48 protein-coding genes (2 of these 48 only partly in view) are annotated in these 57,671 nt (G+C 55.7%); 41 read left to right on the plus strand and 7 right to left on the minus strand.

Going from position 1 to position 57,671, the window contains the following annotated elements; genetic code table 11:
- From bamA to tilS, 10 genes are all read left to right on the plus strand, one after another.
- Nucleotides 1-2,190, plus strand: the 3' portion of a protein-coding gene (bamA, locus tag B6S08_RS10445) for an outer membrane protein assembly factor BamA (RefSeq protein ID WP_094200750.1). It extends 216 nt beyond the left edge of the window; 2,190 of the gene's 2,406 nt are visible here — the last part of the coding sequence; its start codon lies beyond the left edge, outside the window; the stop codon is at nt 2,188-2,190.
- An 85-nt stretch (nt 2,191-2,275) separates the two neighbouring features.
- Nucleotides 2,276-2,776 carry an OmpH/Skp family outer membrane protein gene (locus B6S08_RS10450; protein WP_094200751.1) on the plus strand — a complete coding sequence of 167 codons (501 nt, stop codon included), beginning with the start codon at nt 2,276-2,278 and terminating at the stop codon, nt 2,774-2,776.
- A gap of 16 nt (nt 2,777-2,792) precedes the next feature.
- Nucleotides 2,793-3,815 (plus strand): UDP-3-O-(3-hydroxymyristoyl)glucosamine N-acyltransferase, encoded by a 1,023-nt coding sequence (lpxD, locus tag B6S08_RS10455; RefSeq protein WP_094200752.1) that lies wholly within the window; start codon nt 2,793-2,795, stop codon nt 3,813-3,815.
- A gap of 22 nt (nt 3,816-3,837) precedes the next feature.
- A complete protein-coding gene (gene fabZ / locus B6S08_RS10460) occupies nt 3,838-4,299 on the plus strand; it encodes a 3-hydroxyacyl-ACP dehydratase FabZ (protein WP_014293049.1) in 462 nt (153 codons plus the stop codon).
- 2 nt (nt 4,300-4,301) lie between these two features.
- The gene (lpxA, locus tag B6S08_RS10465) at nt 4,302-5,093 is read left to right on the plus strand and encodes an acyl-ACP--UDP-N-acetylglucosamine O-acyltransferase (protein ID WP_211284217.1); all 792 of its coding nucleotides are present in this window, start codon (nt 4,302-4,304) and stop codon (nt 5,091-5,093) included.
- Entirely contained in the window at nt 5,086-6,234 is a 1,149-nt protein-coding gene (lpxB, locus tag B6S08_RS10470; RefSeq protein WP_094200754.1) for a lipid-A-disaccharide synthase, read from the plus strand. The genes lpxA and lpxB overlap by 8 nt, the downstream gene beginning before the upstream one ends.
- Nucleotides 6,231-6,824 (plus strand): ribonuclease HII, encoded by a 594-nt coding sequence (gene rnhB / locus B6S08_RS10475; RefSeq protein WP_094200755.1) that lies wholly within the window; start codon nt 6,231-6,233, stop codon nt 6,822-6,824. Before lpxB ends, rnhB begins: the two co-directional genes overlap by 4 nt.
- On the plus strand, nt 6,821-10,294 hold the full coding sequence (gene dnaE / locus B6S08_RS10480) for a DNA polymerase III subunit alpha (protein ID WP_094200756.1): 3,474 nt from the start codon (nt 6,821-6,823) through the stop codon (nt 10,292-10,294). Before rnhB ends, dnaE begins: the two co-directional genes overlap by 4 nt.
- A gap of 9 nt (nt 10,295-10,303) precedes the next feature.
- Entirely contained in the window at nt 10,304-11,260 is a 957-nt protein-coding gene (accA, locus tag B6S08_RS10485) for an acetyl-CoA carboxylase carboxyl transferase subunit alpha (protein WP_094200757.1), read from the plus strand.
- 149 nt (nt 11,261-11,409) lie between these two features.
- Nucleotides 11,410-12,720 (plus strand): tRNA lysidine(34) synthetase TilS, encoded by a 1,311-nt coding sequence (gene tilS, locus B6S08_RS10490; RefSeq protein ID WP_094200758.1) that lies wholly within the window; start codon nt 11,410-11,412, stop codon nt 12,718-12,720.
- Nucleotides 12,721-12,773: 53 nt separating this feature from the next.
- Here the strand turns inward: tilS and B6S08_RS10495 are convergent, their stop codons facing one another.
- The 4 genes from B6S08_RS10495 to rcsF form a co-directional block, all read right to left on the minus strand.
- A complete protein-coding gene (locus B6S08_RS10495) occupies nt 12,774-13,928 on the minus strand; it encodes a patatin-like phospholipase family protein (RefSeq protein ID WP_094200759.1) in 1,155 nt (384 codons plus the stop codon).
- Between the two features lie 341 nt (nt 13,929-14,269).
- A complete protein-coding gene (locus B6S08_RS10500; protein ID WP_094200760.1) occupies nt 14,270-15,982 on the minus strand; it encodes a proline--tRNA ligase in 1,713 nt (570 codons plus the stop codon).
- A 155-nt stretch (nt 15,983-16,137) separates the two neighbouring features.
- Nucleotides 16,138-16,839 carry a tRNA (N6-threonylcarbamoyladenosine(37)-N6)-methyltransferase TrmO gene (gene tsaA / locus B6S08_RS10505; RefSeq protein WP_094200837.1) on the minus strand — a complete coding sequence of 234 codons (702 nt, stop codon included), beginning with the start codon at nt 16,837-16,839 and terminating at the stop codon, nt 16,138-16,140.
- Between the two features lie 91 nt (nt 16,840-16,930).
- Nucleotides 16,931-17,299: an Rcs stress response system protein RcsF gene (rcsF, locus tag B6S08_RS10510; RefSeq protein ID WP_094200761.1), complete on the minus strand. Its 369-nt coding sequence runs from the start codon at nt 17,297-17,299 to the stop codon at nt 16,931-16,933.
- Between the two features lie 419 nt (nt 17,300-17,718).
- On the opposite strand from rcsF, the gene B6S08_RS10515 reads away from it, so the two are divergent.
- The 30 genes from B6S08_RS10515 to ung all read left to right on the plus strand — a co-directional run bounded on the left by B6S08_RS10515 (nt 17,719) and on the right by ung (nt 54,675).
- Nucleotides 17,719-18,945 carry a nucleotide sugar dehydrogenase gene (locus B6S08_RS10515; protein ID WP_094200762.1) on the plus strand — a complete coding sequence of 409 codons (1,227 nt, stop codon included), beginning with the start codon at nt 17,719-17,721 and terminating at the stop codon, nt 18,943-18,945.
- A 3-nt stretch (nt 18,946-18,948) separates the two neighbouring features.
- Complete coding sequence (gene rfbB, locus B6S08_RS10520) at nt 18,949-20,025, plus strand: dTDP-glucose 4,6-dehydratase (RefSeq protein ID WP_094200763.1); 1,077 nt, start codon at nt 18,949-18,951, stop codon at nt 20,023-20,025.
- Complete coding sequence (gene rfbA, locus B6S08_RS10525; protein ID WP_094200764.1) at nt 20,022-20,894, plus strand: glucose-1-phosphate thymidylyltransferase RfbA; 873 nt, start codon at nt 20,022-20,024, stop codon at nt 20,892-20,894. The genes rfbB and rfbA overlap by 4 nt, the downstream gene beginning before the upstream one ends.
- Entirely contained in the window at nt 20,891-21,997 is a 1,107-nt protein-coding gene (locus B6S08_RS10530) for a DegT/DnrJ/EryC1/StrS family aminotransferase (protein WP_094200765.1), read from the plus strand. Before rfbA ends, B6S08_RS10530 begins: the two co-directional genes overlap by 4 nt.
- Nucleotides 21,998-21,999: 2 nt before the next feature.
- Nucleotides 22,000-22,563 carry an acyltransferase gene (locus tag B6S08_RS10535; RefSeq protein ID WP_094200766.1) on the plus strand — a complete coding sequence of 188 codons (564 nt, stop codon included), beginning with the start codon at nt 22,000-22,002 and terminating at the stop codon, nt 22,561-22,563.
- Nucleotides 22,560-23,750, plus strand: a complete 1,191-nt coding sequence (locus tag B6S08_RS10540) for a TDP-N-acetylfucosamine:lipid II N-acetylfucosaminyltransferase family protein (RefSeq protein ID WP_094200767.1) — start codon at nt 22,560-22,562, stop codon at nt 23,748-23,750. Before B6S08_RS10535 ends, B6S08_RS10540 begins: the two co-directional genes overlap by 4 nt.
- Nucleotides 23,747-25,171: a lipopolysaccharide biosynthesis protein gene (locus tag B6S08_RS10545; protein WP_094200768.1), complete on the plus strand. Its 1,425-nt coding sequence runs from the start codon at nt 23,747-23,749 to the stop codon at nt 25,169-25,171. Before B6S08_RS10540 ends, B6S08_RS10545 begins: the two co-directional genes overlap by 4 nt.
- A gap of 33 nt (nt 25,172-25,204) precedes the next feature.
- Nucleotides 25,205-26,356 (plus strand): glycosyltransferase, encoded by a 1,152-nt coding sequence (locus tag B6S08_RS10550; protein ID WP_094200769.1) that lies wholly within the window; start codon nt 25,205-25,207, stop codon nt 26,354-26,356.
- A gap of 70 nt (nt 26,357-26,426) precedes the next feature.
- Nucleotides 26,427-27,512, plus strand: a complete 1,086-nt coding sequence (locus B6S08_RS18240) for a glycosyltransferase family protein (RefSeq protein ID WP_141202190.1) — start codon at nt 26,427-26,429, stop codon at nt 27,510-27,512.
- Nucleotides 27,513-27,654: 142 nt separating this feature from the next.
- Nucleotides 27,655-28,935 (plus strand): Vi polysaccharide biosynthesis UDP-N-acetylglucosamine C-6 dehydrogenase TviB, encoded by a 1,281-nt coding sequence (tviB, locus tag B6S08_RS10555; RefSeq protein ID WP_094200770.1) that lies wholly within the window; start codon nt 27,655-27,657, stop codon nt 28,933-28,935.
- Nucleotides 28,936-28,997: 62 nt separating this feature from the next.
- Nucleotides 28,998-30,020 carry an NAD-dependent epimerase/dehydratase family protein gene (locus B6S08_RS10560; protein ID WP_094200771.1) on the plus strand — a complete coding sequence of 341 codons (1,023 nt, stop codon included), beginning with the start codon at nt 28,998-29,000 and terminating at the stop codon, nt 30,018-30,020.
- Complete coding sequence (locus B6S08_RS10565) at nt 30,010-31,164, plus strand: glycosyltransferase family 4 protein (protein WP_094200772.1); 1,155 nt, start codon at nt 30,010-30,012, stop codon at nt 31,162-31,164. Before B6S08_RS10560 ends, B6S08_RS10565 begins: the two co-directional genes overlap by 11 nt.
- Complete coding sequence (locus B6S08_RS10570; protein WP_094200773.1) at nt 31,161-32,117, plus strand: UDP-glucose 4-epimerase family protein; 957 nt, start codon at nt 31,161-31,163, stop codon at nt 32,115-32,117. Before B6S08_RS10565 ends, B6S08_RS10570 begins: the two co-directional genes overlap by 4 nt.
- Complete coding sequence (locus tag B6S08_RS10575; RefSeq protein WP_094200774.1) at nt 32,101-32,652, plus strand: sugar transferase; 552 nt, start codon at nt 32,101-32,103, stop codon at nt 32,650-32,652. The genes B6S08_RS10570 and B6S08_RS10575 overlap by 17 nt, the downstream gene beginning before the upstream one ends.
- 29 nt (nt 32,653-32,681) lie before the next feature.
- Complete coding sequence (locus B6S08_RS10580) at nt 32,682-34,634, plus strand: polysaccharide biosynthesis protein (protein ID WP_169716396.1); 1,953 nt, start codon at nt 32,682-32,684, stop codon at nt 34,632-34,634.
- Between the two features lie 533 nt (nt 34,635-35,167).
- On the plus strand, nt 35,168-35,347 hold the full coding sequence (locus tag B6S08_RS18705; protein WP_425435362.1) for a hypothetical protein: 180 nt from the start codon (nt 35,168-35,170) through the stop codon (nt 35,345-35,347).
- Nucleotides 35,348-35,593: 246 nt separating this feature from the next.
- Nucleotides 35,594-37,243 (plus strand): glucose-6-phosphate isomerase, encoded by a 1,650-nt coding sequence (gene pgi / locus B6S08_RS10590; RefSeq protein WP_094200775.1) that lies wholly within the window; start codon nt 35,594-35,596, stop codon nt 37,241-37,243.
- A gap of 147 nt (nt 37,244-37,390) precedes the next feature.
- Nucleotides 37,391-38,632: an O-antigen ligase family protein gene (locus B6S08_RS10595; protein WP_169716397.1), complete on the plus strand. Its 1,242-nt coding sequence runs from the start codon at nt 37,391-37,393 to the stop codon at nt 38,630-38,632.
- Between the two features lie 292 nt (nt 38,633-38,924).
- A complete protein-coding gene (locus B6S08_RS10600) occupies nt 38,925-41,066 on the plus strand; it encodes a type I secretion system permease/ATPase (RefSeq protein WP_094200839.1) in 2,142 nt (713 codons plus the stop codon).
- The gene (locus tag B6S08_RS10605) at nt 41,059-42,444 is read left to right on the plus strand and encodes an HlyD family type I secretion periplasmic adaptor subunit (protein ID WP_094200777.1); all 1,386 of its coding nucleotides are present in this window, start codon (nt 41,059-41,061) and stop codon (nt 42,442-42,444) included. Before B6S08_RS10600 ends, B6S08_RS10605 begins: the two co-directional genes overlap by 8 nt.
- A 21-nt stretch (nt 42,445-42,465) precedes the next feature.
- A complete protein-coding gene (locus tag B6S08_RS10610) occupies nt 42,466-43,779 on the plus strand; it encodes a TolC family outer membrane protein (RefSeq protein WP_094200778.1) in 1,314 nt (437 codons plus the stop codon).
- 15 nt (nt 43,780-43,794) lie between these two features.
- Nucleotides 43,795-44,394, plus strand: a complete 600-nt coding sequence (locus tag B6S08_RS10615; protein WP_094200779.1) for an OmpA family protein — start codon at nt 43,795-43,797, stop codon at nt 44,392-44,394.
- A gap of 53 nt (nt 44,395-44,447) precedes the next feature.
- Nucleotides 44,448-45,083, plus strand: coding sequence for a transglutaminase-like cysteine peptidase (locus B6S08_RS10620; protein WP_240919751.1), 636 nt, complete (start codon nt 44,448-44,450; stop codon nt 45,081-45,083).
- Nucleotides 45,080-46,987, plus strand: a complete 1,908-nt coding sequence (locus B6S08_RS10625; RefSeq protein WP_094200781.1) for a bifunctional diguanylate cyclase/phosphodiesterase — start codon at nt 45,080-45,082, stop codon at nt 46,985-46,987. The genes B6S08_RS10620 and B6S08_RS10625 overlap by 4 nt, the downstream gene beginning before the upstream one ends.
- A 303-nt stretch (nt 46,988-47,290) precedes the next feature.
- On the plus strand, nt 47,291-50,083 hold the full coding sequence (locus B6S08_RS10630; protein ID WP_094200782.1) for a retention module-containing protein: 2,793 nt from the start codon (nt 47,291-47,293) through the stop codon (nt 50,081-50,083).
- Nucleotides 50,084-50,100: 17 nt separating this feature from the next.
- Nucleotides 50,101-50,586 carry a hypothetical protein gene (locus B6S08_RS10635; protein WP_094200783.1) on the plus strand — a complete coding sequence of 162 codons (486 nt, stop codon included), beginning with the start codon at nt 50,101-50,103 and terminating at the stop codon, nt 50,584-50,586.
- Nucleotides 50,587-50,728: 142 nt separating this feature from the next.
- Nucleotides 50,729-51,430 (plus strand): SIMPL domain-containing protein, encoded by a 702-nt coding sequence (locus B6S08_RS10640; RefSeq protein ID WP_094200784.1) that lies wholly within the window; start codon nt 50,729-50,731, stop codon nt 51,428-51,430.
- 194 nt (nt 51,431-51,624) lie between these two features.
- The gene (gene serA / locus B6S08_RS10645; protein WP_094200785.1) at nt 51,625-52,854 is read left to right on the plus strand and encodes a phosphoglycerate dehydrogenase; all 1,230 of its coding nucleotides are present in this window, start codon (nt 51,625-51,627) and stop codon (nt 52,852-52,854) included.
- Nucleotides 52,855-53,020: 166 nt separating this feature from the next.
- Nucleotides 53,021-53,890, plus strand: coding sequence for an acyl-CoA thioesterase II (gene tesB / locus B6S08_RS10650; protein ID WP_094200786.1), 870 nt, complete (start codon nt 53,021-53,023; stop codon nt 53,888-53,890).
- Nucleotides 53,891-53,988: 98 nt separating this feature from the next.
- A complete protein-coding gene (gene ung / locus B6S08_RS10655) occupies nt 53,989-54,675 on the plus strand; it encodes a uracil-DNA glycosylase (protein WP_094200787.1) in 687 nt (228 codons plus the stop codon).
- Nucleotides 54,676-54,690: 15 nt separating this feature from the next.
- Here the strand turns inward: ung and B6S08_RS10660 are convergent, their stop codons facing one another.
- From B6S08_RS10660 to tal, 3 genes are all read right to left on the minus strand, one after another.
- On the minus strand, nt 54,691-54,876 hold the full coding sequence (locus B6S08_RS10660) for a DUF3545 family protein (RefSeq protein ID WP_094200840.1): 186 nt from the start codon (nt 54,874-54,876) through the stop codon (nt 54,691-54,693).
- 201 nt (nt 54,877-55,077) lie between these two features.
- Entirely contained in the window at nt 55,078-55,266 is a 189-nt protein-coding gene (locus B6S08_RS10665) for a DUF3545 family protein (protein WP_094200788.1), read from the minus strand.
- A gap of 247 nt (nt 55,267-55,513) precedes the next feature.
- Nucleotides 55,514-56,467 (minus strand): transaldolase, encoded by a 954-nt coding sequence (gene tal / locus B6S08_RS10670; protein WP_094200789.1) that lies wholly within the window; start codon nt 56,465-56,467, stop codon nt 55,514-55,516.
- Nucleotides 56,468-56,674: 207 nt separating this feature from the next.
- Here tal and B6S08_RS10675 point away from each other — a divergent pair, with 207 nt between their 5' ends.
- On the plus strand, nt 56,675-57,671 hold the 5' portion of the coding sequence (locus B6S08_RS10675) for an alanine/glycine:cation symporter family protein (RefSeq protein WP_094200841.1). The gene runs 428 nt beyond the window's last position; the window shows 997 of its 1,425 coding nt (coding positions 1-997); it begins with the start codon at nt 56,675-56,677; its stop codon lies beyond the right edge, outside the window.

Here is a 57,671-nt window from a genome sequence, read left to right on the forward strand (position 1 = left end):
AGCCTCTATGCCTCCGGCAACTTTGAACAGGTGCAACTGCTGCGGGACGGCGACGTGCTGGTGGTGCAGGTGACCGAGCGTCCCACCATTGCCGGCATCAGCTTCAGCGGCAATAAGGAGATCAAAGAAGAGCAACTGCGGGAAAGCCTGGAAGGTGCCGGCGTGCGAGTGGGTGAGCCCCTGGACCGCACCACCCTGAGCGAGCTGGAAAAAGGCCTGGAAGACTTTTATTACGGCGTGGGCAAATACTCCGCCAACGTCAAGGCGGTGCTGACGCCGCTGCCTCGTAACCGGGTGGACCTCAAGTTTGAATTCGTGGAAGGCGAGGCCGCCGAAATCAAGCAGATCAACATTGTCGGCAACCGCGCCTTCAGCGAAGAGCAACTGCTGGATCAGCTGGAGCTGTCCGATGACGTACCCTGGTGGAACATTCTGGGCGACCAGCGTTACCAGAAACAGAAGCTGGCCGGTGACATAGAAACCCTGCGCTCCTTTTACCGCGACCGGGGTTACCTCAAGGCCGACGTGACATCCACTCAGGTGTCCATGTCACCCGACAAGCAGGGTGTCTACATCACCCTTAACGTCACCGAAGGGGAGCAGTACACCGTCTCCGGCGTCAGCCTGCGCGGCAACATGATCGACCGCCAGCGGGAGCTCAATGAACTGGTGCCCATCGAGAAAGGCGACCTCTACTCCGCCGGCGACGTCGCCCATATGGAAGAGCTGCTGTCGCGGTTTCTCGGCCGCTTTGGCTACGCCTATCCGCGTATCAACACCTTTCCGCAGATCGACGAAGCCGCCAAAAAGGTGGAGCTGGTGGTCAACATCGAGCCGGGCAACCGGGTCTATGTGCGCCGTATTAACTTCAGCGGCAACGAAATCACCAAGGACGAGGTGCTGCGCCGGGAAATGCGTCAGGTGGAAGGCACCTGGTTGTCGAGCGAGAACGTCGAGCAGTCCCGTACCCGTCTGAATCGGCTGGGTTACTTTGAAAACGTCGAGGTGGAAACCCGTCGTATTCCCGGTGAAGACGATCTGGTTGACCTGGACGTCAAGGTCAAGGAGCAGCCCGCCGGCTCCATTAACTTTGGGGTGGGCTTTGGTACCGACTCCGGCTTCAGCATTCAGGCCGGACTGCAGCAGGACAACTTCCTCGGCACCGGCAACCGGGTGGGTATCAACTCCCAGATGAACGATTACTCCAAGAACGTGTCGCTGGACTTTACCGACCCCTACTTCACCGTGGATGGTGTCAGCCTGGGTGGCCGGGTCTACTACCGCTCGTTTGAGCCCGATGACGATTTCGGCTCTATCGATTATGAGAGTACCACCTATGGTGTGCGTGGCCTGACCGGCTTTCCCATCGATGAGGACAACAGCCTTAACTTCAGCCTAGGCTATGAGCACAATACCCTGAGCCAGCCGAGCGATCCTTCGCTGCAGCTGCAGGACTTCTGGGCCGACAATGGCGTGAACGACGATGAAGATGTCGCCTTTGACGACTTTGACATTACCGCCGGTTGGACCCGTAACACCCTTAACCGGGGCATGTTCCCCACCGCCGGCAGTCGCCAGAGCGTCAGCGCCAAGGTCACTGTGCCCGGCTCGGACCTGCAGTATTACAAGCTGAGCTTTGACGACGGCCATTATTTCCCGCTGGATCGCAAGCACAACTGGGTGCTGCACGGCAAGTTCCGCGCCGCCTACGGTAACGGCTACGGCAGTACCGGCCGGCTACCGTTCTTTGAAAACTACTACGCAGGCGGCTTTAGCACCCTGCGCGGCTTCAAGAGCAACTCGGTGGGCCCGCGTGCCGTCTATGACGAAAACGGCACCCTGAGCACCGATGGCAGCGCCATTGGCGGTAACGCCCTGCTGGCCGGTTCTCTCGAGCTGATTGTGCCCACGCCCTTTGCCGGTGAAGACCTGCAACGCTCTTTGCGTACCAGCCTGTTTATGGACGTGGGCACGGTATGGGACACCGAATACGATGCGTCACGGTTCGCCGGTTGCACCTCCGGGTGTTATGACTTCGGCGATCCGGGCGAGTATCGTGCTTCGGCCGGCGTCAGCATGCAGTGGCTGTCGCCGCTTGGCCCGCTGGTGTTCTCCCTGGCCACCCCGATCACCGAGGTGGAAGGGGATGAAACTGAGGTGTTCAACTTCAATATCGGCCGTACGTTTTAAATAAAGACGTGAAGGGTGAGGCTTTGGGCGTGAGGAGAAATCGATATCCTCACCCTTCATCCCTCACCGAACAAGGAGCATGCACATGAACAAACTGTTTAAACTGGCCGGCGCCCTGGCGCTGGTGCTGACTGCCACTCTGGCCCAGGCGCAGGGCAAGATCGCCGTGGTGGATACCGGCGAGGTATTTCAGAAAATGCCCCAACGCGAGGTGGTACGTAACCAGCTGAAAAACGAGTTCGCCTCTCGCGTGAAGGAAGTACAGCAGCTGGAAGAGCAGGGCCGCAGCTTTGTGGAAAAACAGCAAAAAGACATGGCCTTTATGAACGACCAGCAAAAGGCCGAGGCCCAGAAAAAACTTAATGATATGCAGGCCAACTTCGTGCAAAAGGCCCGGGCGCTGGAGCAGGATCGGGCCCGCCGCGAAAACGAAGAACGCCAGAAAATGCTGTCGCGCATCAAGGTCGCGATAGATGACATCACCAAGGCGCAGGGTCTGGACCTGGTACTGGAGCGGGGAGCCGTCATTTACATGGTACCTTCCCTCGACATCACCCAGCAGGTGATCAGCCGCGTCAGCAAGTAATAACAAGAGCAAGCCCATGAGCGTAACACTGCAACAACTGGCCCAGGCACTGGGCGCCGAGCTGCACGGCGATGCGGCTGAGCCCATTCTCAAGGTCAACACCCTGGAAAAGGCCGGCCCCGGCGACATCGCCTTTCTCACCGACGGCAAATACCGCCACCTGCTAAAGAGTACGCAGGCCACGGCCGTTATTCTGCGGGCAGAAGACAAGGGCGAAAGCCCGGTGCCCTGTCTGGTGATGAAGGATCCCTACCTCGGCTTTGCCCTGGCGGCCCAGGCCCTTGACACCACACCGGCTCCGGCGGTGGACATTCATCCCACTGCCGTGGTGGCGGACGACGTCACCCTGGGCGAGGGCGTGGCCATCGGCGCCAATGCGGTGATCGAGTCCGGCGTGGTGCTTGAAAGCGGCGTTATCGTCGGTCCCGGCAGCTTCGTGGGCAAAAATACGCGCCTGGGTGCCCGCACCCGGTTGTGGGCCAACGTCACCATCTACCACGGTGTGACCATGGGGACCGACTGCCTGGTGCAGTCGGGCACGGTGATCGGCGCCGACGGCTTCGGTTATGCCAACAACAAAGGGGAGTGGGTCAAGATTCCGCAGCTCGGCGGCGTGGTCATCGGTAACCGGGTGGAAATCGGCGCCTGTACTACCATAGACAGGGGGGCTCTGGACGACACCCGCATCGCCGACAACGTGATCATCGACAACCAGTGCCAGATCGCCCACAACGTGGAAATCGGCTACGGCACCGCCATGGCGGGAGGCACCATCATGGCCGGTAGTCTCAAGGTCGGTAAATATTGTATTATTGGCGGCGCCTCGGTGTTCAACGGCCACATGGAGATCTGTGACGGCGTCACCATTACCGGCATGGCCATGGTGATGCGACCCATTACCGAGCCCGGCATCTATTCCTCCGGTATTCCGCTGCAACCGAACAAGGAATGGCGCAAAACGGCGGCGCGCGTGATGCGCATCGACGACATGCACAAGCGGCTGAGCCAGCTTGAGAAAAAATTAAACAACAAAGATTAAGCACATTTGGTAGGGTTAAATTTTGAGTAACGAACTGAATCAGTTGGACATCCAGGAAATTCTGGAACTGTTGCCGCACCGCTATCCTTTTCTGATGGTCGACAAGGTGGCCCACTACGAAATCAGCCCTGAGCGCAAGACGCTGCGCGGCATCAAGAACGTGTCGTTCAACGAGCCCATGTTCACCGGCCACTTTCCCAACAAGCCGGTGTTTCCCGGTGTGCTGATCCTGGAAGCCATGGCCCAGGCCACCGGCATTCTGGCATTCAAGATGGTGGGCAAGCCCAAGCCCAATGAGCTGTATTACTTTGCTTCCATCGACAACGCCCGTTTTAAGCGCCCCGTGGTACCGGGAGATCAACTGGTGCTGGACGTGGTTTATCTGAAAGAACGCAGAGGCATTGCCAAGTTTACCGGTGTTGCCAGCGTTGACGGCGAAGTAGTGTGCACCGCCGAGCTGATGTGTGCCAAACGCGAGGGTTGAGTGTGAGTGAACAAGGTGCAGTGATCCATGAAACCGCCATCGTCCACCCCAGCGCCGTTATCGGCAAGGGCGTGGAGATTGGCCCCTGGACCCTGGTTGGTCCCGACGTGGAAATTGGTGACGACTGCTGGATTGGCCCCCATGTGGTGATCAAGGGGCCCACCCGCATCGGCAAGCGCAACCGTATTTTCCAGTTTGCCTCCATCGGTGAAGACTGCCAGGACAAGAAGTACGCCGGCGAGCACACCGTGCTGGAAATTGGCGACGACAACGTTATTCGTGAATCCTGCACCTTTCACCGGGGCACGTCTCAGGATGAAAGCCTCACCACAGTGGGCAGCCGCAACCTGTTTATGGTGAACGTGCATGTGGCCCACGACTGCCGCATTGGCAGCGATTGCATTTTTGCCAACAACGCCACTCTGGCGGGGCATGTGCACATCGGTGACCACGTCATCTTTGGTGGTCATGCCGCCATTCACCAGTTTGGCCGGGTTGGCAGCCACGCCTTTATCGCCGGCTGCGCCGCGCTCAATAAAGATGTGCCGCCCTATGTGATGGCCGCCGGGCTCTACGCCAAGCCCTTTGGCATTAACTCCGAAGGCCTGCGCCGCCGGGGCTTCAGCAAGGAAGCCATCTCCGCCATCAAGCAGGCCTACAAGGAAATCTTCCGCAGCGGCAAGACCGTGGAGGAAGTGCTTCCGGCCCTGCAGGCGCTAAGTGACAAGCAGCCGGAAGTGGCCATCATGGTCGACTTCCTCAAGGCCAACGAGCGCGGGATTATTCGTGCCTGAGGCGCCGCTGCGTATTGGCATCGTCGCCGGTGAAGTCTCCGGCGACACCCTTGGCGCAGGACTCATTCGCGAGCTGCGCCGCCGCCATCCCGATGCCATCATTGAAGGCATAGCCGGCCCGCAGATGCAGGCCGAGGGCTGTAAGGCCCTGTTCGACATGGAAGAGCTGGCGGTAATGGGCGTGGTGGAAGTGCTGGGCCGGCTGCCGCGCATTCTGCAAATTCGCAAGCAGATCATTCGGCATTTCATTGCCAACCCACCCGATGTGTTCGTGGGCATCGATGCCCCCGATTTCAACATCGGTGTGGAGCACAAACTCAAGCAAACGGGCATTGCCACCGTGCACTACGTCAGCCCCTCGGTCTGGGCCTGGCGGCAGAACCGCATTCACAAGGTCAAGGCCGCCACCGATCTGGTGCTGGCCTTTCTGCCCTTTGAAAAGGCGTTTTACGACCGCTTTGATGCCCCCTGTCGTTTTATCGGCCATACCCTGGCGGATAAAATGCCGCTGCTGCCCGACACTCGGGGTGCCCGGGAACGCCTGGGCCTGGATGTGAATGGTCGCTATCTGGCGCTGCTGCCCGGCAGCCGCCACGCCGAGGTGACCCTGCTGGCCCCGGTGTACCTGGAGGCCTGCAAGCAGCTCAAGGTGCGCCACCCCGAGCTTCAATTTGTGGTGCCCCTGGTCAGCGAAAAGCGCCGCCAGGAGTTTCTCGCCATCAAGGAGCGAGTAGCGCCCGGGCTCGATATTACCCTGATTGAAGGGCAAGGTCGCGAGGTGATGACCGCCGCCGATGTGGTGCTGTTGGCATCCGGCACCGCCACCCTGGAAGCCATGCTGGCCAAAAAGCCCATGGTTGTGGGCTATAAACTGAAAGACTTCAGTTACTGGCTGGCCCAGCGGCTGGTGAAAACCGAGCATGTGTCGCTGCCCAACCTGCTGGCGGATCAGACCCTGGTGAGCGAGCTGATTCAGCACGAATGCACCCCCTGCCATATCGTGGACGAAATCGGCAAGCTGCTTGATAACGACACCAGTGAGCTGGTGGCCCACTTTACCCAACTGCACAAACGTATTCGTTGCAATGCCGACGAACAGGCCGCCCTGGCGGTGCTGGAGCTGGCAACCAGAAAACCATGAGCGACATTATTTACCCCAGCGGCGTGCTGGTGGCCGGGGTCGACGAAGTGGGGCGGGGCCCCCTGGTCGGCGACGTGGTCACCGCCGCCGTGATTCTTGACCCGAATCGTCCCATTCCCGGCCTGGCCGACTCCAAGAAAATCAGCGAGAAAAAGCGTGAGCTGCTGGCGCCGCTTATTCGCGAGCATGCCCTGGCCTGGGCCATTGGCCGTTGCAGCGCCGCCGAAATCGACCAGCTCAATATATTGCAGGCCACCATGCTGGCCATGACCCGGGCGGTGGCGCGGCTTGCGGTACAGCCCGGCTTTGTGTTTATCGACGGCAACCGCTGTCCCAGTTTGCCCATGCCCGCCCAGGCGGTGGTCAAGGGCGACAGCCGAGTGGCGGAGATCAGCGCCGCCTCTATTCTCGCTAAGGTGGCGCGGGATCAGGAAATGCTGGCCCTGGATGCCTTGCACCCCGAATACGGCTTTGCCCGCCACAAGGGCTACCCCACCAAAGAGCATCTGGCGGCCCTGGCCGAGCACGGTGCCCTGCCCGAGCACCGCAGAAGCTTTAAACCCGTGGCCCGGGCGCTGGAGGGCGCATGACCCCGAGCTTTATTCACCTGCGCATTCATTCCGACTTCTCCATGGTGGATGGCCTGGCCAAGATCGGCCCCATCACCGGCCGAGTGCAGGAGCTGGGCTATCCGGCGCTGGCGCTGACCGACCAGATGAATATGTGCGGCCTGGTGCGCTTCTACGGCGATGCCCATAAAAAGGGCCTGAAGCCCATTGTCGGCACCGATTTCTGGGTGCAAAGCGAGGAAATGGGCGAGCAGCTGTTTCGCCTTACCCTGCTGGCCATGGACAACACCGGCTACCAGAACATCACCCTGCTGATATCAAAGGCCTACGAGCGCGGTCATATTCAGCACAGGCCGGTGATCGACAAAGACTGGCTGGCAGAGCACAGTGACGGGCTGATTATTCTGTCCGGCGGCCGGGAAGGGGACGTGGGGGTCTATCTGCTCAAGGGCAACCAGACCCTTGCCGAACAATGCCTGCGCTTTTATCAGCAGCATTTTGCCGACCGTTATTACCTTGAGCTGCTGCGTACCGGTCGCCCCGACGAGGAAAGCTACCTGCACATGGCGGTGGCGCTGGCGGCCGAAGCGCAGCTGCCGGTAGTGGCCACCAACGAGGTGGTGTTTCTCGACAAGAGCGACTTTGACGCCCACGAGATTCGCGTGGCCATTCACGATGGCTACACCCTGGACGACAAGCGCCGGCCCAAACGCTACAGCCCCGAGCAATACCTGAAAAGCGCCGAGGAAATGGCCGAGCTCTTTGCCGACATTCCCGAGGCGCTGGAAAACAGCGTGGAGATCGCCAAGCGCTGCAACGTGACCGTGCGCCTGGGCGAGTACTTTTTGCCGGACTTTCCCACCGGCGACATGAGTATTGAAGACTTCCTGGTCAAGTGCTCGGAAGAAGGCCTGGAAGAGCGGCTGGAGTTTCTGTTTCCGGATCCACAGGTGCGCGCCGACAAGCGCGGGGAATACGACGAGCGCCTGAAGATTGAACTCGACGTGATCAACCAGATGGGCTTTCCCGGCTACTTCCTGATCGTGATGGAGTTTATTCAGTGGTCCAAGGACAACGGCATTCCCGTGGGGCCGGGCCGGGGTTCCGGCGCCGGCTCCCTGGTGGCCTACGCCCTGAAGATCACCGATCTGGACCCGCTTGAATTTGACCTGCTGTTTGAACGCTTTCTGAACCCCGAGCGGGTGTCCATGCCCGACTTCGATATCGACTTCTGCATGGACCGCCGGGATGAAGTGATTGATCACGTGGCCGAACTCTACGGCCGGGACGCGGTATCCCAGATCATCACCTTTGGCACCATGGCCGCCAAGGCGGTGGTGCGCGATGTGGGCCGGGTGCTGGGCCACCCCTACGGCTTTGTGGATCGCATTTCCAAGCTGATTCCGCCCGATCCGGGCATGACCCTGGCCAAGGCCTTTGAGGCCGAGCCCAAACTGCCCGAGCTCTACGATCAGGACGAGGAAGTCCGTGCACTGATTGACATGGCTCGCGTGCTGGAAGGGGTGACCCGCAACGCCGGCAAGCACGCCGGTGGCGTGGTGATCGCGCCCACCAAAATCACCGACTTCGCACCGCTTTATTGCGACGCCGAAGGCCGCCACCCGGTGACCCAGTTCGACAAGAACGACGTGGAATCCGCCGGCCTGGTGAAATTCGACTTTCTCGGCCTGCGCACCCTGACCATCATCGACTGGGCGCTGGGCATGATAAACCCGCGCCTGGAGAAGGAAGGCAAGCCAACCGTCGACATTGCCGCCATTCCCATCGACGACAAGCCCTCGTTCCAGCTGCTCAAGCGCTTTGAAACCACGGCGGTGTTCCAGCTGGAATCCCGCGGTATGAAGGATCTGATCAAGCGCCTTCAACCGGACTGCTTTGAAGACATGATCGCCCTGGTGGCGCTGTTCCGTCCGGGCCCGCTGCAGTCGGGCATGGTGGACAACTTTATCGACCGCAAACACGGTCGAGAAGCGGTGTCCTATCCCGATGAGCAGTGGCAGCACGAGTCGCTCAAGCCCATTCTTGAGCCCACCTACGGCATTATTCTGTATCAGGAGCAGGTAATGCAGATAGCCCAGGTGCTGGCAGGCTATTCCCTCGGTGGCGCCGACCTGTTGCGCCGGGCCATGGGTAAAAAGAAACCCGAAGAAATGGCCAAGCAGCGGGCCGGCTTTGAGGCGGGCGCCGTGTCCCAGGGCATTGACGGCGAACTGGCGATGAAGATCTTTGACCTGGTGGAGAAATTCGCCGGGTATGGCTTCAACAAGTCACACTCCGCCGCCTATGCTTTGGTGTCTTACCAGACCCTGTGGCTGAAAACCCACTACCCGGCCGAGTTTATGGCGGCGGTGATGACCGCCGACATGGACAACACCGACAAGGTGGTGACCCTGGTGGACGAATGCCAGCGCATGGGGCTGACCCTCATTCCCCCCGACGTCAATACCGGTCGCTATCGTTTTACCGTGAACGAAGACGGTCATATCGTCTACGGCATCGGCGCCATCAAGGGCGTGGGTGAGGCACCTATTGAATCCATTCTCGAGGCGCGGGAAAAAGACGGTCCGTTCCGGGATCTGTTCGATTTCTGCAACCGAGTGGATCTGAAGCGGCTCAACAAGCGGGTGATGGAAAAACTCATCCTCTCCGGTGCCATGGACCGGCTGGGTCCGCACCGGGCTTCCATTATGGCCTCGCTCGAAGAAGCCATGAAGGCCGCCGATCAGCATGCCAAGGCCGAGGCCCTGGGACAGGGAGACATGTTCGGCGTGCTGGTGGAAGAGGAAAACGTCGAGCATGCCTTTGCCGACGTGCCGCACTGGCCCGACAAAATCTGGCTGGACGGCGAGCGCGATACCCTCGGGCTCTACCTCACCGGCCACCCCATCAACCAGTATGCCAAGGAGCTGCGCCACTACACCAGCGGCCGGCTGAGCGAAGTGCAGCCCGGCGGCCGTGATCGAGTGAGCACGGTGGCGGGGCTGGTGATTGCCGCCCGGGTGATGACCACCAAGCGGGGCAACCGCATGGGCATTCTCACCCTGGACGACAAATCCGGCCGGCTCGACGTGACCCTGTTCTCCGATGCACTGGAACGCTATGAGTCTTTGCTGGAAAAAGATAAAATTCTGGTCATCAGTGGACAGGTCAGCTTTGACGACTTCTCCGGTGGCCTTAAAATGTCGGCCAGGGAAGTACTTGATATCAGCGATGCCCGGGAGCGCTTTGCCCGCGGGCTCGCACTGTACATCGACAAAAGCCGCATCGATCAGGGCTTTTTTACTCAATTGCTGGACATACTCACGCCGGTAAGGGCGGGCGTATGTCCTGTGCGTGTGACCTATAACCGACCCGGCGCAAGAGCCGAGCTCACTCTGGGCACCGAGTGGCGGGTAACCCCCACCGACCAGATGCTGGAATCGCTCAGGGGCTTGCTGGGTTCGGACAAGGTCGAACTGATTTTTGACTAGAGGGCAGCCATGAGCCACCATTTCCTGGATTTTGAACAACCCATCGCCGAGCTTCAGGCCCAGATTGAAGAGCTTCGTCACATGGGCGAAGGCGAAGGCCTCGACATCGACCTGGATGAAGAGATCGGCCGTCTGGAAACCAAGCGTGACGAGCTGACCAAAAAGGTCTTCAACAACCTGGGTCCCTGGCAGATCTCCCAGCTGGCCCGTCACCCTCGTCGTCCCTACACCAAAGACTACCTGGAGCTGATGTTTGGTGAGTTCGACGAGCTGGCCGGCGATCGCGCCTATGCCGACGACAAGGCCATTGTGGGCGGTGTGGCCCGCTTTGACGGTCGTCCGGTGATGGTGATCGGCCACCAGAAGGGCCGTGAGACCAAGGAAAAGATCAAGCGCAACTTCGGCATGCCGCGTCCGGAAGGCTACCGCAAGGCCCTGCGCCTGATGGAAATGGCCGAGCGCTTTAAAATGCCCATTCTCACCTTTATCGACACCCCTGGTGCCTACCCGGGCGTGGGTGCGGAAGAGCGTGGCCAGAGTGAAGCCATTGCCCGTAACCTCAAGGTGATGGCCGGCCTCAAGACTCCCATTATCTGCACCGTGGTGGGTGAAGGCGGCTCCGGCGGCGCCCTGGCCATTGGCGTGGGCGATCGGGTCAACATGCTGCAGTATTCCACCTATTCGGTGATCTCGCCGGAAGGCTGTGCCTCCATTCTGTGGAAGAGCGCCGACAAGGCCTCGGTGGCCGCGGAAGCCATGGGTATCACCGCCGGTCGTATTCACGAGCTGGGCCTGATCGACAACGTGGTGGAAGAGCCCATGGGTGGTGCCCACAGCAACCCGCTGCTGATGGCCGAGCGCCTGAAACAGCGGCTGGTAACTGACTTGGCCGATCTCGACCGGCTCGACACCGACAGCCTGCTGGAACAACGCTACCAGCGCCTGATGAAATACGGCTACTGCTGACCCGGCTTTGCCGGGAGCGGTAAGCCAGAAGCTTGAAGCCATAAGAAAGCCGTAGGTTGGCGATGAGCGTAGCGAATCCCAACATTTGAGCCGAGCGCCTGAATGTTGGGATCTGTTCCAGCCTACCTTCTACTTCCTGTCACAACACCATGTCTCTCTACTCCCACTTTCACCAACGCCTTCACGATCTTTACCCGCAAGGGCCGCTTTATGTTGCCTTCAGCGGCGGGCTCGACTCCACCGTGTTGCTGGTGCTGGCGGCACAATTGGCCGCCGAGCAAGAGCGTGAGCTGGTGACCTTGCACGTGCACCACGGCCTGCAGACGGTGGCAAAGGCCTGGCCACAACACTGTGTGCAGGTAGCAAATGAGTTGGGGGTGGATTGCCGCATTCTGAGCGTAAAGGTGGAAACCGGTCCGCGCGTGAGTGTTGAGGCCGCCGCCCGTGACGCCCGTTATGCCGCCCTGGCCGCCGAGCTGCCACCGGGAGCGGCCCTGCTGACCGGACACCATCTGGATGATCAGGCCGAGACCCTGTTGCTGGCGCTCAAGCGTGGCGCCGGCATCAAGGGGCTGGCCGCCATGCCGGAAAGCAAACCCCTGGGGCGAGGCGTGCAGTTGCGGCCGCTGCTGGAGATGGCTCGTGCCGAGCTTGAATGCTTTGCCACTGAGCAGGGTTTACGCTGGGTAGAAGATCCGTCCAACGCCGACAACCGCTTTGACCGCAACTTTCTGCGCAACGACATTTTGCCCCGGCTGCAGACGCAATGGCCGGCCTTTGCCCGCACCGCCAGCCGCAGCGCGGCCTTGTGTGCCGAACAGCTGGAGCTGGCGCAAGCCCTGGCCGAACAGGATCTGCCGGCGCTGCAAAATGCCGGCGGCGGGCTCAGCATTGCCGGCCTGCAGTCGCTCAGCCCGGCCCGGCGCAACAATGCCCTGCGCCACTGGCTGGGTGAGCGGGGGCTGCATTTAAGCCGCAGCCAGCTGGAGGTAGCCTGGCGGGAGCTGGCGCTGGCCCGTGAGGATGCCGAGCCTCTGCTGGCGATTGGCGGCAACGAGCTGCGCCGGTATCTGGGGCATTTGTATGTGCCGGCACTGCAGGGGGAGCCGGTGGCGCTGTCGGCCCTTCAGCCTGAACAGTGGCATGATCTGGGCGTGGGCCGGTTGCGACTACGCCAAGTGCCGGACGTAGCGAATATTTGCGGTGCCTTGGCACTGAATGAGCTGCATATCGCCTTTGCCGTGCCCGGCCTGCGGGCGCACCCCGCAGGCCGCAGCGGTTCGCGCCCCTTAAAAAAGCTGTGGCAGGAATACGGCGTGCCGCCCTGGCAACGGACACGCATTCCCTTGCTGATGCTGGGCGATCAATTGGTTGCCGCAGTGGGGATGTTTATCTGTGCCGACTATGCCGCCGAGGCAGACCAACCCGGCTGGCAGCTTGAGTGGATAGCTGAAACGTAGGCGGCCCTGCCGCGCTCCGATACGTCTCTCGTCTTACGTCCTTCGTCTCACTGCTAGGTTCCCGTTTTTTGCAGCGAGGCTTCCAGCCCCAGAAAGGCGCACACCTCATCCAGCCGCTGATGGGTGTCGGCATAGCCCAGATCAATCAGCTCTTGAGTATAGGCCTGCTCAAACAGCAAAAAGCTGGCCAGACCGGTGGCATCCCCGGCTTCCACCCCGAACAGCCTGAGCATGGCACGAATGTTCCAGGGCAGGCGATGGAAGTGCTGCAGGGTCATTTCGTCCAGGTTGCGGCTGGGCTTGAGCACCAGGTTGTCGATATGGCGCAGGCTCAGCTGTTCCCGCTTGCGCTCGGGGATCAGCCGAATGGTGCTGTTGATGCGCTGCAACCGCTCAATGTCTGAGGTGAGGGCATCGGTAAACACCGTATCCAGCAGGTGACCGGCAATGTCGGAGCTGCTGGGATCGCTGGGCAGGTGATCCGGATCGGGTTCGTCGCTGGCCAGGGTAATGATCAGGATTCTGCTGGCACCCAGGTGAATGGCCGGACTGAGCGGGTTGAGCTGGTGAATGGAGCCGTCACCGAAGTAGTGGTTCTGCAGCCTGCAGGGCTTGAAGATAAAGGGCAGGGCACTGCTGGCCATCAGGTGCGGCGTGGCGATAATGGACGATCGCCCCGAACGGCCCGCCCGGGCCCAGGGCTGATGATGGGGCCGGCCCTGAAAAAAGGTAGTGGAGTCCCCGGTGTTGTAGTTTGAAGCGGTGACCGCCAGCACCTCCAGTGCACCGTAAAGCAGGTTATTGTCGATGCGCTGGAAGTCGATCAGGGTTTCCAGCAGCCGCTCCAGCGGGCTGTTGTCAAACAGTGGCAGCGCCATTTGCGCAGGCCGGCCCAGCATGCCGCTGGCCAGGCTTTTCACCGAGTGCGCCACAATGCGGCCGAGCTGCAGCCGCAGCACCTTGTGGGTATTGAGGTGGCGCCACACATATTCCAGCTTGCGCACTCCCAGATGAAAACACGAGGCATAGCAGGCCAGCGCCGTGGCGTTGATGGCCCCGGCCGAGGTGCCGCACAAAATGGGAAAGGGAATGGCGTGCCCCCGTGGATAACAATCGGCAATGGCCTTGAGCACGCCCACCTGATACGCGGCCCGCGCACCACCGCCGGTCATCACCAGCGCACAGGTATTGCTGGCTTCTCGTTCCATGATGATCCTCCCTTTTGGTTCAGTATAAATAACCATTTAAAAGGGAAGAGGAAAGATGGCTCAAGTGGAGAGCAGGCCTACAAGCTTGCGCCAGGACCGTAGGTTGTAATGAGCCTCAGCGAATTCCAACATGACGCAGTCGCCAGTGGTTGTTGTGGTTCGCTTCGCTCATCACAACCTACTCGACCACCTGCGCCTGACCGCTGCACAGCACCAGCTAAAGGTTGGCGCTTCGCACCAATATGCGACCAGGCTGGCCGCGACGCCCCGCCCGCGCTCCAAGGCGCTTAAAGAAAGTTGGCGCTACAAAGCAAAAGCGCCCTGGCGGGCGCTTCAAGTAATTACAGCAGGCCTTGCACCTTGGCCACGATATCGGCAATGGCCACTTCCTGCTTGTCGCCGCCACGGCGGTGTTTGTATTCCACCACTTCGTTGTCTAGGCCGCGCTCGCCAATCACAATGCTGTGGGGCACACCCAGCAGCTCCATGTCGGCAAACATGACGCCAGGGCGTTCCTTGCGATCGTCGAACAGCACTTCAATACCGGCGGAGGTCAGCTCGGCGTAGAGCTTTTCGGCCACTTCCTGCACCCGGTGAGACTTGTGCATGTTCATGGGAATGATGGCCACTTGGAAGGGGGCGATGGCGTCGGGCCAGATAATGCCGCGATCGTCGTGGTTCTGTTCAATGGCGGCGGCCACAATACGCGATACGCCGATGCCGTAGCAGCCCATTTCCAGCACGGTGGCCTTGCCGCCTTCGTTCAGCACGGTGGCATTCATCTTCTCGGAGTAGTTGTTGCCCAGCTGGAAGATATGGCCTACTTCAATGCCGCGTTTGATCTGCAGCACGCCCTTGCCGCAGGGGCTGGGGTCGCCTTCGCGCACGTTGCGCAGATCGGCCACGTCGGGCAGCGGCAGGTCGCGGCCCCAGTTAATGCCAAAGTAATGCTTGTCGTCGATATTGGCGCCGGCGCCAAAGTCGCTCATTACCGCCACGGCGCGATCCACAATGACCGGCACCGGCATGTTCAGCGGACCTAGGGAGCCGGGGCCGGCGCCCACGGCGGCGCGTACTTCTTCCTCGGTGGCAAAGGTCAGGGGGCTGGCCACCTGGGGCAGTTTCTCGGCCTTCACTTCGTTGAGTTCGTGATCGCCGCGCACCAGCAGCGCCACCAGGGTGGCGTCTACATCGTCGGCGGCCTTCACCAGCAGGGTCTTCACGGTCTGCTCAATGTGCAGGCCGAAGTTGTCCACCAGGGCGGCAATGGTTTTGGTGTTGGGGGTGTCGACCAGGGTCATTTCCTGGGTTGGTGCATCGGCGCTGTCTTTGGGCGCCAGGGCCTCGGCCATTTCAATATTGGCGGCGTAATCCGACTCGGTTGAGAAGGCAATGTCGTCTTCCCCGCTCTGGGCCAGCACGTGGAACTCGTGCGAGGCACTGCCGCCAATGGCGCCGGTGTCGGCGAGCACGGCGCGGAAGTCCAGTCCCATGCGCTCAAACACCCGGCTATAGGCCTGATACATGTCGTCGTAGGTCTGCTGCAGGCTTTCCTGCGTGGTGTGGAAGGAGTAGGCGTCCTTCATGACAAACTCGCGGGAGCGCATCACCCCAAAGCGCGGGCGCACTTCGTCGCGGAACTTGGTCTGGATCTGATACAGGTTCAGGGGCAGCTGTTTGTAAGATGCCACCTCGTTGCGCACCAGGCTGGTGATCACTTCCTCGTGAGTGGGACCCAGCACAAAGGGGCGGTCGTGGCGGTCTTTAATGCGCAGCAGCTCGGGACCGAACTTGTCCCAGCGACCGGTTTCCTGCCACAGATCGGCGGGCTGCACCACCGGCATCAGCATTTCAATGGCGCCGGCCCGGTTCATTTCTTCGCGCACAATGGCGGCGACCTTGTTCAATACCCGCAGACCGCTGGGCAGCCAGCTGTAGAGGCCTGAAGCCAGCTTGCGGATCATGCCCGCGCGCAGCATCAGCTGATGGCTGATCACCTCGGCGTCGCTCGGGGTTTCTTTGAGGGTGGAAAGCAGGTATTGGCTGGTACGCATGAACGAGAACCTTGTAAGCTTGAAGTCCGTTAAAGCCCGAATTGTAGCAGGGGGGCGGGGCAGGCAGAAGAGTCTTGTGGTTTACAGCCTTACAGGCCCGGCTTCAGCCGGGCTAGGTGTCATGCTGACGATCTCTTGCACCAATAAATTGGGGTCTACAGGCGCTCCAGTTCTAACACCCGAGTCAGCTGCCCAAACACCTCATAGCGCACGTTATAGTCATACAACCGTACGCCATACTGCTGCCATTGCTGTAGCTGCTTCTTGTAGGCCGGGCGCGGATCCTGCACCAGCACCTCGGTAATGAATTCTTTCAGTTCGGGAATAGTCGAGCGGGCGCAGGCCTGCTCGGCTTCGGGGGAGAAAATGACTTCCATGCCCAAATCCGGCGGGGCCGGGGCAAAGCCGCCGTGGGCGTGGGGCACGGCGTCGGCCCAGGGAATATACGGTTTGATATCGACAATGGGGGTGCCGTCTACCAGATCCACGCCACCCAGCTCCAGCCATACCCTGCTGCCGTCTTTGCACATGTCGCGCAGCTCTACCACCGAGAGTCCGATGGGGTTGGGCCTGAAAGTGGAGCGGGTGGAAAACACGCCCACGCGCTCGTTACCGCCCAGGCGAGGCGGGCGCACGGTTGGCTTCCAGCCCTGCTCCATGGTCTGGTGAAACACAAACACCAGCCACAAATGGCTGAATTCGCCCAGCCCGCGAAACGCGCTGGGGTCATTATAGGGAGGCAACATCTCCAGCTGCGCCCGGGCCCGGCTTACCAGCCCCGGCTGGCGCGGCACTGCAAACTTTTCCTTGTAGGGTGAGCGAATCGTGCCGATAGGGTCGAGCTTGATGGTGGTCATATTAATCCAGTAGTAGGCCCGGCTTTGGCCGGGCAATTCATGCATTGGTGGACGGTTGTGATCCCAATGAATTGGGGCCTGCAATCTCACGTCACTCGTTAACCACCAGTGCCTGGCCGCTGCACAGCACCTGCTCAATGCAACCGGGCATGTCTTCAAAGCGAATGCAGCGATCCAGCAAAATGCCATTGGCGCCCATGTCGGCGGCACGGCGACGAATATCGGCGCGTGCGTCGGCGTCCTTGGGCGGCGGCTCGTTGGCCTCAACCTGGCAGGCTTCACCTTCCACCGTGCCCAGACTCACATAGTTCGCAGCCTTGAGCTCCTCGCGACCATAAAGCTTTACATTGCTGCCCTTGTAGTAGTCCTTGATGCCGGCCGGCGACACATTGCTGTCGAACCCCATGTTGGCGCAGCCGGACAGGGTGAGGGTGACCAGGGCAATACCGAGAACACGCATGACAAATCCTTAAGATCAGAGTGAGTTACCTTTATTTTGCACCGGGCGGCGCATTAGGTCGAATGAAATTGGCCTGCAGCATCAACCCTGGCGGGCGGGCTGGCACTGACGTTTCTTCCGGCTTGCCGAGCCAGTGTCTCCTCGGTTTAGGTTCCGCGGACAGTGGAGCAAGCCCTGGCCCCTTGCCGGGCAAGGTTTTATCGGGTGACCAAATCCGCTAAACTTGTGCGCCTTTGTAACGAGCCGCCCATGCCTTGCAGCATGCGATTTTCCGGGCGCCAGCAGTACAGTCAGCGGCCGTGGGGGAATGGCCATCATAACCCTTTGGGCGGTAGCGTGCATTTTAGGCACCAAGCGGCTGCGTACGCCTCCCGGACCCTGTTTTCTCTCTAAACAACTAATCAAAAAAGAACCACATCATGAAAATTGCCATTGTCGGTACTGGCTATGTGGGCTTGTCCAACGCCATGTTGCTTGCCCAGCATAACGAGGTGGTTGCCCTCGACATCGTTCCAGACAAGGTGCAGTTACTTAACGATCGCCAATCTCCCATTGTGGATGCGGAGATCAGCGAATTTCTGCAAAACAAGGTCATTCGTTTTAGTGCGACCCTGGACAAGGAAGAAGCCTACCGGAATGCAGATTTCGTGGTGATCGCCACACCGACCGACTATGACCCCGATACCAATTACTTCAACACCGGCAGCGTAGAGGCGGTGGTCCGGGACGTGCTCGGCATCAATCCCGAGGCGGTGATGGTTATCAAGTCCACCGTGCCGGTGGGCTATACCCAGCGGCTGAAAGAGGTAATGGGCACCGACAACATCCTCTTCTCGCCGGAATTCCTGCGTGAAGGCAAGGCGCTGCACGACAACCTGTATCCTTCCCGCATCATAGTGGGAGAGCAGTCGGAGCGCGCCGAGGTCTTTGCCGGGCTGTTGCTGCAAGGGGCAATAAAGAAGGATGTGCCGGTACTCTACACCAACAGCACCGAGGCCGAGGCGGTCAAGTTGTTTTCCAATACCTACCTGGCCATGCGTGTGGCCTACTTCAATGAGCTGGACAGCTATGCAGAAAGCCACGGCCTGGACAGCCGCCAGATAATCGAAGGTGTGGGGCTGGATCCGCGCATTGGCAACCACTACAACAATCCCAGCTTTGGCTACGGAGGCTACTGTCTGCCGAAAGACACCAAGCAACTGCTGGCCAACTATCAAGACGTGCCCAGCAACATTATTCAGGCCATTGTCGACGCCAACACCACCCGCAAAGACTTTATTGCCAACCAGATAATAGAAAAACTCAACCGCTCCCTTGCAGCCTGTCATTCCGGCCTTGAGCCGGAATCTCCAGCGGCCAGCACAAAGCCTACAGTAGGCATCTACCGTCTGGTAATGAAGGCCGGCTCTGACAACTTCCGTGCCTCAGCGATCCAGGGGGTGATGAAACGGATCAAGGCCAAGGGTATTGAGGTAGTGGTGTATGAGCCGGTGCTAGAGTGTGACGAGTTTTACCACTCTCGGGTGGTGAACAATCTGGAGAAATTCAAGCAATTGGCAGATGTGATAGTCGCCAATCGGCCTTCCGGTGAACTGCATGATGTAGCAGACAAGGTATATACGCGCGATTTATTTGGGAATGACTAACTTATGAAAATTATGGTAACCGGCGGCGCAGGTTTTATCGGTTCGGCCGTTATTCGCCATATCATTAACCACACTCAAGACAGCGTGGTTAACGTAGACAAGCTCACTTATGCCGGCAATCTGGAAAGCCTGGCAGAAGTCTGTGAAAGCAATCGCTATAGCTTTGAACAGGTGGATATTTGTAACCGGGCCGAGCTCGAGCGCGTGTTTGCCGAGCATCAGCCAGATGCCATTATGCACCTGGCAGCAGAAAGCCATGTAGATAGATCCATAGACGGCCCTGCAGAGTTTATTCAGACCAACATAGTCGGCACTTACACCTTGCTGGAAGTGGCTCGTAATTACTGGAATGGACTGAGTGACAAGCATAAACAGGCATTCCGTTATCATCATATTTCAACAGATGAAGTGTACGGCGACCTGCCTCATCCGGATGAAAACGAGAATGCGCATCAGACGCTGTTTACTGAAACAACCGCTTATGCCCCCAGCAGCCCGTACTCTGCGAGCAAGGCCAGCTCCGATCATTTGGTACGAGCTTGGCGGCGTACCTACGGTTTGCCCACGCTGATCACAAATTGCTCCAACAACTACGGCCCCTATCATTTTCCGGAAAAACTCATCCCTCTGGTGATCCTCAACGCCCTGGAAGGCAAGCCGTTACCCATTTATGGCCAAGGTGATCAGATCCGCGACTGGCTTTATGTAGAAGACCACGCTCGCGCGCTTTACAAAGTAGTCACAGAAGGAAAAGTAGGGGAGACCTACAACATCGGCGGCCATAATGAAAAAACCAACCTGGAAGTTGTGAAGACGATCTGTGACATACTGGATGAATTGGTTTCTTCTTCTTTTATACCCTTCACATCATTAATTACCCATGTTACCGACCGCCCTGGTCATGATCGTCGTTACGCTATAGATGCGGGAAAAATTGAACGTGAACTCGGCTGGAAACCAGAAGAAACATTCGAGTCTGGTATCCGAAAAACCGTACAGTGGTATCTGGAAAATCAGTTATGGTGCCAACGCGTGCAAGACGACAGTTACCAACGTGAACGTTTAGGAGTGGTATCATGAAAGGTATTATTCTGGCCGGCGGTTCTGGTACACGTCTTTATCCCATCACATTAGGTACTTCCAAACAGCTGCTACCAATCTACGACAAACCCATGATCTACTATCCACTGTCGGTGCTCATGCTGGCCGGCATTCGCGATATTTTGATCATCACCACGCCGGAAGATCAGGCCGGTTTTATTCGGGTATTGGGTGATGGCAGCCAGTTTGGCATTAACCTCAGTTATGAGATCCAGCCCAGTCCCGATGGTCTGGCACAGGCTTTTATTATTGGTGAAAAATTTATTGGCGACAGCCATGTCTGCCTGGTGCTGGGGGACAATATCTTCTATGGTCACGGCTTTAGCCCCAAGCTGAGGCAAGCGGCAGCACGCACCGAAGGTGCCACCGTATTTGGCTATCAGGTCAAGGATCCCGAGCGTTTTGGCGTGGTGGAGTTCGATCAAAACAAACGCGCCATCTCCATAGAAGAGAAGCCCCTTAAGCCAAAGTCTCATTATGCGGTCACCGGCCTGTATTTTTACGACAACAAAGTCATTGATATTGCCAAACAGGTTAAGCCCAGCCACAGGGGCGAACTTGAAATTACCGATATTAACCGGGTTTACCTGGAGCAGGGCAACCTCAACGTAGAGCTGCTGGGCAGGGGCTTTTCGTGGCTCGATACCGGCACCCACGAAAGCCTGCTTGAAGCCGCTCAGTTTGTGGAAACCATAGAAAAGCGCCAGGGCTACAAAATTGCTTGCCTGGAAGAAATTGCGCTAAATCAGGGCTGGCTGAACCACGAGCAGCTGCTTGCACAGGCCGAATATCTGAAAAAAAATGGTTATGGCCAATATCTATTGGATCTGACCGGAGAGCATGGATGATCCCTGTTACCAAGCCCTATTTTCCCAGCCGGGAAAAGCTGAATAAATATATCGATGGCATTTATGAGCGCCAGTGGCTCACCAACAATGGCGAGCTGGTGCAGCAGCTGACTCAACGACTGGAAAGCTACCTGGGGGTAGAGAACCTGCTGCTGGTTTCCAACGGAACCCTGGCACTGCAAATTGCTTATCGTGCCCTTGGCGTGCAGGGCGGCTCTGAACAGCGTCCGGAAGCCATCACCACGCCCTTCACCTTTATCGCCACCGCCAGCTCGCTGAAGTGGGAAGGTATAGAGCCGGTATTTGCAGACATAGATCCGCACACCTGGTGTCTGGATCCTGCCAATATTGAAGCGGCCATTACCCCCAACACAAGAGCGATTGTGCCCGTGCATGTGTTTGGCAACGCCTGTGAGGTGGAAGCCATCGACGCCATTGCGCAAAAGTATAATCTCAAGGTTATCTACGATGCCTCCCATGCCTTTGGTGTAAATTACAAAGGCGAAAGCCTGCTTAGGCATGGCGATGCTGCCACTCTTAGCTTTCATGCCACCAAGCTGTTCCACACCGGCGAGGGCGGTGCCATTATCTTCAAGCGCAAGGAAGATCTGGAGCGGGCTAGAAAGATGATTAACTTCGGCATTACCGGGCCGGAAACCATTGAAGAGCTGGGCATTAACGCCAAAATGAACGAGCTGCAGGCCGCCATGGGCCTGTGTGTACTGGATGAAATTGAAGAAAACTTGGCTGCTCGAAGCACAGTCTGGGCTCACTATGCAAGAGAACTGGAAAGCCTGGTTAAGCTGCAAAAAAGAAGTGACGATATATCTTATAACTCTGCTTATTTCCCTGTGGTGTTTGAATCTGAGCAAGAAGCTATGCAGGTGGCAGGCCTTCTCAAAGAAAATGGAGTTCTTGCTCGTCGCTATTTTTTTCCTTCACTCGAAACCATAGAGTGTTTATCTTACAGTAGTAAACAGCCGATATCGCACGATATAGCAAGTCGTATTCTTTGTATGCCGATTTATGCCGGCTTACAAGCATTGGAGCAACAGAGAGTTATTGATATTATCCAGCATGCCTTAGATGCCAGGGAGCAGTAACAATGGCTTTTCTTTCCAGAGAACAATTAGAACAAATTGGTTTTGAATCTCTCGGAGTGAATGTTCTTATTTCTGATAAGGCATCTCTCTATAATGTGAGTAAAATATCAATTGGCAGTCACGTTCGCATCGATGATTTCTGTGTGCTTTCAGCTGGCGAAGGTGGCATTAAAATTGGAAACTATACACATATCGCAGTATTTTGCTCTTTAATGGGGAATGGTCATATAGAGCTATCAGATTTTTCAGGACTATCTTCTCGAGTCTCAATCTACACCAGTAACGATGACTATAGTGGGTCTAGTTTAACTAACCCCATGATTCCGGAAGAGTATAAAAATGTACAATCAGCAGATGTTAAACTTCACAAACACGTTATTGTAGGCTCTGGCAGTATCATTTTACCAGGAGTAACCTTAAATGAAGGTGTAGCAGTGGGCGCGCTAAGCCTGGTTACGAAAGACTGTGGAGAGTACAAAATATATTCAGGTGTTCCAGCAAGACCTATTAAAGCTAGAAAAAAAGATCTGAAAACTCTTGAAATGGAGCTTCTTAAAGCACAATGAAAATTCTTCATATTGCAACAGATGATAAGTTTGTTGATCATGCCTATACAGTTTTTGAAAAAGCATTCCCTGAAAAAAATGAAGTTATAATATTTTCTAAATCGGAAAGTCTGAAATTTGTTAAGCTGAAGGATTATTTGCACGTAAAATATACACCTTCACAGATAAGAAGGCCACGAGTAGAAAAAGAGTTGTATGAAAAATATGATTTAGTAATTTTTCATTCATTTGGCGACTTGCTATATCCGGAAATATTCAATATCCCTGAAGATGTGCCGACTGTTTGGTTCGGGTGGGGGTATGATTATTACGATTTAATCGGCAAGCCAAAAGATCTTTTTCTGCCAGCAAGCCAAAATATAGCCTCTCAAAGCTATAAATCGCTACTTCGCAGAACGATTGGAAAGATTCTTAGATTTTCATTCAGGTTAGCTGGTGTTTCAAAATCCCGAAGAAAGGCGATAGAAAAACTTTCTATTTTTTCTCCGGTCTTGCCGAATGAATACGAGATGGTGCTAAATTCTCACAGATGGCAGGACTTCCCAAAGTATGCGTGCTGGAATTATGGCGCCATGGAAGATCACCTTATTAAAGGATTTGAAGATGAGCAGGTGGAAGGCGATTCCATTTTGATCGGCAATAGCGCTTCACTAACATGTAATCATAAAGAAATATTAGACTTTCTACATGAAGCTGGCGTTGAAAATAGATATATTATTTCCCCTCTAAGTTATGGTGATAAAACCTACGGTGAAAAAATAATTACAATTGGAAAGCAATACTTTGGTGAAAAGTTCAACCCATTGAAAGATTTTATGTCTATTCAAAATTATGTGGCTACGATTAGGAAATGTGGTTACGTGATCATGAATCATAAGCGTCAGCAAGCTGTTGGCAATATTGTTATTATGCTGTATCTCGGTGCGCGAGTCTTTCTACGAGAAGAAAATCCAACGTATCCTTTTCTAAAGGAAATGGGTATCGCAGTTTCATCCGTGCAAGAGCTGGAAAAAGATATCTCACTGTTGCAGAAACCGCTATCTAGTGAGGAGAAAGAGAATAATAAAGAGTTGGTTAGTAAATACTGGTCAAGAGAGCAAGGCATTTTCAGAACAAAAAATTTGGTAGAGCAAGCTCTGAGATTGGCAGATAAAAACGGCTGTGAATTAAAGGGTGGTTTAGTTTGACACCAAAAAAAATAGCTGCCTTCGCCATAGGCCCCATTGGTGGTGCACTGCTGGGCCTGATCACGCTGCCTATTATCACCTGGTTCTTTTCACAGGAAGATGTAGGCAGAATGGCAATGCTGCAGGTGACTATCAGCTTCGGCATATTATTGTTTAGTCTGGGGCTGGATCAAGCCTATGTGCGTGAGTTTCATGAAGCAGATGATAAACCAGCACTGTTGAAGTGTGCCCTGTTGCCGGGCCTCACTATACTGCTGGTTACCTTGGCGGTTTTGCTGTCACTCGGTGGTATCCTTGCAGACTGGTTATTTGAACGACCAGATTGGTATTTAAGCTTACTTATATCGACTGCCTTATTGGCTGCGTTCATATCCCGTTTTCTGTCATTGGTACTGCGGATGAACGAGCAGGGGCTGGCATTTTCACTGAGTCAGTTGTTACCCAAGCTGGTATTGCTTGCCATCATTGTCGCTTATATACTGTTGGGGGCAGATAAAAACCTCATAAATCTTGTTTTTGCAAACACCATTGCCTTACTGTTGGTCTGTGTAGTGTTTACGTTTAATACCCGTAAGGAGTGGATAGCCGGGTTAAGTGCATCACTTGATTTCCAGCACCTTAAAAGCATGCTGCGATTTGGAATGCCTTTGATACTGGGAGGAGTCGCATACTGGGGCCTTACTGCCATTGATAAGGTGTTTTTACGCACGCTGGCAAACTTTGAAGAGCTTGGCGTTTATTCAGTGGCTGTGAGCTTTGCCGGGGCGGCGACCATTCTGCAAAGTGTTTTTTCTACCGTATGGGCTCCCACTGTTTATAAATGGGCCAGCAAAGACGAGGGACTTGATAATTTACATAAAGTAAGCCGATACATACTTGGACTTGTTGTATTGATGTTTTGCCTTGCTGGCTTGTTGTCATGGATTGTGACACTGTTCCTGCCAGCAAACTATATGGCAGTGCAATGGATCCTGGTTTCGTGTCTTGGCGCCCCCTTGCTCTACACGCTATCAGAAACCACTGTAGTGGGCATTGGTATCTCACGTCGTAGCAGTTTTGCCATGCTGGCCGCTTTGGTTGCCTTTGTAGTCAATCTTGTGGGGAACTTGCTGATGATCCCGCGCTTCGGTGCAGCAGGTGCAGCTGTTAGTACCTGTATTTCGTTTTGGGTGTTTTTTGTACTGCGTACTGAGTTCTCAATCTATCTGTGGAAACCAATGCCAAGGCTATTGCTTTATGGATATTCAGCGCTGGTAGTGGTGGGGGCCAGCGTCTTTACGCTATATGGCGGGAGCATCTATTCATTCATGTTGGCGTTCTGGTGTCTGCTGTTTGTTACTGCATTATTTAGTTTCAGAAACGAAGTCCGCGAAGCATTGAGGTTTGTAACCATCCAATTGAAGAAAACAGCTCTAGAGTAATACTCTCAGAATACTGCCAACGGCTACTTATAAATGAAAATTATACTCGTTACAGATTTATACCCTACATCTGAAAAACGCAATGGTAATGATCAGACGCAGGCAGTTAAGGATCTTATTCTAAGTGCCCAAGAGTTCGGCCTTGAAGTTTCTGCAGTTATTCGGTTTCAACAATTCCTTAAGAAAAAATTTAAGTTCTGCGATATTTTACCTAGATGTATAGAGGGACAGGTTTATGATGTGCCTCTGCTGGGTATTCGTGGACTTTTTATAAAAATATATACAAAACTTATAGTTAGTCACATTTTAAAAAACAAAGAATATGATTTGATTGTTTTTCATATGTCTCTAAATGCTTACAGATATCTTTCTTTAAATATAAGGGAAGAGGTTCCAAAGGTGCTTGTAGTTCATAAGGGAGACTTCAAACATAATTACCTAAAAAGGTGCATCAATGAGGTTGATGCAGTCTTTTCGAGGTCTCATAGTATATCTGAAGAGCTTGATAAAAAGTTTAATTTAAAAGATGTCCAAGTTTTATATTCTGGTATTCCTAGTTCCTTCTTTTTTCATTCATCTGGGGGGAAGGTTGCTTGTAACAATGAAGAGTTTTTCGATTGCAAGTTAATATATGCTGGTGAGCTAAAGTCGTTAAAAAATATCGATTCCGTCATCTTGTCAATCAAAAGTCTTGTTGATTTCGGTTTTAAATTAAGATTTGATATTTATGGTGTTGGACCAGAAGAAAAAAATCTGAAAGAACTTGCTAAAAATATTAATGTTGATTCAGTTGTTCAGTTTCATGGATGGATAGACCGGGAATGTCTGCCAGAAAAATTTTTTCAGTCTGATCTGTTTGTTATGCCAAGTTGTCCAGAAACTTTTGGTTTGGTTTATCTTGAGGCAATGGCTAACGGTTGTGTGATTCTTGGTCATAAAAATGAAGGGATCGATGGTGTTGTGCAGGATGGTGTCAATGCTTTCATGGTGGAGCATGCGACTCATAATTTAATTACTGATAAAATAAAGTCGTTCATAAACCTCAAGTCTCAAGAGAAATCTTATCTTAGGAAGAATGTAGCTCGTATTGCCAGTGGTTATGATAGCCGCTCCTCTGGATTAAACTATTACCGTGCTATGAAATCTGTGTTAGAAGATTGTAGCAACAAATTTGGCAATGATTAATGCTATCTCATTTATAGCTGCTGGTTGATGAACTAGTGTTAATTTTTAAATAATCTCGGCTTGTTTTTCTATGAAAATAGACTTAAGAATTCTTTATTTGTGTGATTTTGACTTGAAACGGAAGTCAGGTAAAGATAGAGCTACCTACCAAAAGCTAACAGCTCTTTCTAGTAGAGTTAATAGTCTTGAAGTCATCAGTTGCCCATTTAGAAATCCTATTTTACGTTTTCTTTCTGTTTTTCTTCTTGATATTAAATCATTTTTCTATCTTCTTTTCATGCGACCTGATGTTTTTATTAGTAGAGGGCGTTGCGGTTTTTTCACTTTGATGTTGGCTAAGCTTTTTAATATCTCCAGTGTGCGTGAGGTTCATTCTAATGCAGTTGAAGAGTCTACTTTGCTACCATATAAGGGGCTTAAGCTTATATTAGTGAAAATCACGTCCTATATATCTCACAAGTTGGATGTTTGGGCTGATGTCAGAATTTTTAACCATCCAGATCTCTTGTGTTGGTATCAAAGTCATAGCTTGGCAAAAAAGTATGATTTCTTTGTTTATAATGGTTTTTCACCGAGTTCACATTCTACACTTTCTAAAAGTGATGCTAGAATAAGATTCAATATCCCCGAGGAGGAAAAAGTACTTGTTTTTGTCGGATCCGCTTCGCAGTGGCATGGCGTAGAATATGTTGTTAATCTGCAAGAGCAGTTTAACCTTCATGGTGATAACATTAAGATTTATTTTGGTGGAGGCGACATAAGTGCGTTTGATAAATTTGGATTTTGTACTAACTTCACTCCATTAGATGATAAAGGTTGTGCAGACTTGATCAGAGCGGCTGATTTCTGTTTGTTACCGGTAAAGAAAAATAGAATTAGCCCGGGTAGTCCCTTAAAGCTTTATGACTACATTGCTAATGAAAGGTTTGTTATAGCTCAATCCGAGAGTGATGGGTACTCGGATGAGGTCGAGAGGCATGGTGTCGGATTTTCTGTGAACTTCCTTTGTCCTGAAGAAGCCCGTATAAAAATTATTGAAGAACTATCTAAAGAATGGCCAAGTGTCTTTCCAACTTGTAAGGTGACGTGGTCAGACAGAATGGAGGAGTGGATTGATGGAATTTCAAAGCACTTGCAAAGTAAAGGTGTTTTTTAATTTAGGGTGGTTTTTATATTGTTGAATGTGATGGGGTGTTTGATGCCATGTTTTTCAACCTGGTCGCCCTTTTATACGTTGCTATTTCATCTTTTTATCTAACGAAAAAGATAGCATGTTAAATATATAGTGTGTGAATATAATGCTTTCAGAAATCAATAAAAAACATTTAGGAATTATCGGTCTCGGCTATGTAGGTCTTCCCCTAGCCGTAGAATTTGGTAAGAAATATCCCACGCTAGGGTATGATATCAACACTACGCGCCTAGCTGAACTTCAGCAGGGTCACGACAGCACGTTGGAAGTAGACGATCACGAACTGGCAGAGGCCAAGCTTTTATCCTATAGCAGCTCGCTGGATGAGCTGAAAGCCTGCAACGTGTTTATCGTTACCGTGCCTACGCCAATCAATGAGCATAAACAACCAGACTTAACCCCATTGATCAAGGCCAGTGAAACCATCGGTCAGGTGCTTAAACGAGGCGATATTGTTATTTATGAATCTACTGTTTACCCCGGAGCAACCGAAGAAGACTGCGTACCTGTGCTGGAACGTGTATCGGGCCTTAAGTTCAACCTGGACTTTTTCTGCGGCTACAGTCCTGAGCGAATCAACCCGGGAGATAAAGAACACCGCGTGACCAATATTCTCAAGGTTACTTCCGGCTCCACGCCTGAGGTTGCAGAAACAGTGGATCAGCTTTATCGTTCTATCATCACTGCGGGTACCCACAAGGCCAGCTCGATCAAGGTGGCGGAAGCTGCCAAGGTGATCGAGAATACTCAGCGAGATGTGAATATCGGTCTTATTAATGAATTGGCACTGATTTTCAATAAGCTGGGTATTGATACGGAAGAGGTGCTCAAGGCTGCAGGTACCAAGTGGAACTTTTTACCATTCCGTCCGGGGCTGGTGGGAGGTCACTGCATTGGAGTTGATCCTTATTACCTTACTCACAAAGCGCAGTCTGTGGGCTATCACCCCGAGATTATTCTTGCGGGCCGTCGCTTGAATGATGGAATGGGGGCCTATGTCGCCAGCCAGCTGATCAAAGCGATGCTGAAAAAGCGCATCCATGTGGAAGGCTCCAAAGTGCTGGTAATGGGCCTTACCTTCAAGGAAAATTGCCCTGACCTGCGTAATACCAAAGTGGTGGATATTATCAGCGAGCTGCAGGATTACGGTGTGCAGGTAGATTGCTACGATCCTTGGATCAATCCTGTGGAAGCCGAGCATGAATATGCCATCACTCCGATTGAGGCTCCTCAGGCTGGTGAGTACGATGCGGTAGTCATGGCCGTGGCCCATAAGGAGTTTGCCGAAATGGGCGTTGAGCAAATCCGCGATCTGTGCAAGCCGGCGCATGTAGTGTATGACCTCAAGTACATCCTGTCTGCAGATGTTAGCGATCTGCGCCTGTAATTCTACCTTCTACAACCCGATAAGGATGCCCGTTCTCCAACAAAAAGGCGGGCATATGAACTATGACTGCCTATTCACAACTGCTTGAAACTCTCCCTGCCAGTCCTAAAACCTGGCTGATCACTGGTGTGGCCGGTTTTATCGGCTCCAACCTACTGGAACACTTGCTCAAGCTGAATCAGCGTGTCGTGGGGCTGGACAACTTCGCTACTGGCCATCAGCACAATCTGGATGAAGTGCAGCGGCTGGTGACTTTGGAACAGTGGGCTGGGTTTTCCTTTATCGAGGGGGACATCCGAAATCTGGACGATTGCCAGAAAGCCTGTGAAGGTATTGATTATGTACTACATCAGGCGGCGCTTGGCTCGGTTCCGCGCTCCATTAATAATCCCATTGCAACCAATGCGACAAACATTAGTGGCTTTTTGAATATGTTGGTGGCTGCACGTAATGCTAGGGTTAAAAGTTTTACTTACGCTGCTAGCAGTTCAACTTATGGTGATCACCCGGCCTTGCCCAAGGTGGAAGAAAATATTGGTAAGCCATTGTCACCCTACTCAGTAACCAAATATGTCAATGAGTTGTATGCTGATGTATTTGCCCATACCTACGGTTTCAATACCATCGGTCTGCGTTATTTCAATGTGTTCGGCAAACGACAAGATCCTAACGGTACCTATGCTGCGGTTATCCCCAAGTGGACAGCCAGCATGATTCAAGGCGAAGAGGTGTTTATCAACGGCGATGGCGAAACTAGTCGCGATTTTTGCTTTATCGAAAATGCTGTACAGGCTAATTTTCTGGCTGCCACGGCAGATGAAAACGCTAAAAACGAAGTCTATAATGTGGCAGTGGGCGACCGTACCACACTGAATGACCTCTACCGTACCCTGCAGGCGGCTTTGGCTGAAAACGGTAAGTTCAATGAGAACGCGCCAGTGTATCGCGATTTTCGTGCTGGTGATGTGCGTCATTCACAGGCGGATATCAGCAAGGCAGCCAGTAAGCTGGGCTATGCGCCGCAGTACCGTATCAAAGACGGCATAGCCAAGGCGATGTCTTGGTATATTGATAATGTGGGATAAATACAGTTTGGCTAACCAATCCAACGTTATTCTTTTTGTGGTTAATACGCCCGATTTTTTCCTGTCGCATCGATTAGCGCTGGCGGTTGCTGCACAAAGGTCTGGTTATGACGTACATATAGCAACGGCAGATGGTTCTGATGTTGAACTTATTCAAGCTCAGGGCTTCGTCCATCATGTAGTGCCATTCTTGCGAAGTGGTCAGAATCCGCTGAATGAGCTGAGTACACTGCTATGCTTGGTAAAACTATTCCGGCGTGTAAAACCTTCACTGGTACACCTTATTACCATTAAGCCGGTACTTTACGGTGGTATTGCTGCACGTCTGGTTGGTGTGAAGTCTGTGGTGAGTGCAGTTTCTGGTTTAGGGACTGTTTTTCTCGCACATTCCGGAGCTGCTCGTTTACGCCGCTGGTTGGTAACTAAGCTGTATCATTTTGCATTTAAGCAGAAACGTCTGGCTGTTATTTTCCAGAACCCGGATGATCGGGATCTCCTGCTATCACTTGGAGTCTTGATTGCTGATCAGACACGTATGATCCGTGGTTCCGGAGTTGCCTTGTCCGATTATCCATATGTGCCTGAACCTGAAGGTAAACCCGTCGTAGTGATGGCAGCACGCCTGCTCAAGGACAAGGGCGTGTTCGAGTTTGTAGAAGCAGCAAGGCTATTAAAACAACATAATCTTTCAATAGAAATGCGCTTGATCGGCTCTCCCGACCCTGGTAACCCAACCAGTGTCAGTCAGCTGGAGTTGGAACAGTGGGCTGCCGAAGAGCACATTGAGTTGTTAGGCTACCGCAAGGACATTGCACAGCAATACGCAGCCGCTAACATCGTCTGTCTGCCATCTTATCGTGAAGGCTTACCCAAGAGCCTGGTTGAAGCTGCTGCCTGTGGAAGAGCAGTGGTAACCACAGATGTACCGGGCTGCAGAGATGCCATTACTCCAAACGAAACAGGCCTCCTCGTACCGGTAAAAAATGCAGAAGCACTGGCTGATGCAATTGAATTTTTTATTTCGTCTCCCAATTTGCGAAAGCGAATGGGAGAAGCGGGCAGAGCTTTGGCGGAGGAGGCCTTTGCGATTGAAAAAATTATTAAACAGCATATGGATATTTATCAGGAGCTGCTTGAACCATGATACAAAGGACCAATGTGCTGGTAACCGGAGCCACCGGATTTGTTGGGCAAGCTTTGCTTAACCAGGTATTGAAACATGAAAAATTTCATCTTTCAGCGGCATTACGTGCCGATTGTGGCTTTGATATGTGCCGAGCACTGATGGTTGGTAATTTTTCTGAGAATACCAACTGGTCAGCAGCCTTAACCGATCAGCACATCGTTATCCACACCGCCGCCCGTGCCCATATTATGAAGGACGAGGTAGCCGAACCGCTGGCGGAATATCGCAAGGTCAACGTTGAGGGGACGTTGAATCTTGCTCGGCAGGCGGCAGGCGCAGGTGTAAAGCGCTTTATTTTTATCAGCTCTATCAAGGTCAATGGTGAGCAAACTTCTTTGAATAAGCCTTTCACAACGGAAGACGCTCCTGCACCGGAAGATGCCTACGGCATTTCCAAACTGGAGGCTGAACAGGGCTTGCAGCAACTGGCCGCCAAAACCGGTATGGAGCTGGTGATTATTCGCCCGCCACTGGTCTACGGGCCGGGTGTACAAGGCAATTTTGCCAGGATGGTTTGGTTGGCTAAAAAGGGGCTGCCTTTACCCCTGGGCGCCATTCACAACAAACGATCTCTGGTGGCACTGGATAATCTGGTTGATCTCATTATCACCTGCATTGATCATCCCGCTGCGGCCAATCAGGTGTTTCTGGCCGGAGACGGGCAAGATGTATCCACCACCGAGCTGTTGCGCGGTGTGGCCAGGGCCATGGACACACCATGCCGGTTGGTGCCGGTGCCGGTGGGGTTGTTGCAGCTTGGTGCAACCATGTTGGGTAAAAAAGCCATGGCACAGCGTTTGCTGGGCTCGCTACAGGTTGATATTTCCAAGGCACGCAAGGTATTGGGCTGGGAGCCGCCGCTGTCGGTAGAGCAGGGATTAAAGAGGTGTTTTGATGATTCGGTTGTTTGATATTGTATTTTCACTGCTGGGGCTGGTGTGTGGTTTTCCACTGCTGGTGCTGATTGCGGTTATCGGCATGTTCGATACCGGCTCGCCCATTTTTTGTCAGGTGCGGGTCGGCCGGCAGCAAAAAGCCTTTACCCTGGTCAAGTTTCGCACCATGAAGGTAGATACAGCCTCGGTAGCGACTCACCTGGCAAGCAGTGCTTCCATTACGCCATTCGGTGGTTTTTTGCGTAAAACCAAACTCGATGAGTTGCCCCAACTGTGGAATGTACTGAAAGGCGATATGAGCCTGGTAGGGCCAAGGCCAGGTTTGTTTAACCAGCAAGATCTGACCGCTGCCCGGGCTGCCCGTGGCGTTTATGATGTACGGCCCGGCATTACCGGCCTGGCACAGGTGAGCGAAATTGACATGTCTACGCCCGAGCTGCTGGCCGAGACGGATCAAAAAATGATCCAGTCATTCTCGGTAAAGGATTATTTCCGTTACATTCTGCTCACGGTGTCCGGCAAGGGCAGTGGTGATCGGGTAAAAAGCTGAAGTCAGAATAAAAAATGGGATATTCCATAATGCATCAGGCTATTCACTGGCTGTTCCAGCAGTCTCGCTCGGTAAAGCGCATCATTAGCTTGCTGCTGGACACCTTGTTTATTTCGCTGGCGTTCTGGGCGGCGTTTATGCTGCGGCTCGACAGCTCCCTCTTGCTGGACTCCGTTAAGCACTGGCTAGTGTTGGCGGCCATGCTGCCGCTCACCCTGCTGTGCTTTGTACGCTTTGGCCTTTACCGGGCGGTGCTGCGTTATTTGGGGCACCATGCCACCGTGGTGATGATGGGGGGGGTGGCGGTGTCGGCCATTACCATGGTGCTGGCTGCGTATTACTTCAACGCCTTTTTGCCTCGCTCGGTGCCCATTATCTACGCAGCACTGGCGTTGTTGTTGTGTGGTGGAGCCCGTACCATGGCCCGGGCACTGTATAACCAAAGCACCAAAAAACAGAAAACCCCGGTTATTATTTATGGCGCCGGCGCTTCCGGGCGTCAGTTAAATACTTCTCTCACCCATGGCAGTGAATATCGCGCCGTGGCCTTTGTGGATGACAACATTGCGCTGCAAAAGGCGCTGTTGCAGGGGTTAACCGTGTATTCGCCCGCTGCCTTGCCCTGGCTTATTGAGCATTTTGGCGCGCAAAAATTGCTGCTGGCCATGCCCAGCATCAGTCGCCAGCGTCGCCGCGAAATTGTGGATACTCTCGAAAACCTCTCCCTGGATATTCTCACCATTCCCGGCATGGCCGACCTGATCAGTGGCAAGGCGACATTGAGCGAGCTGCACGAGGTGAGTGTGGAAGACTTGCTTGGCCGGGATCCGGTTGAGCCGTTTCCCGAGCTCATTTCCGCCAATATCAAGGGCAAGGTGGTGATGGTCACCGGGGCCGGCGGCTCCATTGGCTCCGAGTTGTGCCGGCAAATTGTGCAGCAGGGCCCAGCCACCCTAGTGTTGTTCGAATGCTCGGAATACGCACTTTACCAGATAGATCAGGAGCTGGCGGGCATGTGCCGGACGGCCCATTATCCGGTACGCATTGTGCCTGTTATGGCCTCGGTACAGCAGCAAAACCGTCTGGAGGCGGTGATGCAGGCTTTTGGTGTACAAAGCGTTTATCACGCCGCCGCCTGCAAGCATGTGCCTATGGTGGAATACAACGTGGTGGAAGGTGTGCGTAATAATGTGTTTGGCACCTGGCGGGCGGCCGAAGCGGCCATTCACTGCGGGGTAGAGACCTTTGTGCTTATCTCTACCGACAAGGCGGTACGCCCTACTAATGTCATGGGCACCAGCAAGCGCTTGGCCGAGCTGGTGTTACAGGGCTTGGCCCTGCGCCAGAACAGCACCCGTTTTTGCATGGTGCGTTTTGGTAATGTGTTGGGTTCGAGTGGATCTGTTGTGCCGCTGTTTAAACAGCAAATCCGTGCCGGTGGGCCCATTACCCTTACCGATGAAAAAATAACTCGTTACTTCATGACCATTCCCGAGGCGGCCCAACTGGTGATTCAGGCCGGCGCCATGGGCAAGGGCGGAGATGTGTTTGTGCTGGATATGGGGGAGCCGGTCAAAATTATCGATCTTGCCCGCAAAATGGTGCGGCTGATGGGGTATGAGGTCAAGGATGAGCGGCAGCCGAATGGTGATATAGAGATTAAGGTGACCGGTCTACGCCCGGGCGAAAAGCTGTATGAAGAGCTGTTGATCGGCGGCAACGAGCAGCCCACGGCGCATCCGCGTATTCGCACCGCCTACGAACTGCACCTGCCCTGGCAGGAAATGCAGGCCCTGCTGCAGGAGCTGAATATCGCCTGTGAGCAATACAACCAGCCTCGCATTCGCGAGTTGCTGCTGCAGGCGCCCACCGCGTTTAATCCGCAGGATGGCATTTGCGATTTGGTGTGGCAGCAAAATCAGGCCGGAGAGGGCTCGTCGGCTGACAGTGACAGGAGCAAGGTGGTCGCACTAGTGCAGTGAGTGTTGCTGCGTCCAATGGCTTGTTGTGCCTGCGCTTCATGTGTGTTTCAACCCGTAATGCCCGTTGTTTGATCGAACAACGGGCATTTTTGTTTTTGGCGGGCTATGTTGCCCGGTGAGACGAAACAATTAAGGAGAGCACATGAACAAGGGAGTGGAGATTGTGCACCACGGAGCGGTGAACGGTGTTACCGGCTCCTACCATGCTGGAAGATGTCCTTTAAATTGGTTTTACCAGAGCTGAAAGCCCATTCGGCGTGTACTGAAGGTGCTGGAATCGTGCCTGTAACTCCTGCCTTATGGTGAGTGGTAGCAGATGGCAGTATATTCACCCCTGGCAGCCAACTTTCCCCGGCTATACCGCAAACTCGAATCGTTTTGGAATGAGGAAGCCCGGGACCGGGTGACCGAAGGGTGGCACCCATTGTCGTTTGAACAGCTTACAGTGGTAAACCGTCACCAAGGAGTTTCTTAATGCCGTCAACTATCTGGCACGTTTACACCAGCTTTGCGTCGTGCTGGCCGGCTCCGGCATGTGCTCAGGCGGTCGGATAATAAATTATATAAATGCGGCTCTGAATGACTCCTTTGATGACGTCTTGTTTGTGGGTTACCAGGCCGAGGGTGTGCTGGGGCGTGATATGGCCCGGAAGGAGGCTGGGTGGATCTGGATGGTGAGTGTTCCACCATTCGTGTCCGGGCGCACCAGATAAGCGGTTATTCGGCCAACGCCGGGCAGCAGGATTTGATAAACTTCTCCACTGGCATGACGCTACCACTACGGCATACGGCAAATTCGTTTGATCCACGGCGAGGCTGAGGCGGTGTTGCAGGCGCGATTGAGAGAGCTGTTGTTAGGAACGGAAGTGTGATATCCCGTGATAAATTAGGCATTTGGAACGCGGGCAGCCTGTAATCTATAGAGTTGAGCGCTAATTTAATAAAAGCAGTGGGATAAAATGAGAGCTTTAATCCGGCAGCCGGCCTTTTTGGCTTTGCAACAATTAAAACAGCAAGAGCAGGGAACCAGCCTGGCACAGCGCTTTGCTGATGATCCTGCCCGTTTTGAGCAGTTCAGCCTGGGATTTGGCGATCATATGCGGGTGGATCTGTCGCGCCAGCACTGGTCTGCCGAGGTGCGGGCGCAGCTGTGCCGACTGGCGAGCGACATGAGCCTCAGGCAGGGCATTGATGCGCTGTTTGGTGACAACGCTTTCAACCACACCGAGGGCCGGGCGGCACTGCACACGGCGCTGCGCATGCCGCCCAAGGCAAAAGCCATGCACAGGGGTGAAAACGTGGTACCCAAGGTGCACGCGGAGTTGGCACGCATTCAGGACTTTTGCCGGCGGGTGCATGGCGGTATCTGGCACGGTTACACCGGCCGACCCATTTCGGATGTAGTGAATATAGGCATTGGCGGCTCCGATCTTGGCCCGGCCATGGTGGCAGAGGCGCTGGCGCCTTGTCGGGACAAGGGCATTCGCACGCATTTTGTTTCGAACATGGACGGAGCCCAGCTCGGCAGCGTGCTGGCGGGGTTGGACCCGGCCACCGCCTTGTTTGTGATCTCGTCAAAAACCTTTACCACAGACGAGACCATGACCAATGCACGCGCCGCACGGTCCTGGCTGATGACGGCTTGCGGCGGTGAGGAACACATTGCCCGACATTTTGTGGCGGTGTCGGTTAATGCCGAGGCGGTCACGGCCTTTGGTATAGATGAAGCCAACATGTTTCGCTTCTGGGACTGGGTGGGGGGGCGCTTTTCGCTGTGGTCGGCCATTGGCCTGCCCATCGCCCTGGCCGTAGGTTTTGAGCGCTTCCAGCAATTGCTGGCGGGGGCCCATGCCATGGACGAGCACTTGCGCCAGGCACCTTTTGAGCAAAACATTCCGGTGTTGCTGGCGCTGCTCAGCATCTGGAACATTAACGTGCTTGGCCTGCAAAGCGAAGGCGTGTTTCCCTATCACCATCACTTAAAGCGCTTTCCTGCCTTTTTACAGCAGCTGAATATGGAGTCTAACGGCAAGGGGGTGAACAACGCCGGCCAGCCGGTGGACCACGCCACCGGCCCCGTGGTATGGGGCGAGGTTGGCACCAATGGCCAGCACGCGTTTTTCCAGTTGCTGCACCAGGGCAGCGTGATGGTGCCGGCGGAATTTATTGGCTTTGCTCGCTCTGCCTACCCTTACCCTGAACATCAGCGCAAGCTGTTGGCCAATATGCTGGCCCAGGCGCAGGCCATGGCATTTGGCAAAGCACGTGAACAGGTAGAAAGCGAGCTGGCAGCAGAAGGCCTGAGTGCCGAGGCCGTTGCCGAACTGGCGCCATACAAGGTCATGCCCGGCAATCGCCCCAGCACGGTAATTTTGTGTGATGAGCTCACTCCCTACAATCTGGGAGCGCTTATTGCCATGTATGAGCACAAAACTTTTGTGCAAGGGTGGCTGTGGAACATTAACAGTTTTGATCAGTGGGGCGTTGAGCTGGGCAAGAAACTGGCCGCCCGTTTAATTGATGATCTTGACCATGGTGTGACGCTAGGGCACGACAGCGCCACCAATGGCCTGTTGGCGCAGATTAAGCTATGGAGTGTCAGTTTCTAACATGTAAACAGGCCTTGAACGACAGCTGCTGGTTATGCTGAACATTTCATCCTTTTTCGTTATGATATGCCCGTTGTGGGGATAGACGCAGTTATTTTACTGTTGTGCTTACGCCGATTATTTTTACAAGTTGTTGGGCCCGGTTTAATGAATGTCTTAAATGTTGTGAATAATAATACCTTTATGTCGCTGATGGTATTTTTATCGTTGGCGTTGTTGCTTTCCACCCCGGGAGGGTCGGTAGCTGTATTTGCTATCTTGCTGCTGCTGGCCTTGGTGTTTTTGTTTCGAGTGAAAGATAAGCCGGCACTGAACCGGGCAGACAAGCTGCTGATGTTCTCTCTGGTGTTCATGTTCCTAACGGTATTACCAGCCTTTGTAAGTGATGGCTTTCGAGGTCGCTATCTCGATCTGACATTGCGCTTTTTACTAGTTGTGCCGGTGTTGTGGCTACTACTTAAAACCCCACCCAAAGCCAGTTGGTTGTTTGCGGGAGCTCTGGTTGGAAGCGCGGGAGCCTTCTTGCTGGCGTTGTATCAGTATTTTTATGCAGGTATGCCAAGGGTTGATGGTTTTTTGTATAGTATAAACTTTGGTTATCTAGCTTGTGCCTTGGCATTTTTGAGCTTTTCCGGCATGATGTTTTTTGAGCGTTCCAGATGGAAGCTGGCGGCCTTTATGGGCTTTATTATGGCCGTTTACGCCATATTGCTTACAGGTACCCGGGGGGCATACATTGCAGTGCCGGCACTGGCTGCAGTGTTGATCATTCTTTACCGGAAAGAGCTGGGCGCCAAGCTGGTTGTGCTGGTTGCGGCAGTCTGCATGTCAATGCCGGCTGCCAGCTATATGGTGGTGCCTCAGGTGCAGCAGCGCTTTGATGTGCTGATTAACGAACTGATTCATTACGAGAGTGGTGACCCCAGCAAGGCATACAGCTCCAGTGGCCTGAGGCTGGAGCTATGGACCGCGGCCATTGAAGCGTTTAAGCAAAATCCGCTATATGGCCTGAACTACAATCAGCGCGAAGCTCTGAATGCGCGGTTGGTGGAAGAAGGTGAGATTATTCCTCAGGTGCTTAACATCTCTCGTGGTCATGCGCACAGTGACTATTTTGAGGTGTTGGCTGGTCGTGGATTGTTGGGTATTATTGCTCTATTGATGCTGTATCTGGTGCCGGGAATAATTTTTCTTCGCAAAGCCATGAATACTGAGGGAAAAGAAAAGGCGCTGGCGGCAGCCGGTGTTACTTTTGTTGCTGGTTTTATGGTGTTTGGCATTAGTGAGGCCCCACTGCAGGCGAATGTACTTTCCGGTTGCTATGCGCTGACCGTAGTAGCCATTTATGCCATGCTAAGACGGCCAGAGAACGCTGGGCTACGAGCTTAAACTTTTTCTTTCCAGTCACAGTGCTGGGGGCAATGGCGCAGAAGCCTCGTTGCACAGCTTTACCGGCTAAAGTATAAGCCCCTTCAACCAGGCAAATCATTCTATAGGCAACCGTAAGCCCCGTTCAAAAGGGCCTTGCGGTTGCAGCGTGATGCCAAATTGCGATTAGGCTGGCAGTGGTACTCAACCCACGCTTCAGCCCCCTCATATTCCAATCGTTCGATTTTTCGCCGCATTTCCATAACTTCACTAGACTTAGATTCAGGTGCCTCCACATGGAGCAGTTATGGGTATGCAGGATGCAAACACACTCAGGGACCCTCTGTTACAGAGCCTGGTGTTTCTCACCCGGTTTTTTGGTCAGCCCCATCAGGGCGAGGCCCTGATCAATGGCTTGCCCCTGGCCGATGGTTTGCTTACCCCGCAGCTGTTCTCCCGCGCCGCCGACCGTGCCGGTTTTTCTTCCCGTCAGGATGTTACCCCCCTTGAGGAAATCTCAGCGCTGCTGCTGCCCTGCATTCTGCTGCTGAAAAACGGTGGCGCCTGTGTGCTGCTTGAGCTGAGTGACGAGCGCGGCTGTCGGGTCTTGCTGCCCGACACCGGCGAGGGCGAGCAGTGGCTGCCCGCCGATCAGCTCACCAAAAGTTACAGTGGTCGGGTCATTTACCTGAAGCCCCGCTTTCGTTTCGATGAGCGCTCACCTCGAGTGTTGGATCACGAGCATGGCCACTGGTTCTGGAGCACCTTGCGCCGCTCTTCCTCCATCTATCGGGACGTGCTCATCGGCTCTTTGCTGATCAACCTGTTCGCTCTGGTCACGCCGCTGTTTACCATGAATGTGTACGACAAAATCGTGCCCAACCTGGCATTCGACTCGCTCTGGGTGCTGGCCACCGGCGCCGCCGTGGTGTTCATTTTCGACTTTGTGATGCGCCTGCTGCGCAGCCACTTTATTGACGTGGCCGGCAAAAAGGCCGATGTGCTGCTGTCGGCCCGCATTTTCGCCAAGGTGATGGGCATGCGTATGGAGGCACGGCCGCCCTCTACCGGTGCCTTTGCTCGCCACCTGCAGGAGTTTGAGGCCATTCGCGAATTTCTTACCTCGGCCACGGTGGCCGCCCTGGTCGACATTCCCTTTGCGTTGCTGTTTTTGTTCATTATCTGGATTTTTGCCGGCCACATGGTGTGGGCGCCTTTTATTGCCATGTTGCTGCTGCTGGCGGTCAGCCTGCTGGTGCAGCGACCGTTGCGCCATAGCATCGAGGAAGGCTCCAGGCTGGCGTCCCAGAAAAACGCCAATCTGGTCGAGGGTATTGCCGGACTCGAGACCATCAAGCTGTTTGGCGCCCAGGGGGCCTTTCAGCATCGCTGGGAGCAGGCGGTGAGTCACATGGCGGGCTGGGGTATGAAAACCCGACGGCTCACCAATGGGGTATCTACCCTGGCCAGCGTGATCCAGCAAATTACCACCGTCAGCCTGATTGTGCTGGGGGTCTACCTGATTGCCGCCGGTGAGCTCTCCATGGGCGGACTCATTGCGGCGGTCATGCTCGGCAGCCGGGCCATCGCGCCCATGGTGCAGTTGTCGGTGCTGTCCACCCGCTACAACCACGCCCGCTCGGCCATGGATATTCTGGAAAAAGTCATGGCCGCTCCCGACGAGCAGGAAGAAGGCCGGCGCTTTGTGCATCATCCCGAATTCAGGGGCGACATCGTCTTTGATCGAGTGAACTTTCGTTACCCCGGCAGCGGACAGGATGTGCTGAGCAATGTCAGTCTGCATATTCGTCCCGGTGAAAAGGTGGCGGTCATCGGCCGCATCGGTTCGGGTAAAACCACCCTGGAACGGCTGGTGGCCGGGCTTTACCAGCCCACCCAGGGTGCCATTCGCATCGATGGCATCGACATGCACCAGCTGCAGCCGGCGGTGCTGAGAAGCAACATGGGTTGTGTGCCTCAGGATGTGACCCTGTTTTACGGCACCATTCGCGACAACATCGTCATTGCCAATCCGCTGGCGGACGAAGCCGCCGTGCTTAGCGCCGCCGAGCGGGCCGGGGTTACCCTGTTCACCAATCAGGATCCTGACGGCCTGGATCGTCAGGTGGGCGAGGGCGGCCGCCTGCTGTCGGGGGGACAACGCCAGGCGGTGGCCATTGCCCGAGCCCTGCTTAACGATCCGGTGATGCTGATACTGGACGAGCCCACCTCCAATATGGACAACCGCTCCGAGCTGCATGTGCGCCAGCAACTGCAACGGCTGGATGCCCACCAGACCCTGCTGCTGGTAACGCACCGCACCTCCATGCTGGAGGTGGTGAACCGTATTATCGTGCTGGAGCAGGGCAGAGTGATGGCCAACGGCCCTCGAGAGCAGGTGCTGGCGCAGCTGCAGGCGGGCAAGGTGACCATGCGGGAGGTGGGCCATGGCTAGCAGGCAACCGTCTCCCGAACTGCTCGACTACACCAGCGACACCGCCGCCGCGGTGCTGCTCAACACTCACAAAGGCGCCCGGGCGTTGCTGTGGTGCATGCTGGCCTTTGTGCTGGCGGCCATTGTCTGGGCCTGTTTTGCCGAGCTGGAAGAAGTCACCACCGGCACCGGCACCGTGATTCCGTCCAGCCAGATCCAGGTGGTGTCCAATCTGGAAGGGGGCATAGTGCGCGAGCTGTATGTGCGTGAAGGTCAGCAGGTGGACAAGAGCCAGCCGCTGTTGCTGATAGACGACACTCGGTTTAAATCGGACTTGCGCGAGCGCGGCCAGGAAATTGCCGCCTTGCAGGGAGACGCCCTGCGGCTGGCGGCTCAGGTGGCCGCCATCAGAGTACAGGAAGACCCCGAACTGGACTGGCGCGAGCAGGTGGAGGTGACTCCGGTGGCGCTCAGCTTTCCTCCCGAGTTTGTGGAGCGCTACCCCCAGCAGCCCGACATTCAACGTTCCCTTTATCAGGAGCGGCTGGATTACGTGAAAAACCAGCTGTCCATTTTCGGCAACCAGATCCGTCAGCGCGAGCAGGAAATCGTGGAAACCAACGCCAAGGTGCGCACCCTCAGCCGGGGCGTGGGGCTGGCCGCCCGGGAAGTGAACATGAGCCGCCCCCTGGCTCGGGAAGGCATAGTACCGCGGGTGGAAATTCTGCGTCTGGAGCGCCAGCTTAACGAATTACAGGGCGAGCTGGAGTCCACCCGGCTGTTGCTGCCCAAGCTGGAAGCCACCTTGCGGGAAACCATTTTCAAGCGCAAGGAGGTGGCCTTGAGCTTTCGCTCCGACTCCCAGCAGGAGTTGAGTGAGCGTCGTGGCCGGCTGGCGCAGCTGAAGGAAGGCGAAGTGGGCCTGCAGGATCGGGTGGCTCGCACGTCTGTGCTGTCGCCGGTCAGGGGCACGGTCAAAACCCTGAGCGTGAACACCGTGGGGGGTGTGGTACAGCCGGGGGTGAGTCTGGTGGAGATAGTGCCGCTGGAAGACACCTTGCTGGTGGAGGCGCGCATCGAGCCTCGCGACATCGGCTTTTTACGGCCCGGGCTGGAGGCCATGGTCAAGTTCACCGCCTACGACTTCACCATTTATGGCGGTCTGGTGGGTGAGGTGGAAAAGCTGAGTGCCGACTCGATTCAGGATGACGAAGGCAACACCTTTTTTCTGGCCACCATTCGTACCAAAGAGAGTTATCTGGGCAGCGAGCAGGCACCGCTGCGCATTATTCCCGGCATGCAGGCGGGGGTAGACATCATCACCGGCAAAAAAACGGTGCTGGATTACCTGCTCAAACCCATTTTAAGAGCAAAGCAGGGCGCTTTGCGCGAGCGTTGAGTCGAAAAAGGGAGAAAAACAATGAGAAAATCGGCGATTGCAGTGCTGGTGGGTGCCGCTATGGTGCTGCCGGCCCACGGGCAAACACTGGAGGAAGCGGTCACCCAGACCCTGCTGACACACCCCAAGGTCAAGGAATCCTTTCACCTCTACCAGTCCCGCCAATACGAACATGATGAGGCCTTTGCCGGCTATCTGCCCACCCTGGATGCCAATGCCGGCATCGGTTATGAATACACCGACAGCCCGGGCGTGCGCGACGGCGATGCCAGAACAGACAAGACCCTGACCCGCAAGGAAGCCGGGCTGTCGCTGCGGCAAATGCTGTTTGACGGCTTTAAGACCCCCAGCAATGTGCACCGTACCCAGGCGGAAGCGGACGCCCAGCGCTATGCGCTGCTGTCGGACGCGGAAAACATCGCCCTGCGGGTGGCCGAAGTGTATCTCGACGTACTGCGCCAGGACGAGATCGTGGAGCTGTCGCGGCGCAATCTGAGCACCCATGAGCAGATCCTGTCGGACATTCAGCGCCGCACCAGCTCGGGGGTGGGCTCCACCGCCGATCTCAACCAGATTAACGGCCGGGTGGCGCGGGCCTATTCCAACATGACGGCGGCGGAAAACAACCTGCGGGACGCCCAGAGCCAGTTTGTCTCCCTGGTAAACGAAATGCCCGGGGATTTGCGCCAGCCCCAGCCCGATGCCAACTATGTGCCACCTACCCTGGAAGACGCCCTGGCCCAGGCCAAGGACAATCACCCCACACTGATGTCGGCTTCCTTTGATGTGGAAGCGGCGCACCAGCAGCACAGAGACGCCAAATCGGGCTTTTACCCCACCGTCAATATCGAGCTGGACAGCAACTGGAATGACGACATTGACGGGGTGCGAGGCCACAACAACGACTTCACCGCCATGGTGCGCATGCGCTACAACCTGTTTAACGGTGGCGCCGATCTGGCCCGCAGCCGCTCTACTTCGGCACTGGAGATGCAGGCCAAAGACATTCACATGAATGCCCACCGCCAGGTGGAGGAAGGCATGCGCCTGGCCTGGGCGGCCTATGAATCGCTGGGTCGGCAGAAGGACTTTCTGCAGCGCCATGTGGAGTCGAGTTATGACACCGTGGATGCCTACAAGAAACAGTTTTCCCTGGGCAGTCGTACCCTGCTGGACGTGCTCAACACCGAAAACGAATTGTTTGAGGCGCGCCGTTCCTACATTAATGCCGAATACGATCAGCTGCTGGCGGAATACCGCATTATGAATGCCTCGGGCCGCCTGTTGGAGGCGCTGCGCTTTACCCAGCCCGAGCAGTGGCAGGAATCAGAATAAATAAGGAGAAGCCTGATGAAACCATGGATTTTACTGGCCCTGATGTTGCCGCTGGCAGGTTGTTCTGTGACTGCCGAGCCGGAGCGGGAAACCATGCCCGAATATGATCTTACCGATATGGACAGGGACGGGGTGATCACCGCCCGGGACAACTGCCTGGAGTCCACCCTGAATGCTTCGGTAGATAACGACGGTTGTCAGGGCAACGAGAACCGTGTGCTGCAGCAAGACATTATCGTGTTGTTCGCCCACGACAAGTCGAATATTACTCCCAAGTACCAAAGTGAAATCAACCAGATGGCCGCCTTTATGGCCGAAAATCCGGATCTCAAACTGCTGCTGGAGGGCCACGCCAGCCGGGTGGGTACGCCGGAATACAATCTGGCGTTGTCCAAGCGGCGGGCCCAGACGGTGCGTCGGGCGCTGATGCAGCAAGGGGTGCCGGGCGAACGGCTGGAGATCATCGGCTACGGCGAAAGCAAGCCGCTGTTGATGGGGGACGACGAGCAGTCGGCCGCCGCCAACCGCCGAGTGGTGGGCGCGCTCACCAATATGCGGGAAGGGGTGAGAATGCGCTGGAACGTATACAGCATGGAGTCGCCCTCTGAGCAATGAGGCCGTTTTATCACCGGCTGTGTGGGCTGGCGCTGCTGGGCGTGTTGTTTGGCATGCCAGCCTGGTCGCTGGAGGAAGAAGACGGCAGTCTGCGCCTGAGTGTGCAGCGGTTTTATGGCGAGGCGGCGGGACGCCGGCTGGGAGAATGGCGCCGGCTGGTGAGAACCGGGCAGGCCGCCGGCTGGAGCGAGCTGGACGCCATTGCGCGAGTGAACGACTTTTTCAACCGCCTGGTGTTTATCGACGATATTGAACTCTGGGCCGAAGAGGATTTTTGGGCCACACCTGCGGAGTTTATTGGTGCGGGAGGGGGGGACTGCGAGGACTTCAGTCTGGCCAAATATTTCTCCCTGCGTGAGCTGGGGTTGCCCGACGACAAGCTCAGGCTGGTCTATGTCAAGGCGCTGGAGCTGAACCAGTTTCATATGGTGGTGGCCTATTACCCCACGCCCTCGGCGGTGCCGCTTATCCTCGACAATTTAAAGCCAGCCATCATGCCGGCTACGGCGCGCACCGATCTGGCGCCCATATACAGTTTTAACGGTCAGCACTTGTGGCTGATGAAGGAAAGAGGCAGGGGCGAGCTGGCCGGAGCGTCTTCGCGTCTGTCGTTATGGAACGAGTTGCGTAGCAGGCTTGAGCACACCCGGCTGCAGCGACCGGCAATCAATCTGGATGATGGATTATGACCCTGTACCGGCAACTACTGCTCACCATGCTGCTGCTCTTTGCGCTGCTGTTTGTATCGGCCTATTCGGTGCAGTTCAGCTCCACCCGCAGTTATCTTGCCCAGCAGCAGGAGTTTATGGTGATCAACACCGTCACCGCCCTGGGGCTGGCGCTGACTCCCTATCTGGAAAGCGACGACGCCGTGGGCGCCGAGTCGGTGGTCAATGCCGTGTTCGACGGCGGTTATTACCGCAAAGTGGAGTTGCGCCTGCTGGCCTCAAACAAAACCATTTCCCGAGAGAACGCCACTCCACCGGGCAGGGTGCCGGCCTGGTTTGCGGACCTGGAATTATTTGAAGGCGGCCGCCACCAGGCGGTGCTTACCTCGGGCTGGCTGCAGCTGGGCCAGCTGTATGTGGAAGGACACACCGGCCATGCCTATTTTCAGCTGTGGCGGGGCATGAGCCGGCTGGCCACCTGGTTTGCACTGAGTTTTGTACTGGTGTGGGTGTTGCTGGTGCTGGCCCTGCGGCATTTGCTCAAGCCCCTGCACAGCATTGAAGAGCAGGCTCATGAAATAGAGCAACATCACTTTGGCAAAAGTATTCCGCTGCCGGCCACCCGGGAGCTGCGCCGAGTGGTGTCGGCCATCAACGGCATGGCCGGCAAGTTGGAGGCTCAGTTTGAGGAGCAGGCTGCCGAGGCCGAGCGCTTGCGGCACCGCGCCTTTGTGGATCATACCTCCGGCCTTGGCAACCGCAGCTATTTTATGGCCCAGAGTCAGAGCTGGCTGGGGGACGATCGCTGTGGGGCCGTGGTGCTGGTGTCGGCGGGAGCGCTGGACCGGCTGTATCGGGAAGAAGGCTTTGAGGCTCGGGATCAGATGATAAGGGTGATCGGCAAAAACCTGCGCCAGTTGTGCCGGGATCATGGCGAGCATGTGCTGGCGCGCATTTCCGCCACCGAATACGCCATGCTGCTCGACGAAACCGAGCCCGCCGGCCTGCGCCAGCTGGGCGAAACCATCAACCGGCAGATTGCCGAACTGGTCAAGGATCCCGATGACGACAGGGACATGCCCCGGGTGGGCATTGCCCTGGTGCAGCCCGGGGATGAAATCGGCCGCCTGCTGACCCGGGCCGATCATGCCCTTAACCGGGCACGCATGGATGAAACCGGCGTGGTGGTGGAAGCGCACAAACAACGGGAGCGGCTGGGCCGGCTGGAATGGAAGCAACTGCTGGAAGAAGCGCTGGAGCACGATGATTTCGAACTGAGCGTACAGGCGGTGATGGACTTTGCCGGCGAGCGCTGCCACGACGAGGTGTTTGTCAGCATTCGCAAGGACGGCATCGCCTTTGGTGCCGACAACTTTTTGCCGGTGGCGGAGCAGTTCGGCTTGGGGGAGCGGCTGGATCTGCATATTGTGACCCGCGCCCTGCGCATGCTGGAGAACCGTCCCGAGCTGAAACTGGCGGTAAACCTGACGCGGCAAAGCTGCCATCAGGACGGATTCTGGCGCAAGCTGGCCCAGGTGCTGGAGCGCTACGAGGCGGTACGGGACCGGCTGTTTCTGGAGCTGCCGGAAAGTGCCTTTGCCTTTGGCTGGGAGCGGCTGATAGCGCCGCTGGCCTCGCTCAAGGCCGCCTGGGGGGTGGACCACTTCGGTCGTCACTTCGACCTGTTGGTGCACCTGGGGCGGTTTCGGCCGCGTTATGTCAAGCTGGATCACGGTTATACCAGCCAGGTGCTGCAGCCCGACTATAACGACGCCTTTCTCGCTGCCGTGTGCCGCGCCGCCCACGGCATGGGCGCCCTCACCATTGCCACTCGCGTGGAAACCGGGCAGCAGGTGGATCGCCTGAGGAGCCTGCATATCGACGCCTACCAGGGCTACGTCAGTCCTCCCGGCCGCCTCTGCTGACTATCAACCTTCGCAAACATTTCTCACTCATGTTCGGTGGCCTCCTCCCTCGAAGACGTCAGCCCATTGCCATGGGTCATGGTTCCTCGCTTTGTGCCGATGAGCAGCACTGACTTCAGGCCGCCGTTCGAATCGGGGGACGAGCCAGGCTCACGGCCCCTTTGGATTCACTTGAATAAACCTTTCAGTTTTTTAGAAAGGATTGGCTGCAATCCGCATTGTGGGTGGCTAAATTTTGCGCAGGAACCCGCCGGGTTTCGCCCCTAGCCTTAATACAAGCAAGGCAGTAACAGGGATGGAACCATGAAAACCACAAAAATCGAAAGTACCGTACAGGTGGTCAGCCTTAAGGGGCAGGCCTTTATCATCTCACAGAATGGAACGGTTACTCCGGTCAGTGCCGGCCAGGTCATTCCTGCGGGCACCCTGCTGCTGACCGACGAAAACTCCGGCATCGTCTATGGCGAGGCACCGAAAAATGCCATGTCGGCCCAGCCGGCGGTGAATGAAACCGCGGCAGAAGAAGCCGAAGCCATTCAGGCCGCCATTCTGGCAGGCCTTGACCCGACCAAGTTGTTTGCGGCCCCGGCCGCCGGTAATCCGGCCTCAGGTCAGGTGAATGCCGATGGCAGTGGCAATGCCGGCTTTGTGGTGGTGGATCGCACCGGCGATGCGCTGCTGGCCGAGGCGGGGTTCGATACCACCTTTGCCAGTCAACCCTTTGACTTCGTGATTGAGGCCTTGCCGGAGCGCAACCTGGACGACTCCATTCCCGTGCTGGTGGTGGTGATCGATCCGCCCCTTACACCGCCCGATGATGGCGGTGGCAATGGTGGCGGCAACGGCGGTAATAACACCGCCTTTGTGGAAGAGAGCGCCCTGCCCAACGGCAGCAACCCCGACAGCGATAATGAAAGCTGCACCGGTTATTTCGATATCAACACCGGCAACGACGAGCTGGCCAGGGTGGAAATACGTTTGCCCGGTGGTGAATGGGTGGATGTGACCGGCGGCGGTGTGATTGAAGGAAAATACGGTACCCTTACGGTGACCGTGGAAGACGGCGTTTACCGCTGGCGCTACGATCTCAATGGCGCGGTGGATCACCCCAATGAAGGGGAAACCGGCGCCGATGATACCCTTCCCGACGACTTTGAAATTCGAGTGACCGATGACGACGGCGATCAGGCTACCGCCGGGCTGACCGTCAACGTGCACGACGACGGTCCCATGGCCGAGGCCGACTCCTTTACCGTGGGTGAGTCGGGCAAGCCCTGCTATAACCTGATGCTGATCATCGACACCTCCGGCAGCATGGAAGGGGAGCGGCTGGCGCTGGCCAAGCAGGCACTGATTAACCTTATCAACAGCTATCGCGACATTTCTTCCAAGCTCAATATCAGCGTGATCGACTTCGGCACCCAGACCAAGATGGTGTTGGCGGACATGACCGCCGATGAGGCCATCGCCCATATCAATTCGCTTACCGCCGAGGGCTGGACTAATTACCAGGATCCGCTGGAAGACGCCCAGGAGCTGCTGACCGAACAGGTGGCCGACAAGCCGGAGTATGAGCACAAGGTGTATTTTATTTCCGACGGCGAGCCCAACCGGGGCGATGTGCCCGAGGGATGGCAGGGCTTTGTGGATGACAACGGCATTGACGTGATTGCCGTTGGGGTAGGGGAAAACAGTCCCGAGGCCCGCGATGAGCTCGACAAGGTGGGCAACAGCGGCGACACCACCCTGATTATTGAGGACCCCGAAGAGCTGGATGCGGCCCTGCAGGACACCGTGCCCAGTGAGGTATCGGGCAATGTGCTGGACAACGACAGCTTTGGGGCCGATGGCCCTGGCCGGGTGGTGTCGGTGACCTATGGTGATACCACCTATGAGGTACCCGAAGGCGGCTCGGTGGACATACCCACCGACAGTGGCGGCACCCTGACCATGCATTCCAATGGTGATTTTACCTACAGCGGCCCCGCCGATGTGGACGAAGACATTACCGAAAGCTTTACCTACACCATGGAAGATAGTGACGGCGACACCAGCAGCGCCACCCTCAATATTACCGTGACCGACAGCGACGTCCCCGACGATGGTGGCGACAACGGTGGCGGGCACGACGACGGCGATGATCATGGACATGGCCATTGCCCTCCCTTCCATTACTGGATTGATCACATCAGTCTGCCTCATGTGGCGGCAACCTTTGCCGGCATCTGGGCCCAGGCACTGGCCGCGGCGGATTTGCTGATCGACATGGGGGATACGGATCCCGGCATTAACCTTTCCTGGAAGAACTGCCCCGACAAGGTGGTTTGGCAGAAACATGATCTCTTTGATGGCGGTGATTACATCGGTGAGCAACTGGTGGCCCAGTTTGCTCCCGGCGCGGAACATTGGGGCAAGCTGTTCACCTTTACCATGAAGATTGACGGCGGCTACGAGTTTGAGCTGCACAATGCCGGCTATTTTGCCGACGGCGGCGACTGGAAGGGCAAGGATCTCGACTTTGAATGGAGCCTGACCGACTGCGAGGGCAAGCATCATGGCGGCCCCCTGAGTGTGGAGATTGACACCGGCACCCATCATCAGAGCGGCACGGCGAGCAGCGATGTATTCGCGAGTGCAGGCAGTGCCAAGCTGCACCTGCAGGGGCTGGATGGCAACGACACCCTTCACGGCGGTAGTGATATCGATGTGCTGCTGGGGGGCGGTGGCGACGATCTGCTGGCCGTGGGTCTGGGCAGTAATGTGCTTAGTGGCGGTGCCGGGCACGATCATTTCCATTTCAGCGAAACCGACCTCAATTCCCTCAATACCATTACCGACTTTGAAAAGGGCGTGGATGTGATTGACCTGGGCGAGCTGTTGTCGGGAGAAGAGGCGGGCAATCTGTCCGATTACCTGACCTTCAGTCAGGATGGGAAAGACACCCTGCTCAGTGTCTCACCCGAGGGGGATGGTGATGGCACTCAGCAGATCCGCTTTGAAGACACCAACCTGATGGATCTTTACGGAGTAACCGGCAGCGCCGATCTGGTGCAGGCCATGGTGGATGATCAGTCGTTGCAGGTTGATAAAACCTGATGTGAGGGAGGTGAGCCATGGCCAAGGTAATTTCGGTGCTGGTGCAAGGTGTCGGCTACCACTGGAACGGACAGGACATTCTGGTGGATGACGGCATCAGTGCCCCCTGGCCACTGGCGGGGCCGGTGCTGGACGGCGTGGAGCTGTATAATCAGGAAGGGGAAGCCAGCGGCACCTTTACCATCGACTTTGAACGTCAGGACTGGCTGCTGGCGGGAGAGAGCGATCTGGGGGCGGTGCTGTTGGTGGATGAAAAAGGAGCGGGCCTGAGCCCGCTGTCTCCCCTCACGGCCCAGGCCATGCGGTTGCCACCGCCGGCCCTGTCTGCTTCGAATGATGAGGCTGCCCACTCAGCCGAAGCCCTGACCCTGGACGACATTCTGCTCAGCAGCGAACTCCCCGATCTGTTTGCCTCTGCGACCATAACCGACACAGCCGCACTGAACAGCGACCTGATTGACGATGTTATCAACTGGCTCTCAGTGTATAGTCCTCCCGAATGAGATATTACCAGCCATGTCACTTGTTGGCCCGGCGTTAGCCGGGCCAGTTTTGTGCCGTTAAACGCACATGACCCGATAAATCGGTGCTTGTCGCGTTACGCCGGTGGCTGCCTTATCGATCATCAACACCAAGAGGATCACCATGCGAAATCTGTCTGCTTCCGCCCTGCTAAGCCTGCCGCTGCTCTTCAGCTCGGCGGCATTTGCCATTGCCGTTCCCGATGCCCCCCACCTGGTGACTCAGGGGGAAGCCAGCATAAGCGTGGCCCCCGACATGGCCACCCTGGAGCTGGCGGTGACGGCCCTGAAGAAGGACAGCCGCCAGGCCAAGCAGGAAGTGGATACTCGAGTGGCGGCGCTGTTCAGCGGCCTCAGTGCCCTTGGCATTAAGAAGGCGGACATTGACAGCGGCAACCTGATCACCCGGCCGGATTACCATTACCCCAAAAATGGTGAACGCGAGCTGAAGGGCTATGTGGCCGAGCGCACCGTGACCGTGCGGTTGTATCAGCTCGACAATCTGAGCCAGGCCATCGACACCGCCCTGGCCCAGGGGGTGCAGAACGTGCAGCATATTCGTTATGGTGTGCGAGAGTCCGAGACCTACCGGCAAAAGGCCCGCCAAGCCGCCATTGCCGATGCCAGGGCTCTGGCCGGCGAGCTGGCCGGTGGCTTTGAACTCGCGTTGGGAGAGGTATATGCCATTGAGTATGCGGGCCAGTCTCCGGTGCATCCGCGGCCCCTTGGTGCGGCCCGCATGATGGCCGATGCCGCTCCCGAGAGCTATCAGCAGAACGAGATTGAATTTACCGATCAGGTACAGGTGGTCTACACCCTGAATTAACCCTGATGCGCGGCCTCGTCCCTTGGCGGAGACGAGGCTGCGCCCTCTGATTGCCTTGATTTTCCTTACTTACTTTTATTAAAAAAAAATTTATAACTTAAAAAAACGTGACTTTGATGGCAAAAATTCCCTAAAGTCGATGTTTTTGATACTTTATGGCAAAACCCAAGCAGTTGTCATAAAGGACCCCGGTAATGGCCAACTATTCCCTCGAAAAAGAAAAAATCAAAATTTTATTGCTGGAAGGCGTACACCCCGGCACCGTTGAATCGTTCAAGGCCGCTGGCTATAGCAACATCGACTACCTCAAGACTTCCCTGGCCGAAGACGAGCTGAAAGAGCGCATCAAGGATGTGCACTTTGTGGGCATCCGTTCCCGCACTCAGCTGACCGAGTCGGTCCTGGACGCCGCCGACAAGCTGGTGGCCATCGGCTGTTTCTGCATCGGCACCAACCAGGTGGATCTGAGTGCCGCCGAAATTCGCGGTATTCCGGTGTTCAACGCGCCTTTCTCCAACACTCGCAGCGTGGCCGAGCTGGTACTGGGCGAACTGCTGCTGCTGCTGCGCGGCATTCCCGAGCGCAACGCCAAGGCCCACCGGGGTGAATGGCAGAAAACCGCTACCCACTCCTTTGAAGCCCGTGGCAAGAAGCTGGGCATCATCGGCTATGGCCACATCGGTACTCAGCTGGGCATTATTGCCGAAGGCATCGGCATGCAGGTGTATTACTACGACATCGAGAACAAGCTGTCGCTGGGCAACGCCATTCAGGTGGCCAGCCTGAAAGAGCTGCTGAACATGGCCGATGTGGTGTCGCTGCACGTGCCCGAAACCGCCCAGACCAAAAACATGTTTGGTGCCGAACAGCTGGCGATGATGAAGCCGGGTGCCATTTTGATCAATGCATCACGGGGCACCGTGGTCGACATCGACGCGCTGGCGGCGGCCCTGGCCAGCAAGCACGTGGCCGGTGCGGCCATCGACGTATTCCCGGTGGAGCCCAAGTCCAACGACGAGGAGTTCATTTCCCCGCTGCGCGAGTTTGACAACGTGATCCTGACCCCGCACATTGGCGGCTCCACTCAGGAAGCCCAGGAAAACATCGGCTACGAAGTGGCGGGCAAGCTCATCAAGTATTCCGACAACGGATCCACCCTGTCGGCGGTGAACTTCCCTGAGGTATCACTGCCGAGCCATGCCGGCACCAGCCGCCTGCTGCACATTCACCACAACAAGCCGGGCATTCTCAGTCAGATCGCCCAGGCCTTTGCCGGGGACGACATCAACATTGCGGCCCAGTACCTGCAGACCTCGCCCAAAATCGGTTATGTGGTGATCGACGTGGAAACCGCCCAGAGCGAACAGGCCCTGGAAAAACTCAAGGCCATCAGCGGCACCATTCGCGCTCGAATTCTGCACTGACAGCACGACCGACAGAGAATGTGAAAGGGGCGCAAGCCCCTTTTTTAATGGTAAGATTTTTTGTAGGTTGCGAATAAGCGAAGCGAGTTCCAACATTTGCGTTGCCGGCAGCGCGGGCTTCGGCCCGGGCCGAAGTGACGGGAGTTATATTCAAACGGATAACAACATGAGCAGAGCACTGGAAGATTTGTTGACCCTGCTGGCGCTGGAGCCACTGGACGACGGCCTCTATCGGGGCCAGAGTGCGGATCTGGGGTTTGGCGCCGTGTTTGGCGGTCAGGTGATGGGGCAGGCGCTGGCGGCGGCCAAATACACCCTGGACCCGGAGCGGCCGGTGCATTCCTTTCATTCCTATTTTCTGCGTCCCGGGGACGTCAACCGGCCCATCATCTACGACGTGGAAAACATTCGTGACGGCAAAAGCATCTCCACCCGCCGTGTGCAGGCGCTGCAGTACGGCAAGCCGATCTTCTACATGACTGCCTCGTTTCAGCAGCCGGTGCCGGGCTTTGAGCATCAGGCGCTGATGCCCGAGGTGGCCGGACCGGAAGATCTGGTGCCGGAGCACGAGCGGCTGGCGGCCCAGGCCGAACGGGTGCCGGTCCAATTGCGCAAAAAACTGTTGTCGGGCAGCCCCATCGACATGCGTCAGGTCAATTTCGTGGATCCTCTTAACCCGCAAAAGGCCGAGCCCAGGCGCTGCCTTTGGCTCAGGGCCAATGGTCCCCTGCCGAATGATGCCCGCATTCACAAATATCTGCTGGCCTATGCTTCAGACTTCAACTTTTTGCCCACGGCGCTGATGCCCCATGGCCGCTCCTTCTGGGAGCGGGAATTGCAGGTGGCCACCATCGATCATTCCATGTGGTTTCATGACGATTTTCGTTTCGACGACTGGGTGCTCTATGTGATCGACAGCCCCCGGGCCGTGGCCGGTCGTGGCCTGGTACAGGGGCAACTCTTTAGCCGCGATGGCCGGCTGGTGGCTACCACCATGCAGGAAGGCCTGATCCGTTCGCGCAGCGGCAAGCAATAATACCGCAACGCCCCAAGGGCAATCTTGCCGGCTGACAAGCAGCCAGCCAATTGTTGCCAGGCAACAATCCGATACATTTTGAATACTGGATACCTGAAATGAGTAAAACCTGGAGTGAGGTCATCGGGCCGGAAAAACAGCAGCCCTATTTTCGGCAGGCCATGCAGGCGGTAGCGGCCGCCCGCGAGGCGGGCAAGGTGGTTTATCCGCCAGAAAGCGAGGTGTTTAATGCCCTCAAGCTGACCGAACTGTCGCAGGTCAAGGTGGTCATGCTGGGGCAGGATCCCTACCACGGGCCGGGACAGGCCCATGGTCTGTGCTTTTCGGTGCGCCCCGGCGTGCGGGTGCCGCCGTCGCTGCGCAATATGTACAAGGAGCTGGAAAGCGATATTCCCGGCTTTATAACGCCCCGGCATGGCTTTTTGGAGTCCTGGGCGCGGCAGGGGATTTTAATGCTTAATACCGTGCTCACGGTGGAAGGGGGCAAGGCCCATTCCCACGCCAAACTGGGTTGGGAAACCTTTACCGACAGGGTGATTCAGGCGGTGAATGATCACTGCGACGGCGTGGTATTTTTGCTGTGGGGCAGCCATGCCCAGAAAAAGGGCCGTCATATCGACGGTCAGCGCCATCATGTGCTGACCGCGGTGCACCCCAGCCCGTTGTCGGCCCACAGGGGCTTTTTTGGCTGCCGGCACTTTTCAACCACCAATCAGTTACTGGAGCGCCAGGGCAAAGCCCCCATCGAATGGCAGCTGCCGCTGGAGGTGCCAGCCGCGCCCTGATGGGATAGGGCATGTCTACAGCTCCAGGCCGTCCAGGTCGCCGTCAAATGCGCAGTCCAGTTGCTGTAATTCCTGCTTCAGGCGGCGCCTTTCCATAATGGCTTCAATTTCCCGCCATTTGCGCTCCTTGCTTGTTTCAACTGTGGTCCGGCGTGAATATTTTTCATGCCCCTGGTCCTGACCAAATATCAGTTTCTGCATGGGTAGCCCCTTGTTCAACGTCTGTTTCAACTTGTCGACCGCCTTGAAAATCATTCAAGGCGGCATAATCCATGGCGCCAATGTGGATAAACGGATGAAGTGGGCGAAGACTTTAATGGGGCAATATGGAAGAGGGGCGGGCGGTATTTAACGGATAATAAAAAGGCGCCCGAAGGCGCCTGAATTATGGTTCGTGCTCTTTTACAGTTTCAGCTCTTCGGCCATGGCATCAAGTTCGAAGGTACAGTCGAGTTGCTGAAGTTCTTCTTGCAAACGCCTTTTGTCCTTAAGGGCTTCAATTTCCCGCCATTTACGTTTTTTGGCCGGCTCGCGCGCAGTACGCGGGGACCTTTCAACCACAAAATCCTGATCGAAGCGTGACCTCTCCATGGGGCTCCCTCCTGTTGGTTATCAGTTGCAGTCGCAGTTCATATATCACAACAGGTTATAAATTAGAATGTGGTTGTTGCACTTTTATTAAGTTGCAATGCAAATGGCGGGAGTTTATGCGAGAAAAGAGAGGGATGGGAAAGACAGAGTGGCGTTCGGGTTGCTGACGCGTAGCGTCAACCGTCAATAAAAGCGCCCTTGCGGGCGCTCATGCAGGCCGGCGGCCTGTGCTACAGATAACAGGCGATTAAATCATCGCCGTGAGCATGTCTTCCAGTTTGCCCTGATCGATGGCGAAGTTGCGAATGCCTTCGGCCAGTTTCTCGGTGGCCATGGCGTCCTGGTTCTGCTCCCAGCGGAACTCGGCTTCGGTCAGTGGGGCCGGGCGGGCTGCCGTGGCGCCCTGATCCTGCAGTTTCTGCACGACCTCACCCTCGGCCTGGCTCAGCTCTTCCAGCAGGTTCGGGCCTATGGTCAGGCGGTCACAGCCGGCCAGCTCGAGAATTTCGCCGGTATTGCGAAAGCTGGCACCCATCACCACGGTGTTGTAGCCGTGCTGCTTGTAATAGTTGTAAATGCGAGTGACCGACAGCACGCCGGGATCTTCCGCCGGGGCGTAGTCTTTTTTGTCGGTGTTGTTCTTGTACCAGTCCAGAATGCGGCCCACGAAGGGAGAGATCAGGTAGGCGCCGGCCTCGGCACAGGCGCGGGCCTGGGCAAAGCTGAACAGCAGGGTCAGGTTGCAGTTGATGCCTTCTTGCTCCAGTACCTCGGCGGCGCGAATGCCTTCCCAGGTAGAGGCCAGTTTGATCAGAATGCGCTCCTTGCTCACGCCGGCCTCGGCGTAGAGGGCGATCAGACGGCGGGCCTTGGCAATGCTGGCTTCGGTGTCGAATGACAGCCGGGCGTCCACCTCGGTGGAGATGCGGCCGGGAATAAGCTTGAGAATTTCACAGCCAATGTTCACCGCCAGCTTGTCGGAGGCGTCAATCAGTTGCTGGTCGGCGTCCTGGCTCTGCGCCTTGGCCCAGGTCACGGCGTCTTCGAGCAACGGGCGGTACTCGGGGATCTGCGCCGCCTTCAGGATCAGGGACGGGTTGGTGGTGGCATCTTCGGGCTGATACTTGCGAATGGCGTCGATATCGCCGGTGTCGGCGACCACAGTGGTCAGCTTGCGCAGTTGTTCGAGTTTGTTGGCCATGAACGGGTCCTTCAGGGTGATGTTTAGCGCTATATTCTAGTTTTAACACTCTCGAAAGTCATTGGCCTTGGTCCAGGGAAGCCTGATGGCCGGCCGCTGTGATCCGGCTCACTCGGCTCGAGCGTGCGGCTGTGGTACATTGCGCCGCTTCGCGTGGAACTCATGTAAATGAAGGCCATGAATTTTGATTTGACGCTAGAGGTGCTCATGGACTCCTTTATTGCCTTTATCAACAACCTGCTGTGGGGATCCGTGCTGATCTACCTGCTGCTGGGCGTGGGCATTTTCTTTACCGTGCGGCTGGGCCTGATCCAGTTCCGCCACTTTGGTCATATGTTCTCGGTGCTGCGGCACAGCCGCCAGTCCGATGAGGCGGGCATTTCCTCGTTTCAGGCACTGTGTACTAGCCTGGCGGCCCGAGTGGGCACCGGCAACCTGGCCGGGGTGGCGGTGGCGCTCTATCTGGGTGGCCCCGGTGCCATTTTCTGGATGTGGCTGATTGCCCTTATCGGCATGGCCACGGCCTTTGCCGAAAGTACCCTGGCCCAGCTTTACAAGGTCAAGGACGATGACGGCAACTACCGAGGCGGCCCGGCCTACTACATGGAGCGGGGCCTTGGCATGCGCTGGATGGGCGTGCTGTTTGCGGTATTTCTCATCATCGCCTTTGGCCTGGTATTCAACGCCGTGCAGGCCAACTCCATCAGTGCCGCCATGCAGGTTGCCTTCAGCGTGCCCGAGTGGCTTACCGGCCTGGTGCTGGTGGTACTGGCGGGGCTGATTATCTTTGGCGGCCTGCGCACCATTGCCCGCTTTGCCGAGCTGGTGGTGCCCTTTATGGCGCTGGCCTATCTGCTGATCGCCCTGGTGGTGGTGGCCATGAACCTGACCGAACTGCCCGGCGTGCTGGCGCTGATAGTGAAGTCGGCCTTTGGCCTGGAGCAGGCCGGTGGCGGTGCCATGGGGTATGCCATCTCCCAAGCGCTCATTAACGGCATCAAGCGCGGCCTGTTCTCGAACGAGGCGGGCATGGGCTCGGCGCCCAATGCCGCGGCGTCGGCCACTCCCTATCCGCCGCACCCGGCGTCCCAGGGCTATGTGCAGATGCTGGGGGTCTTTGCCGACACCATAGTGATTTGTACCTGTACCGCCTCCATCATTCTGCTTTCGGGCCAGTTTGAGCCAGGCTCCGGCGTCACCGGCA

The organism is Oceanimonas doudoroffii, from assembly GCF_002242685.1.
Taxonomy (GTDB): Bacteria; Pseudomonadota; Gammaproteobacteria; order Enterobacterales; family Aeromonadaceae; genus Oceanimonas; species Oceanimonas doudoroffii.

Coding starts and splice junctions, on each gene's coding strand:
- B6S08_RS10450 (WP_094200751.1), top strand. CDS start 2,276: ATGAACAAACTGTTTAAACTGGCCGGCGCCCTGGCGCTGGTGCTGACT.
- lpxD (WP_094200752.1), top strand. CDS start 2,793: ATGAGCGTAACACTGCAACAACTGGCCCAGGCACTGGGCGCCGAGCTG.
- rnhB (WP_094200755.1), top strand. CDS start 6,231: ATGAGCGACATTATTTACCCCAGCGGCGTGCTGGTGGCCGGGGTCGAC.
- dnaE (WP_094200756.1), top strand. CDS start 6,821: ATGACCCCGAGCTTTATTCACCTGCGCATTCATTCCGACTTCTCCATG.
- accA (WP_094200757.1), top strand. CDS start 10,304: ATGAGCCACCATTTCCTGGATTTTGAACAACCCATCGCCGAGCTTCAG.
- tilS (WP_094200758.1), top strand. CDS start 11,410: ATGTCTCTCTACTCCCACTTTCACCAACGCCTTCACGATCTTTACCCG.
- B6S08_RS10495 (WP_094200759.1), bottom strand. CDS start 13,928: ATGGAACGAGAAGCCAGCAATACCTGTGCGCTGGTGATGACCGGCGGT.
- B6S08_RS10500 (WP_094200760.1), bottom strand. CDS start 15,982: ATGCGTACCAGCCAATACCTGCTTTCCACCCTCAAAGAAACCCCGAGC.
- tsaA (WP_094200837.1), bottom strand. CDS start 16,839: ATGACCACCATCAAGCTCGACCCTATCGGCACGATTCGCTCACCCTAC.
- rcsF (WP_094200761.1), bottom strand. CDS start 17,299: ATGCGTGTTCTCGGTATTGCCCTGGTCACCCTCACCCTGTCCGGCTGC.
- B6S08_RS10515 (WP_094200762.1), top strand. CDS start 17,719: ATGAAAATTGCCATTGTCGGTACTGGCTATGTGGGCTTGTCCAACGCC.
- rfbB (WP_094200763.1), top strand. CDS start 18,949: ATGAAAATTATGGTAACCGGCGGCGCAGGTTTTATCGGTTCGGCCGTT.
- rfbA (WP_094200764.1), top strand. CDS start 20,022: ATGAAAGGTATTATTCTGGCCGGCGGTTCTGGTACACGTCTTTATCCC.
- B6S08_RS10530 (WP_094200765.1), top strand. CDS start 20,891: ATGATCCCTGTTACCAAGCCCTATTTTCCCAGCCGGGAAAAGCTGAAT.
- B6S08_RS10535 (WP_094200766.1), top strand. CDS start 22,000: ATGGCTTTTCTTTCCAGAGAACAATTAGAACAAATTGGTTTTGAATCT.
- B6S08_RS10540 (WP_094200767.1), top strand. CDS start 22,560: ATGAAAATTCTTCATATTGCAACAGATGATAAGTTTGTTGATCATGCC.
- B6S08_RS10550 (WP_094200769.1), top strand. CDS start 25,205: ATGAAAATTATACTCGTTACAGATTTATACCCTACATCTGAAAAACGC.
- B6S08_RS18240 (WP_141202190.1), top strand. CDS start 26,427: ATGAAAATAGACTTAAGAATTCTTTATTTGTGTGATTTTGACTTGAAA.
- tviB (WP_094200770.1), top strand. CDS start 27,655: ATGCTTTCAGAAATCAATAAAAAACATTTAGGAATTATCGGTCTCGGC.
- B6S08_RS10560 (WP_094200771.1), top strand. CDS start 28,998: ATGACTGCCTATTCACAACTGCTTGAAACTCTCCCTGCCAGTCCTAAA.
- B6S08_RS10565 (WP_094200772.1), top strand. CDS start 30,010: ATGTGGGATAAATACAGTTTGGCTAACCAATCCAACGTTATTCTTTTT.
- B6S08_RS10570 (WP_094200773.1), top strand. CDS start 31,161: ATGATACAAAGGACCAATGTGCTGGTAACCGGAGCCACCGGATTTGTT.
- B6S08_RS10575 (WP_094200774.1), top strand. CDS start 32,101: ATGATTCGGTTGTTTGATATTGTATTTTCACTGCTGGGGCTGGTGTGT.
- B6S08_RS10580 (WP_169716396.1), top strand. CDS start 32,682: ATGCATCAGGCTATTCACTGGCTGTTCCAGCAGTCTCGCTCGGTAAAG.
- B6S08_RS18705 (WP_425435362.1), top strand. CDS start 35,168: ATGTGCTCAGGCGGTCGGATAATAAATTATATAAATGCGGCTCTGAAT.
- pgi (WP_094200775.1), top strand. CDS start 35,594: ATGAGAGCTTTAATCCGGCAGCCGGCCTTTTTGGCTTTGCAACAATTA.
- B6S08_RS10595 (WP_169716397.1), top strand. CDS start 37,391: ATGAATGTCTTAAATGTTGTGAATAATAATACCTTTATGTCGCTGATG.
- B6S08_RS10600 (WP_094200839.1), top strand. CDS start 38,925: ATGCAGGATGCAAACACACTCAGGGACCCTCTGTTACAGAGCCTGGTG.
- B6S08_RS10605 (WP_094200777.1), top strand. CDS start 41,059: ATGGCTAGCAGGCAACCGTCTCCCGAACTGCTCGACTACACCAGCGAC.
- B6S08_RS10610 (WP_094200778.1), top strand. CDS start 42,466: ATGAGAAAATCGGCGATTGCAGTGCTGGTGGGTGCCGCTATGGTGCTG.
- B6S08_RS10615 (WP_094200779.1), top strand. CDS start 43,795: ATGAAACCATGGATTTTACTGGCCCTGATGTTGCCGCTGGCAGGTTGT.
- B6S08_RS10620 (WP_240919751.1), top strand. CDS start 44,448: ATGCCAGCCTGGTCGCTGGAGGAAGAAGACGGCAGTCTGCGCCTGAGT.
- B6S08_RS10625 (WP_094200781.1), top strand. CDS start 45,080: ATGACCCTGTACCGGCAACTACTGCTCACCATGCTGCTGCTCTTTGCG.
- B6S08_RS10630 (WP_094200782.1), top strand. CDS start 47,291: ATGAAAACCACAAAAATCGAAAGTACCGTACAGGTGGTCAGCCTTAAG.
- B6S08_RS10635 (WP_094200783.1), top strand. CDS start 50,101: ATGGCCAAGGTAATTTCGGTGCTGGTGCAAGGTGTCGGCTACCACTGG.
- B6S08_RS10640 (WP_094200784.1), top strand. CDS start 50,729: ATGCGAAATCTGTCTGCTTCCGCCCTGCTAAGCCTGCCGCTGCTCTTC.
- serA (WP_094200785.1), top strand. CDS start 51,625: ATGGCCAACTATTCCCTCGAAAAAGAAAAAATCAAAATTTTATTGCTG.
- tesB (WP_094200786.1), top strand. CDS start 53,021: ATGAGCAGAGCACTGGAAGATTTGTTGACCCTGCTGGCGCTGGAGCCA.
- ung (WP_094200787.1), top strand. CDS start 53,989: ATGAGTAAAACCTGGAGTGAGGTCATCGGGCCGGAAAAACAGCAGCCC.
- B6S08_RS10660 (WP_094200840.1), bottom strand. CDS start 54,876: ATGCAGAAACTGATATTTGGTCAGGACCAGGGGCATGAAAAATATTCA.
- B6S08_RS10665 (WP_094200788.1), bottom strand. CDS start 55,266: ATGGAGAGGTCACGCTTCGATCAGGATTTTGTGGTTGAAAGGTCCCCG.
- tal (WP_094200789.1), bottom strand. CDS start 56,467: ATGGCCAACAAACTCGAACAACTGCGCAAGCTGACCACTGTGGTCGCC.